General features: G+C 70.1%; 52 protein-coding genes and 3 pseudogenes. 27 read left to right on the top strand and 28 right to left on the bottom strand.

Features of this window, described 5'->3' with window-relative positions; all coding sequences use genetic code 11:
- Nucleotides 1–218, top strand: a 218-nt coding sequence (locus tag ABT057_RS45490) for a hypothetical protein (RefSeq protein WP_352350590.1), incomplete at its 5' end; no start/stop codon positions are given.
- A 53-nt stretch (nucleotides 219–271) separates the two neighbouring features.
- Here ABT057_RS45490 and ABT057_RS45485 read toward each other — a convergent pair.
- A complete protein-coding gene (locus ABT057_RS45485; protein WP_352350588.1) occupies nucleotides 272–652 on the bottom strand; it encodes a hypothetical protein in 381 nt (126 codons plus the stop codon).
- 76 nt (nucleotides 653–728) lie between these two features.
- On the opposite strand from ABT057_RS45485, the pseudogene ABT057_RS45480 reads away from it, so the two are divergent.
- Nucleotides 729–1,500: pseudogene (locus tag ABT057_RS45480) on the top strand (transposase).
- Between the two features lie 230 nt (nucleotides 1,501–1,730).
- Nucleotides 1,731–3,341 (top strand): hypothetical protein, encoded by a 1,611-nt coding sequence (locus ABT057_RS45475; RefSeq protein ID WP_352350586.1) that lies wholly within the window; start codon nucleotides 1,731–1,733, stop codon nucleotides 3,339–3,341.
- Nucleotides 3,342–3,393: 52 nt separating this feature from the next.
- Here the strand turns inward: ABT057_RS45475 and ABT057_RS45470 are convergent, their stop codons facing one another.
- Both ABT057_RS45470 and ABT057_RS45465 read right to left on the bottom strand, forming a co-directional pair.
- Nucleotides 3,394–4,089 carry a hypothetical protein gene (locus tag ABT057_RS45470; protein WP_352350584.1) on the bottom strand — a complete coding sequence of 232 codons (696 nt, stop codon included), beginning with the start codon at nucleotides 4,087–4,089 and terminating at the stop codon, nucleotides 3,394–3,396.
- 376 nt (nucleotides 4,090–4,465) lie between these two features.
- Nucleotides 4,466–4,852, bottom strand: coding sequence for a carboxymuconolactone decarboxylase family protein (locus ABT057_RS45465; RefSeq protein ID WP_352350582.1), 387 nt, complete (start codon nucleotides 4,850–4,852; stop codon nucleotides 4,466–4,468).
- 268 nt (nucleotides 4,853–5,120) lie between these two features.
- Between ABT057_RS45465 and ABT057_RS45460 the strand changes: the two genes are divergently transcribed.
- Nucleotides 5,121–5,627 carry a nuclear transport factor 2 family protein gene (locus tag ABT057_RS45460; RefSeq protein ID WP_352350580.1) on the top strand — a complete coding sequence of 169 codons (507 nt, stop codon included), beginning with the start codon at nucleotides 5,121–5,123 and terminating at the stop codon, nucleotides 5,625–5,627.
- Between the two features lie 220 nt (nucleotides 5,628–5,847).
- Here the strand turns inward: ABT057_RS45460 and ABT057_RS45455 are convergent, their stop codons facing one another.
- A complete protein-coding gene (locus tag ABT057_RS45455; RefSeq protein ID WP_352350578.1) occupies nucleotides 5,848–6,927 on the bottom strand; it encodes a cytochrome P450 in 1,080 nt (359 codons plus the stop codon).
- Between the two features lie 398 nt (nucleotides 6,928–7,325).
- On the opposite strand from ABT057_RS45455, the gene ABT057_RS45450 reads away from it, so the two are divergent.
- Nucleotides 7,326–8,171, top strand: a complete 846-nt coding sequence (locus ABT057_RS45450) for an SDR family oxidoreductase (RefSeq protein ID WP_352350576.1) — start codon at nucleotides 7,326–7,328, stop codon at nucleotides 8,169–8,171.
- Between the two features lie 291 nt (nucleotides 8,172–8,462).
- On the opposite strand, the gene ABT057_RS45445 is transcribed toward ABT057_RS45450, so the two are convergent.
- Complete coding sequence (locus ABT057_RS45445; protein WP_352350574.1) at nucleotides 8,463–9,491, bottom strand: MBL fold metallo-hydrolase; 1,029 nt, start codon at nucleotides 9,489–9,491, stop codon at nucleotides 8,463–8,465.
- 12 nt (nucleotides 9,492–9,503) lie between these two features.
- Entirely contained in the window at nucleotides 9,504–9,716 is a 213-nt protein-coding gene (locus tag ABT057_RS45440; RefSeq protein ID WP_352350572.1) for a hypothetical protein, read from the bottom strand.
- Between the two features lie 314 nt (nucleotides 9,717–10,030).
- Between ABT057_RS45440 and ABT057_RS45435 the strand changes: the two genes are divergently transcribed.
- From ABT057_RS45435 to ABT057_RS45425, 3 genes are all read left to right on the top strand, one after another.
- Nucleotides 10,031–10,729 (top strand): TetR/AcrR family transcriptional regulator, encoded by a 699-nt coding sequence (locus ABT057_RS45435; protein WP_352350568.1) that lies wholly within the window; start codon nucleotides 10,031–10,033, stop codon nucleotides 10,727–10,729.
- A gap of 248 nt (nucleotides 10,730–10,977) precedes the next feature.
- Nucleotides 10,978–11,328 (top strand): DoxX family protein, encoded by a 351-nt coding sequence (locus tag ABT057_RS45430; protein ID WP_352350566.1) that lies wholly within the window; start codon nucleotides 10,978–10,980, stop codon nucleotides 11,326–11,328.
- Between the two features lie 159 nt (nucleotides 11,329–11,487).
- Nucleotides 11,488–12,270 (top strand): dienelactone hydrolase family protein, encoded by a 783-nt coding sequence (locus ABT057_RS45425; protein WP_352350564.1) that lies wholly within the window; start codon nucleotides 11,488–11,490, stop codon nucleotides 12,268–12,270.
- A gap of 148 nt (nucleotides 12,271–12,418) precedes the next feature.
- Here the strand turns inward: ABT057_RS45425 and ABT057_RS45420 are convergent, their stop codons facing one another.
- The 4 genes from ABT057_RS45420 to ABT057_RS45405 all read right to left on the bottom strand — a co-directional run bounded on the left by ABT057_RS45420 (nucleotide 12,419) and on the right by ABT057_RS45405 (nucleotide 17,708).
- Nucleotides 12,419–12,943 carry a nuclear transport factor 2 family protein gene (locus ABT057_RS45420; RefSeq protein ID WP_352350562.1) on the bottom strand — a complete coding sequence of 175 codons (525 nt, stop codon included), beginning with the start codon at nucleotides 12,941–12,943 and terminating at the stop codon, nucleotides 12,419–12,421.
- Nucleotides 12,944–13,174: 231 nt separating this feature from the next.
- Nucleotides 13,175–14,203 (bottom strand): aldo/keto reductase, encoded by a 1,029-nt coding sequence (locus ABT057_RS45415; protein WP_352350560.1) that lies wholly within the window; start codon nucleotides 14,201–14,203, stop codon nucleotides 13,175–13,177.
- Nucleotides 14,204–14,471: 268 nt separating this feature from the next.
- A complete protein-coding gene (locus tag ABT057_RS45410) occupies nucleotides 14,472–16,763 on the bottom strand; it encodes a serine/threonine-protein kinase (RefSeq protein WP_352350558.1) in 2,292 nt (763 codons plus the stop codon).
- Between the two features lie 57 nt (nucleotides 16,764–16,820).
- Complete coding sequence (locus ABT057_RS45405) at nucleotides 16,821–17,708, bottom strand: oxygenase MpaB family protein (protein ID WP_352350556.1); 888 nt, start codon at nucleotides 17,706–17,708, stop codon at nucleotides 16,821–16,823.
- A gap of 469 nt (nucleotides 17,709–18,177) precedes the next feature.
- On the opposite strand from ABT057_RS45405, the gene ABT057_RS45400 reads away from it, so the two are divergent.
- Complete coding sequence (locus ABT057_RS45400; protein ID WP_352350554.1) at nucleotides 18,178–18,810, top strand: class I SAM-dependent methyltransferase; 633 nt, start codon at nucleotides 18,178–18,180, stop codon at nucleotides 18,808–18,810.
- A gap of 101 nt (nucleotides 18,811–18,911) precedes the next feature.
- Here the strand turns inward: ABT057_RS45400 and ABT057_RS45395 are convergent, their stop codons facing one another.
- From ABT057_RS45395 to ABT057_RS45385, 3 genes are read right to left on the bottom strand one after another with little or no spacing between them, the layout of a single operon-like run.
- Nucleotides 18,912–19,574: an SGNH/GDSL hydrolase family protein gene (locus tag ABT057_RS45395; RefSeq protein ID WP_352350552.1), complete on the bottom strand. Its 663-nt coding sequence runs from the start codon at nucleotides 19,572–19,574 to the stop codon at nucleotides 18,912–18,914.
- Nucleotides 19,571–21,103, bottom strand: a complete 1,533-nt coding sequence (locus ABT057_RS45390) for an FAD-dependent monooxygenase (RefSeq protein WP_352350594.1) — start codon at nucleotides 21,101–21,103, stop codon at nucleotides 19,571–19,573. The genes ABT057_RS45395 and ABT057_RS45390 overlap by 4 nt, the downstream gene beginning before the upstream one ends.
- Before the next feature lie 5 nt (nucleotides 21,104–21,108).
- On the bottom strand, nucleotides 21,109–22,236 hold the full coding sequence (locus ABT057_RS45385) for an FAD-dependent oxidoreductase (RefSeq protein WP_352350550.1): 1,128 nt from the start codon (nucleotides 22,234–22,236) through the stop codon (nucleotides 21,109–21,111).
- A gap of 219 nt (nucleotides 22,237–22,455) precedes the next feature.
- Between ABT057_RS45385 and ABT057_RS45380 the strand changes: the two genes are divergently transcribed.
- From ABT057_RS45380 to ABT057_RS45360, 5 genes are all read left to right on the top strand, one after another.
- Nucleotides 22,456–23,124: a TetR/AcrR family transcriptional regulator gene (locus tag ABT057_RS45380; protein WP_352350548.1), complete on the top strand. Its 669-nt coding sequence runs from the start codon at nucleotides 22,456–22,458 to the stop codon at nucleotides 23,122–23,124.
- A gap of 298 nt (nucleotides 23,125–23,422) precedes the next feature.
- The gene (locus ABT057_RS45375) at nucleotides 23,423–24,499 is read left to right on the top strand and encodes an LLM class flavin-dependent oxidoreductase (protein WP_352350546.1); all 1,077 of its coding nucleotides are present in this window, start codon (nucleotides 23,423–23,425) and stop codon (nucleotides 24,497–24,499) included.
- Nucleotides 24,496–25,347: an NADPH-dependent F420 reductase gene (locus tag ABT057_RS45370; protein WP_352350544.1), complete on the top strand. Its 852-nt coding sequence runs from the start codon at nucleotides 24,496–24,498 to the stop codon at nucleotides 25,345–25,347. Before ABT057_RS45375 ends, ABT057_RS45370 begins: the two co-directional genes overlap by 4 nt.
- Nucleotides 25,347–26,027 (top strand): DsbA family oxidoreductase, encoded by a 681-nt coding sequence (locus tag ABT057_RS45365; protein ID WP_352350542.1) that lies wholly within the window; start codon nucleotides 25,347–25,349, stop codon nucleotides 26,025–26,027. The genes ABT057_RS45370 and ABT057_RS45365 overlap by 1 nt, the downstream gene beginning before the upstream one ends.
- Nucleotides 26,028–26,150: 123 nt before the next feature.
- Nucleotides 26,151–26,888, top strand: a complete 738-nt coding sequence (locus tag ABT057_RS45360; protein ID WP_352350540.1) for a zinc-binding dehydrogenase — start codon at nucleotides 26,151–26,153, stop codon at nucleotides 26,886–26,888.
- A gap of 108 nt (nucleotides 26,889–26,996) precedes the next feature.
- Here ABT057_RS45360 and ABT057_RS45355 read toward each other — a convergent pair whose 3' ends face one another.
- The 7 genes from ABT057_RS45355 to ABT057_RS45325 form a co-directional block, all read right to left on the bottom strand.
- Nucleotides 26,997–27,599, bottom strand: coding sequence for a TetR/AcrR family transcriptional regulator (locus ABT057_RS45355; protein ID WP_352350538.1), 603 nt, complete (start codon nucleotides 27,597–27,599; stop codon nucleotides 26,997–26,999).
- A 145-nt stretch (nucleotides 27,600–27,744) separates the two neighbouring features.
- The gene (locus ABT057_RS45350; protein WP_352350536.1) at nucleotides 27,745–28,941 is read right to left on the bottom strand and encodes an ABC transporter substrate-binding protein; all 1,197 of its coding nucleotides are present in this window, start codon (nucleotides 28,939–28,941) and stop codon (nucleotides 27,745–27,747) included.
- On the bottom strand, nucleotides 28,938–29,969 hold the full coding sequence (locus ABT057_RS45345) for a branched-chain amino acid ABC transporter permease (RefSeq protein ID WP_352350534.1): 1,032 nt from the start codon (nucleotides 29,967–29,969) through the stop codon (nucleotides 28,938–28,940). The genes ABT057_RS45350 and ABT057_RS45345 overlap by 4 nt, the downstream gene beginning before the upstream one ends.
- Nucleotides 29,966–30,847: a branched-chain amino acid ABC transporter permease gene (locus tag ABT057_RS45340; RefSeq protein WP_352350532.1), complete on the bottom strand. Its 882-nt coding sequence runs from the start codon at nucleotides 30,845–30,847 to the stop codon at nucleotides 29,966–29,968. Before ABT057_RS45340 ends, ABT057_RS45345 begins: the two co-directional genes overlap by 4 nt.
- Nucleotides 30,844–31,602, bottom strand: a complete 759-nt coding sequence (locus ABT057_RS45335) for an ABC transporter ATP-binding protein (RefSeq protein WP_352350530.1) — start codon at nucleotides 31,600–31,602, stop codon at nucleotides 30,844–30,846. The genes ABT057_RS45340 and ABT057_RS45335 overlap by 4 nt, the downstream gene beginning before the upstream one ends.
- Complete coding sequence (locus ABT057_RS45330; protein WP_352350528.1) at nucleotides 31,599–32,393, bottom strand: ABC transporter ATP-binding protein; 795 nt, start codon at nucleotides 32,391–32,393, stop codon at nucleotides 31,599–31,601. Before ABT057_RS45330 ends, ABT057_RS45335 begins: the two co-directional genes overlap by 4 nt.
- Before the next feature lie 67 nt (nucleotides 32,394–32,460).
- A complete protein-coding gene (locus tag ABT057_RS45325) occupies nucleotides 32,461–34,023 on the bottom strand; it encodes an FAD-binding oxidoreductase (RefSeq protein ID WP_352350526.1) in 1,563 nt (520 codons plus the stop codon).
- Between the two features lie 280 nt (nucleotides 34,024–34,303).
- Between ABT057_RS45325 and ABT057_RS45320 the strand changes: the two genes are divergently transcribed.
- Genes ABT057_RS45320 through ABT057_RS45285 form a run of 8 tightly spaced genes read left to right on the top strand, consistent with a single transcriptional unit; the run spans nucleotide 34,304 to nucleotide 41,401 of the window.
- Nucleotides 34,304–35,479 (top strand): cytochrome P450, encoded by a 1,176-nt coding sequence (locus ABT057_RS45320; protein ID WP_352350524.1) that lies wholly within the window; start codon nucleotides 34,304–34,306, stop codon nucleotides 35,477–35,479.
- A gap of 19 nt (nucleotides 35,480–35,498) precedes the next feature.
- Nucleotides 35,499–36,518 (top strand): amidohydrolase family protein, encoded by a 1,020-nt coding sequence (locus ABT057_RS45315; RefSeq protein ID WP_352350592.1) that lies wholly within the window; start codon nucleotides 35,499–35,501, stop codon nucleotides 36,516–36,518.
- Between the two features lie 40 nt (nucleotides 36,519–36,558).
- The gene (locus ABT057_RS45310; protein ID WP_352350522.1) at nucleotides 36,559–37,470 is read left to right on the top strand and encodes an ABC transporter substrate-binding protein; all 912 of its coding nucleotides are present in this window, start codon (nucleotides 36,559–36,561) and stop codon (nucleotides 37,468–37,470) included.
- Between the two features lie 2 nt (nucleotides 37,471–37,472).
- Nucleotides 37,473–38,144: a 4-carboxy-4-hydroxy-2-oxoadipate aldolase/oxaloacetate decarboxylase gene (locus ABT057_RS45305; RefSeq protein WP_352350520.1), complete on the top strand. Its 672-nt coding sequence runs from the start codon at nucleotides 37,473–37,475 to the stop codon at nucleotides 38,142–38,144.
- Nucleotides 38,137–38,694 (top strand): cupin domain-containing protein, encoded by a 558-nt coding sequence (locus tag ABT057_RS45300; RefSeq protein WP_352350518.1) that lies wholly within the window; start codon nucleotides 38,137–38,139, stop codon nucleotides 38,692–38,694. The genes ABT057_RS45305 and ABT057_RS45300 overlap by 8 nt, the downstream gene beginning before the upstream one ends.
- Nucleotides 38,691–39,926: an NAD(P)/FAD-dependent oxidoreductase gene (locus ABT057_RS45295; RefSeq protein WP_352350516.1), complete on the top strand. Its 1,236-nt coding sequence runs from the start codon at nucleotides 38,691–38,693 to the stop codon at nucleotides 39,924–39,926. The genes ABT057_RS45300 and ABT057_RS45295 overlap by 4 nt, the downstream gene beginning before the upstream one ends.
- Before the next feature lie 22 nt (nucleotides 39,927–39,948).
- The gene (locus tag ABT057_RS45290) at nucleotides 39,949–40,266 is read left to right on the top strand and encodes a 2Fe-2S iron-sulfur cluster-binding protein (RefSeq protein WP_352350514.1); all 318 of its coding nucleotides are present in this window, start codon (nucleotides 39,949–39,951) and stop codon (nucleotides 40,264–40,266) included.
- 25 nt (nucleotides 40,267–40,291) lie between these two features.
- The gene (locus ABT057_RS45285) at nucleotides 40,292–41,401 is read left to right on the top strand and encodes an alcohol dehydrogenase catalytic domain-containing protein (RefSeq protein ID WP_352350512.1); all 1,110 of its coding nucleotides are present in this window, start codon (nucleotides 40,292–40,294) and stop codon (nucleotides 41,399–41,401) included.
- Between the two features lie 217 nt (nucleotides 41,402–41,618).
- Here ABT057_RS45285 and ABT057_RS45280 read toward each other — a convergent pair.
- The 3 genes and pseudogenes from ABT057_RS45280 to ABT057_RS45270 form a co-directional block, all read right to left on the bottom strand.
- Nucleotides 41,619–42,522 (bottom strand): annotated as a pseudogene (locus tag ABT057_RS45280) (SDR family oxidoreductase).
- A gap of 96 nt (nucleotides 42,523–42,618) precedes the next feature.
- Nucleotides 42,619–42,699, bottom strand: a pseudogene (locus tag ABT057_RS49340) (3-ketoacyl-ACP reductase); the annotation flags it as partial.
- Between the two features lie 119 nt (nucleotides 42,700–42,818).
- Entirely contained in the window at nucleotides 42,819–43,829 is a 1,011-nt protein-coding gene (locus ABT057_RS45270) for an AraC-like ligand-binding domain-containing protein (protein WP_352350510.1), read from the bottom strand.
- Between the two features lie 295 nt (nucleotides 43,830–44,124).
- On the opposite strand from ABT057_RS45270, the gene ABT057_RS45265 reads away from it, so the two are divergent.
- On the top strand, nucleotides 44,125–44,727 hold the full coding sequence (locus ABT057_RS45265) for a hypothetical protein (protein ID WP_352350508.1): 603 nt from the start codon (nucleotides 44,125–44,127) through the stop codon (nucleotides 44,725–44,727).
- Between the two features lie 151 nt (nucleotides 44,728–44,878).
- Here ABT057_RS45265 and ABT057_RS45260 read toward each other — a convergent pair whose 3' ends face one another.
- Entirely contained in the window at nucleotides 44,879–46,057 is a 1,179-nt protein-coding gene (locus tag ABT057_RS45260; RefSeq protein ID WP_352350506.1) for an acyl-CoA dehydrogenase family protein, read from the bottom strand.
- Nucleotides 46,058–46,171: 114 nt separating this feature from the next.
- Between ABT057_RS45260 and ABT057_RS45255 the strand changes: the two genes are divergently transcribed.
- Together ABT057_RS45255 and ABT057_RS45250 are read left to right on the top strand one after the other, a co-directional pair.
- A complete protein-coding gene (locus tag ABT057_RS45255; protein WP_352350505.1) occupies nucleotides 46,172–46,672 on the top strand; it encodes a hypothetical protein in 501 nt (166 codons plus the stop codon).
- Nucleotides 46,669–47,232 (top strand): histidine phosphatase family protein, encoded by a 564-nt coding sequence (locus ABT057_RS45250; protein WP_352350504.1) that lies wholly within the window; start codon nucleotides 46,669–46,671, stop codon nucleotides 47,230–47,232. The genes ABT057_RS45255 and ABT057_RS45250 overlap by 4 nt, the downstream gene beginning before the upstream one ends.
- Before the next feature lie 58 nt (nucleotides 47,233–47,290).
- Here the strand turns inward: ABT057_RS45250 and ABT057_RS45245 are convergent, their stop codons facing one another.
- The gene (locus ABT057_RS45245; protein ID WP_352350503.1) at nucleotides 47,291–47,677 is read right to left on the bottom strand and encodes a four-helix bundle copper-binding protein; all 387 of its coding nucleotides are present in this window, start codon (nucleotides 47,675–47,677) and stop codon (nucleotides 47,291–47,293) included.
- A 136-nt stretch (nucleotides 47,678–47,813) separates the two neighbouring features.
- On the opposite strand from ABT057_RS45245, the gene ABT057_RS45240 reads away from it, so the two are divergent.
- Nucleotides 47,814–48,179, top strand: coding sequence for a DUF6479 family protein (locus ABT057_RS45240; protein ID WP_352350502.1), 366 nt, complete (start codon nucleotides 47,814–47,816; stop codon nucleotides 48,177–48,179).
- A gap of 39 nt (nucleotides 48,180–48,218) precedes the next feature.
- Here ABT057_RS45240 and ABT057_RS45235 read toward each other — a convergent pair whose 3' ends face one another.
- Nucleotides 48,219–49,079 (bottom strand): fructosamine kinase family protein, encoded by an 861-nt coding sequence (locus ABT057_RS45235; protein WP_352350501.1) that lies wholly within the window; start codon nucleotides 49,077–49,079, stop codon nucleotides 48,219–48,221.
- 257 nt (nucleotides 49,080–49,336) lie between these two features.
- Here ABT057_RS45235 and ABT057_RS45230 point away from each other — a divergent pair, with 257 nt between their 5' ends.
- Nucleotides 49,337–51,214: a PAS domain S-box protein gene (locus tag ABT057_RS45230; protein WP_502974075.1), complete on the top strand. Its 1,878-nt coding sequence runs from the start codon at nucleotides 49,337–49,339 to the stop codon at nucleotides 51,212–51,214.
- On the opposite strand, the gene ABT057_RS45225 is transcribed toward ABT057_RS45230, so the two are convergent.
- Nucleotides 51,198–52,175, bottom strand: a complete 978-nt coding sequence (locus tag ABT057_RS45225) for an ATP-grasp domain-containing protein (RefSeq protein ID WP_352350497.1) — start codon at nucleotides 52,173–52,175, stop codon at nucleotides 51,198–51,200. The genes ABT057_RS45230 and ABT057_RS45225 overlap by 17 nt on opposite strands.
- Before the next feature lie 337 nt (nucleotides 52,176–52,512).
- On the bottom strand, nucleotides 52,513–53,044 hold a 532-nt coding region (locus ABT057_RS45220; RefSeq protein WP_502974074.1), incomplete at its 5' end, for a phosphoketolase family protein.

The raw sequence follows: 53,044 nt of genomic DNA, 5'->3' as shown, positions 1-53,044 counted from the left end.
GCAACTGGGTCGCCTGGTGGTACCACCCGGACAGTGACCCCGGCACGCGAGAGGCCGAAGTGGCGGACCAACTCGCGGAACTGGCCGTGGCCATGCTGCTGCAGACAAGCCTCCGAACCCCCGACATGCCCGGACCGAAAGCCGCCCTCGCATTGCTCCGCCAGGACCTCGACTACCTCGAGCGGACCCTCGACGAGCGAGGCCACGAAGGCTCCTAAGGGTTGTCCCGTAACTACCGGCCGTCCGGGGCGGGAACTACTGGGTCCGGTAGTCAGCAGAAGTCGAGCGGGACGCCCTTATCCACGCAGTACTTCAAGACATCGATCAGCTGGCGGGTGTCATCGACGCGCCGTTGGAGGACGGGATCGTCGGCGACTTGTGGCCGCTCGCCGACGATCGCTTCCAGCCGTGGCAGCATGTCCGCGCACTGAGAGGGTGCAAGGTCGCCGTCGTCGTCTGGATGGTTGAGCAGCGGCGCCAGCGTGGTGGTGATGCTGTTCCACGCGCGCTTCCCACCGAAGCCGACCATCTCGGGAAGAGCGAATCCCTCGATTTGGGCCAGCCACTCCCTGAACAGATTGAACCCGTAGTGCGACCACGAGATGTCCGGGCTGGCCACGTCGTCGTCTGCCGGGCAGAGCATGAGCCCCATCCATCGGCCTCCTTGCCTCGTTGGCACCCATGCTCAACTGGACGGAGGGAGATCAGCAACTGAAATGATCTGTCGCATGGCTGGTGTGATCACGGCGTCTAACCCGTCTTGGATAACGCCGTTCGCCGGGCTGAGCCCGCGCTACTTTCGCAAGTTGGTAACCAAGCTGCGCCGTGAGGGAGCAGATGCCGTCCGACGGGGCAGGCCTTGGAGCCTCTCGCTGGAGGACCGGGTCCTGCTGGTCGCGGCATATTGGCGTACCAACCTGACGTTGCGCCAGCTCGGGCCGCTATTCGGGATCTCGAAGTCCGCGGCCGACCGCATCATCGACCACGTCGGGCCCCTTCTCGCGTTCCAGCCACGCCAACGGTTCCGTCCGGACACTGTCCTCATCGTGGACGGAACCCTGGTGCCCACACGCGACCACACGGTGGCCGAGCAGTCGAAGAACTACCGCTACTCCACCAACCACCAGGTCGTCATTGACGCCGACACCCGACTCGTCGTCGTGATCGGCAGACCTCTACCCGGCAACCGTAACGACTGCAAGGCATGGGAGCTCTCCGGCGCGAAGGCCGCCGTCGGCCGTACAACCGTGATTGCCGACGGCGGCTACCGCGGCACCGGCCTCGTCATCCCACACCGCCGTGAACGCCTTCCAGACCGAACTCCCGGCCTGGAAGGAGGAACACAACACCTCCCACCGCAAGGTTCGTGCTCGCGTGGAGCACACCTTCGCCCACATGAAGGGCTGGAAGATCCTCCGGGACTGCCGCCTCAAGGGCGACGGCGTCCATCACGCCATGCTCGGCATCGCCCACCTCCACAACCTCACCCTTGCTGGATAGACGAGGAGGCCACGCCAGAGCAGCCCGACTCAGCCGTTCGATCATTACGGGACAGGTCTTAGTTGAGCGCGTCGTCTAATGATCTTGCCTGATCGATTCCACATTCGCGCAGGGCTGCGGGACGCCCGTGCTTGACCCATAGTGGTGATAGGCGCCAGGTCCCTAATGACTCCTCTCGGGCCGCCCCACCTATCAGTAATGGTGTGCCCGATACCCAGGTCGGAGCAGTCATGCCAGATCTCGACTACCCAGAGCGTCCCAAGGCCTCTCCGTGCGGTGGCTTCCTGACGAGGAGCCGTGGGGGCGAGAGCGGAAACTTCGAAGTCGTCATACCGTGGCCCGACGGCGGCTTGGCCCACTTCTGGCGAAACAACGACGATCCTGCCTTGCCCTGGCACGGGCCGACCATCTTCGGCAGGGGCCGGTATCAGGGGGCGTCGGTGATCGAGTCCGACTTCCGGTCGTTCGAGGGTCGGCTCGGCAATCTCGAGGTTGTCGCGGTGGCTGAGAACGGTGACGCCGAGCACTGGTGGAGGGAGAACGGCGGAACGTTCAGATGGACTCAGGCCGAGACTGTCGTCACGCAGGCCAAGGGCGTTCCCTCGCTTGCCTATTCCGGTGCCCGCTTCAAGGGGTCGGGGTTCTTTTTCGACCTCGACGCTCACGGTCCGAGTGAGTTCTTCGCCGTGATCCCCTCGAAGGGCGAGGGGTTCAACATGTTCCGCCGACGCAACGAGGAACGCCCCAATCCTTTCGGCTCAGGATCCACGTTGCCGAACGGCTGGGAGCACATCAGTAGCCCTCCCGTCTTTAGCTCCATCTCGAGCGCCGTCCTCCGAGACAGGAACTTCGTCGGCCTGGGGTTGGCGCTGACGACGCTGAAGAACATCACGACCTCCGCCGGTTGGAAGGAGATGCGCGAGAGCGTGGAGTTCGACATCGTCTCCGGGGACATTCTCGTGGCCGGCGGCTCAACCGAAGGAGCGCTGAGCATCCTCGAGTGGTCATACACCCGGAACAGCCCCGGGGCGAGCACCGGGGAGCTGTGGAAGGACGCCACGTCGCTCACACTTCCCACGCCGCTGGGGCATGAGTTGCGTCCGTTCCGAGGACGCCCAGCTATCATCCAGGCCGACTATGGCCTGGATGAGAGCGGCGCGATCAGTGGATTGTTCGGTGACGACGCCGAGTACGGCAACCTAGAGGTCGTAGTTCCCGCGAAGGCGGGGGGTCTGCTGCACTTCTGGCGCGAGAACGGCGACCACGGCGATACCCCCATTCTCGACAGCGGGTGGTCGTTCGGAACCAAATTCGGGGAAGCTCTTTATGACGAGGTTTCGATGATCCAGAGCCGCTTCGGCACCGGTGATGACGGCAACCTCGAAGTCATTGCGCGCCATCATGATCAACGCGGGTTTGACCTCTTTTGGCGAGAGGAATCGGACCGGATTTGGCGGGGACCCGTCACCGTCACCGGTGAGGCGCCCGGGAACGTGCAGCAACCGCTCATCGTCGATGACACACTGCACGCGCTCGCGGGCGCCGGGGTCGATTTCAGCGTTCCCGAGGCGGACCTGAGGGACTGGCTCGCCAATCCGGAGTTCACGCCCTACCCGGCGATCTCTGCTGTCCTTCTGCGAACACTCGCCGGCCGCAGGCTCAAGCAAAATATCCACATCGACGTCGTGGTGTTCAACTACGAGCATTCGCCCGGCGAGCCTTCTCCGCGCACGACCGAAGATGTCGATGTGAACGTACTCGAGGCGTCCATACTCGCGAGCTACAACTCTCGCTACGGAACGTCGGAAACAGAGCTGTCAGCGATCGCTCTGCCCCGCTAAAGGGTGTTGCACAAGGCTCTGAGCTGGGCATGTCCTGTGTATGGCCGGGGTCTTACGTGCTGAGCGTGTGTGGGTGGAGACGTTCACGGGGCTGCGGTTGACGTCGAAGACTCATGGACCAGTCTCCGGCCGGCGTGTGGCGGGGCAATGGCCTGCCCGTGCGGTCGATTGCGGCGGCCCGCAGCAGCTCCAGCAGCTGGCAGCCCAGGTATGTGCCGAACACAGGGAACTTCCACCGGTAGTAGCAGGACCAGTAGCTCACCACCCGGCGCTCAGTCCGCGCGAAGAACCCCGGATTCCGCGCGATGAAGTCCCCGTATGCCAGCCGTTGGGCAGACCGCTTGGAGGGCAGGTCGGAAAGGCCGCGTTGGATGGACTCCAGGATCTCCAAGACGTACTCGCCGACCAACTGCACCACGAACGGCACCACCCACGGCTCGTCGGAACTGGCGATTTGCTCCAGGTGACGCTGGCGGACCAGCCCGTCGTTGTGCCGTGAGTACAGGCAGTGCAGGATCGCCTGCTGCACCCCCGACAGCGAGCGCACCACGTCGACGGGCAGCTCATCCTGATAGATCCGATACGGAATGGCGACGGCTTCATCGTCCACGTACACCGAGAACGGCGACGGGTGCGACCGGGCCTCCGGCATGACCGCCAAGACCGCGCGAACGTCATTGGCAAGCTGGTGTGGGAACGCCGGAACCAGGTCACCGTCGGTCATCGCTATGGATCGAGGCTGCTGCATGGCGGAAGCATAGGCGGGTCCGCCTGCCCCCGCCGACAGCAGGTTGTCCGCCTCGTTTGCACCCAACCGAGCATTACGGGACAGCCCTTAGGGCGTGTTTCGAAAGTCCCGCCTGCCTGGCGACGCCTGGCACGCACTCCCCCAGAGGGGGGACCCCAGCCGCGTTGTCGGGCTCACCCCGATACATCCAGTATCGGGGCGACCCTCCGCCTTGCGATCGCACGCACCAGACGCCGCCAGGCCTGCCCTTCGGGCAGACGACGCTACTTTCGAAACACGCCCTAGACGTCGTCGGCCTGCCTGCCCGGTGAGAACACACCCGCCCACATGCCGTTGAGCGCGGACCTGCCGTTGCCTGCCAGGGGTGCACGCGTACTCATCGAGCCGGCCCGCCCTCGCTCGCCAGCACACCCTCAAGAACGTTGAGGGCCTCGGCGGTCGCCGGGATCCCCGCGTACAGGAGCGCGTGCAGGCACACCTCCCGCAACTCCACGTCCGACACGCCGTTCGCCAGCGCGCCCCCCATGTGGTGACGCGTTTCGGTGGCGCGACCCAGCGCAACCATCATCGCCACCGTGATGAGGCTCCGATCCCGCCGGGACAGGCCCTCGCGCTGCCAGATGTCACCGAAGCACCAGCGGGTCACGATCTCCTGGAGCTTCTCGGTCAGCGGGGGAGCCGAGTCGACCGCGGCTTCCTGACCCGGGCCGAACATCGCCTGCCGCAGCTCGATGCCGCGTTTGAATTCCTCATCCTTGATCAAGGGACCCTCTCCTATCCATCCTGGCCTCATGACAGGCCCATCGGTCCCGGCGAATGGTGCGCCCCGCAGACTTAGACCGTACGAGCGTTGGCGTGTGGACGGGAGAGGACCGGCTATCCATGGATCGATGATCTCTGGCTGCGAAAGAGGAAATCGGGCACGATGGAGGCATGGAAAAGAAAGATGGCGTCGCCGCCCTGATGAGGGCGCTGCACGTTGTCCGTGGCATCGCGTCAGAGATCACATCAAAGGCGAAAGGCATGCAGGCATGACATTAGGTCTCACCATTCCCGAACGCCTGGCGGCCATCGAGGAAATCAAGGTGCTCAAGGCACGCTACCTCAGATTCGTCGACACAAAAGACTGGGAAGCGTTTCGTCGCCTTGTCACTGACGACATGAAGTTCTATTTCGAGAGTGAGCCGACCCCGCGGGCCACGACCGGAGAACAGTTCGTCAATGAGTTCGTGCGTGCCCGCATGAGTCATTCACTTTCCATCCATCATGGACTCATGCCCGAGATCGAGATCATCGACTCTGATTCCGCAACCGGCATCTGGGCCCTGTATGACTGGGTCGACGACCCGAAGCACAGGCGCGCCTTCGAAGGCTACGGCCATTACGAGGAAAAGTACCGGCGCAACAGCGCAGGTCGCTGGCAGATTTCCGAAATCAGACTCACTCGTCTCCGGGTGGAACTGCGCACTCCCAGCGACCTTGCCAGTGTGAACAGGACGTCGCCTCCACCCGCTGACGAAAGCGACAGCAACCAGTAGTTCGCCAAGCCCGTCGCCACCAGCGGATCAGGGTGGTGGCCGGGGTGAGCCGGGACCACGCGTCGCGTAAGGCTCCGGCTTTCGAGCCGGCGTCCCGCTGATGGACGACCGGAGGTGGATCGGCAGACGTTGCCGAACGCAGCTCTCCTGCGGTGACCGTCAGCGGGACGCGCCGGTTGACAGGATCTGTCCGCCGGTCGGCAGATCCGCAACGAAACGACTACGAGGTCGGCGTGAAAACCGCGGGAAGTGACGAAATGGATTCGGTCTCCGAACCACGGAACTCGTGCCGGATGTCGTCGGTGGCCAGACGTATGTCCGGGAGCCGCTTCAGAAGTTCGGCCACGGCGACATTCATCTCCATTCGGGCGACAGCCTGCCCGGGGCAGGTATGTATGCCGAATCCGAACGTCAGGTGACGAGCCGGCCCACGATCGAGCCGGAACTCGTCGGGCTCGGTGAACCTCTCCGGGTCGCGGTTTGCCGCAGCCCAGCACAGGTACGTCGTCGAGTTCTCGGCGATGTCCACACCCGCGATGTTCACATCCGATGTGACACGCCGGTAGAACCCGAAGACAGGCGGATGCAGACGCAGTGCTTCCTCCACCGCCGCCGGGATGAGGTCGGGATCTGCGATGAGCCTGTCGCGCACCTCCGGCCGTCGAAGCACCTCGTAGAGGAGACTGCTCAAACCCGAGACCGTGGTCTCGTGCCCGGCAAGGAGCAGACTGACCATGGTGTCCGTAATTTCCTGCACATCGAGCGGCCGACCGTTCATCTCGGCGTTCGCAAGCAGGGTCAGAAAGTCCCTGCCCTCCTTGCCCCGGCGCCCGAGCACGGGCGCCGCGACAATCTCGGAGAACTCACCGAGCGCCTTCCTGAGCCGTTCCGGCTCCTTCAGGCTCGCAAGCACGTCGCCGGAAAGACGGCGGATTTCCGCTTTGTGCTCGGGATCGAATCCCAGGATGTGACAGATCGCCTGGAGCGGCACCTGCTCACAGTAGTCCGCAACCAGATCGCACTCACCTTTTGAAGCGAACGAATCGATCAGGCTGACAGTGTCGGCCTCCACCAGTCCTTCGATGCGATCAGGTGTCGTGGCGTCCACTCCGAGGTCGACTATCTTGCGCCACGCGGTGTGCTCCGGCGGATCCCAGTCGATCGCGAGACGGGCTCTTGCCGCCACCGGACGCACCGCCGAGGGCCTCGACGAGAACGTCTTCCAATCCTTTGCGGCGTTCTTGACGTCGACGTACCGAAGCAGGATGTCGAAGGCGCCCAATTCCTCGCTGTGAGCCACCGGGCACTTGCCCCGAGCCGCAGCGAGTCGCTCGTGAGCCTCGGCCGGTGTCGTTCCATAGGTACTGAAATCGATCAGAGCGGACTCTTGCGGGTCGTCGCTCCGAGCGGATGATGACGGCATTGTCAGGCACCCTTCCAGCAAACCTTCTGACGCGCTTCTACAGTCGCGTCGATTATTTGATGCTAGCATCGAAGAATCACCCGCACAACGGCGCTGACCTGGTGTTGGACGGCCCGCACAGCGAAGACATCCAGCCGCTCCCCGCCGGGTCCGGAGTCGCTGTGCGCAGCCCACGGGGCAAAGGGGAAGGCGCTGACCGCCCGGGTGGCGGACAGACGGCAGGTCGCCGGCGCACGTCAGGCCGTCGGCCTCGGAACTTTGAGGAGGGTCTTCTGATGAGCATCGTGATCGCAGGCGCCGCCGGAGCAGCGGGCCGGAGTCTGATCGCCGCCCTGCGGGCGCGCGACGTCGACGTCGTCGCACTGAGCCACAGCGACGCGGGTGAGCAACGCCTGCGTGACACGGAGGCGACCGTGGTCCGCGCCGACCTCGCTCAAGTAGCGCAGCTGCGCGAGCCGTTCGCCGGCGCGGAGGCCGTGCATGTGATTCCCCCGGCGCTGCACCCCCTCGAGGATGTGCTGGTCGAGAATGCCGTGCGGGCTGCCGTGGCCGCCGGTGTGCCGCGCTTCGTCTATCACTCCGTGATGCATCCGCACACGCCTGTGCTGCGCAACCACATCCGCAAGGCGAACGCCGAGGCCGCCGTACGCGACAGCGACCTGCGTTGGACGATCCTGCAACCGTCGATGTTCTCCCAGGTCGCGCTGCTGATGTTCGGCGGCGCCGAAGGCGAGGTAACCCTTCCGTTCAACCCCGAGGCCCGCATCGCGATGCTCGATCTGCGCGACCTCGCCGAGGTCGCGGCACGGGTGCTGACCGAGCCCGGGCACGACTACGCGACCTACGAGCTCTCCGGACCGCTCACGAGCCTGAAGGAGATGGCCGTCGACATCTCGGCAGCCAAGGGCAGGCCACTGCCCACCCGCCAGGTGCCGGTCGCCGCCGGCCCGCTGCCGCCGGTCGCTGCCTCGAACCCCATGGCCGCGGCCGACATGATCTCGACGTTCGCCTACTACGACCAGTACGGCTTTCGCGGGAACCCGCGTGTACTCGAGATGCTGCTCGGCCGGCCTGCCGCCACGTTCGCGGAGGTCGCCAGGCGGGAGCTTGCTGCTGGCTGACCCGGTGCCGCCGAGGTCCTCGCTCGCCCCGTGGCCGTCACCCGCGGAGCACGGACGGCAGCCGGACGAGGCCCAGCGCGGGGTGACGGGGCGCCGACCATCGTCCGTGCCATGGTGCAGGCCGGCGTCCTCACCTCGCCGAGGTCTGCGCACGGTCCGGGCTCGACGCCCTGGTCACCGAAGTGAGCGCCGACGCGCTTCAGGCGGATCCGCGGCGGATCACCGCCTCCCTGGCCCTGGACCGGGCCTGCGATCGGGCAGACCGATCTCGCCGCTCGCCGGCCCTCCGGGTCAGCGCACGCGCGTGTAACGGTTCACGCCGTTCACGGATGTCCTCTCGACCCGGCCTCGGAGCACGAGGACATCCAGGTGTGCCGCCGTCTCGTTCACCGCCAGCATCTGGTTGAAGGCGTTGAGCTCGCCGAAGGGCAACTCCCGGCGCGTCCAGCCCAGTCTGCGTGCCACCGCGTAAGGGTCGAGCACATCATCGCCCAGTGCGGACAGGCTCTTGCGGAGCCGGTCGTCGTGGTGGCTGAGCAGTTCGGCGACCCGGGTGTGGGTGCTGTCGGCGACCGGCCCGTGCGCGGGAAGCAGGCGTGCGTCGGCGTGCCGGGTCATGAGGTGCAGCGAGTTCAGGTAGTCGGCGAGCGGCAGACTGTCGGAGTCGGCCGGTTCCAGGCCGATGGACGGGGTGATGTGCGGCAGGACGTGGTCTCCGGAGAAGAGCAGACCACGCCGCTCGTCCAGGTAGACGACGTGTCCCCTGGTGTGTCCGGGAGTCGGAATCACCTGAAGCTCACGGTCGCCGAACCGGAGCGTCTGCGCGGCGAGCCACCGGTCGGGGAACTCCCACACGCTCAGATCGCGGTCGCCGGGGTCCGCCGCCCGGATGCTGTCGGCCAGTTCACCGGCCCCCGCCCTGCGCAGCGTCTCGAGCGGGGCGGCCAATCCGTCGCCGCGCAGCCGGTGGAGCCTCTCCAGGCCCGGACGTTCGTCCACGCCCAGGTAGACACTCGAGCCCAGTAGCCGACGAAGCTCCACCGCCTGGGTGTAGTGGTCGCGGTGGATGTGTGTGACCAGGATGTGGCTGAGGTCGCCGAGGTCACGGCCGATGACCGCGAGGGCCTCCTCGAGCGCTTTGCGTGCCTCGGGTATCGCCCAGCCGCCGTCGATCATGACGATGCCGCCGTCGTCGGTCCGGTCCTCCAACAGATAGACGTTGACGGCACGCAGGCCGTCGTTCGGAAGCGGCAGCGGAACGCGATGCACCCCCGGCTGGACGGTCTCGATCCCGGCCGCGGCCCAGGTTGCCTCCGCCACTTCGCCGCCCCGTCAGCCGACGCTGAGGGGTTCGACGGCGAAGCGTGCGACGGCCAGCACGTCCTGCTCGTCGGCGGGCCGCGCGATCAGGGCCGGCGTCGCATTGCTGTCCCGCATGTTGTGGATCGCTCGCGCTGCCGTGTAGCCGATGTCCTGGGGTCGGAAGACTTCGCCCCGGAAGTCGGCCGGGAAATTCTTGAACGCGGCATGCTCGAGGTTGGACATGACTTGCCTCTCCGGGGAAACGCGGCTCAGATCAACGGCACTTGCAGGCCGGGCCCCCTCGGCGCGGCCGGGCAACTCGACGACAGCACAGCCCCCATCGCATTTTACGATCTCGTCTACAGTTTGTCACTCACGTCATCATCCGGGAAGGGGTGCCGCCCACCAGGCGCGCCATGACACCCGGTATCAGTCACGGGGCGGCCCGTAACATCGAGGTCATGACGGAACGCTCGGGAAATACCGCGAAAGACGCCAAACCGGAGAGCCCGGGCAAGGGACGGCCCAGGAGCGCGGGACGTCGCTCCCCGAAGCAGGTGGCGACCAACTCCACGCGCCCGACGGCACGGCGGGAACTGGTCGAGACCGAGATCTTCGAGCAGGCGTCCCGGCTCTTCGCGGAGCGAGGCTTCGCCGGTACGAACCTTCAGGACATCGCGGAGGCGATGGGGATCACACGGCCCGCGCTCTACTACTACGTGAAGAGCAAGGACGACCTTCTCGCCAAGCTCGTGGCCCAGATGACCGAAGCCCCCGCCGCGGAGATCGAGGCACTCGCCAAGGACGACTCCCTCGACCCGGCCACGAAGCTGCGCAACATCGCCCGCTTCATCGCATTCCAGCGGGCCAGCCAGCCCAGCCGGTTCCAGTTGCTGCTCCGGTCCGAGGCGGACCTGCCACCGGCTGCCGCCAAAGCGAACAGAGCCGGTCAGCGCGCCGCCCTGACCGGCCTCATGCACGTGGTGGAAGAGGGTGTCGTGAAGGGGCAGTTCCAGCCCGTGGACGCCCGGGTGACCGCGCTCGCCGTGGCGGGAATGTGCAACTGGGTGGCCTGGTGGCATCACCCCGGCGACGCTCACTACACAGACTCAGAAGTCGCTGAACATGTGTCCGACCTGGCGGTGGCCATGGTGATCCGGCCGGAGGACCGGACACCGGAGGTCTCCGGACCGAAGGCCGCGCTGGCCCTGCTCCGGCAGGACCTCGACTACCTGGAGCGAGTCCTCGACGCCTGATGCTCCGGCCGATGTCCGCGGGGGCCGGTCCCGATGCCCGGCGCCGCGGACCGGAGACGGCTCCGAGCACAGTCGCCTGTCGGCCCTTGCGAACGGCGCGGGCGGCCGGGGAACGGCGGAGGACGGTGGCGCCCGCACACTCTGCGCCCCGACACCGGCGCAGACATTCTTGTCGAATTTACAACACAGACGTAACCTGACGGTCCAACGCCCCTGCCCCTGTGGCGCACCCGTGAGGAATCAGTCCGATGTCGACATTCGCCGGAGCACTCTCGGTCATACTCGCACTGACCTTCCTCGGAAGCGGAGTGGCGAAGCTGGTGGGTGTGCCGGCGCTCGAAGAGAGCGCGCGGCTGCTGCACATCTCCCACCGCCTGCACGTGACGGTCGCGCTGCTCGAGATCGCCGCGGTTGCCGGGTTGACGGTCGGGTTGTGGTGGCGGCCGCTGCAGATCGCCGCGGCCGCGGGGCTGACCCTGCTCATGGTGGGCGCGGTCGCCTACCACGTCCGGGCGGACGACTCCGCGAAGAACACTTCGGTCCCGGCAGTACTCGGCCTGCTGACACTCGCGACGGGCGTGGCATCGCTGATGGCATGAGGTCGCCTCCGAGACTGGCCCCACCGGCGGTCTGCGTGCCCGCCTGTGCCGTTTCGCTTCTCAGGGCTTTGTGACCCGCCGAGCTCCGCACTGCCGAACCAGCCGCCGCCCCGGAGGCCGGGCGAGCACACCCTCACGACCGACCGGAGACAGCCCGCCATGTGCCACACCGACATCCCACCGGGTGAGTCGACGCCCGACGTCGTGCGCCGCGACGTGGAGATCAGCCTGCCCACCGGCGAGGTGATGCCCGCGCAGCACGTCGTCACGGCTCCGGGCGCGCCCGCCGTACTGATCATCGCCGACATGCTCGGCCTCAGTCCGTTCTACGAGCACCTCGCCGCCCTGGTCGCCGCTGCGGGCTTCCAGGCACTGCTGCCCGACGTCTTCTTCCGTCAGGGGCCACTGCCGGAGGTGGACGCCAAGGCCGCGATCGCGCGCCGCGCCAAGCTCGACGAGCGGCAGAGCGTCGAGGACATGCGCGCCGCCGTCGGCTGGCTCGGCGAGCACTGCGCGGGCGCGGCGGTGGGCACGATCGGGTTCTGCATGGGCGGAACGTTCGCACTCGACCTGGCGTCGACACAGGACGATCTCGTGACGGTCGCCTACTACGGCTTCCCCGAGCCCCCGGCATGGGTGGTGTCGCCGCCACCGCGGCCGATCGATCTCGTCGGCTCACTGCGCGGGCCCGTGCTCGCGTTCTGGGGCGACCAGGACGACACCGTGGGCCTGGCGAGCGTCGAACGCTACGCCGAGCGGGCCAGGGCCGCCGACGCACACTTCGAGCACACGGTCCTGCCCGGGCTCGGCCACGGCTTCCTCGGGTCGGCCGACCTCGGCGACCCCGCCGACACAGCCGGCGCGACGTGGGCACGGACCATCGCCCATCTGCGTGATCACCTCCGTGTGGAGGGGGCGCTGCCGAGTACGGCCGCCGGCTGAACTCAGATCCGTCCCGGAGGCCGTGGAACCGGACTCACCCTCGTGGAGAAGGCTGCCCCGGCCGGTGCGCGGATCGACGCGGTGGCCGGCGACCAGGACGTCGGCTCCGGGTGCCGGGAGCCGAACGTCCTGGCGGCGAACAACAGGCTCAGAACATGGTGTTGTCGTTCGCCGACGTCTCCGGGATGTCCTGGATGACGTCCCAGTGTTCGACGATCTTGCCCTTCTCGAACCGGAAGATGTCCATCACCGCGGCACCCCGGTCGGTCGAGTCGTAGGTTCTCTTGTAGTGCACCGCCACCAGGTCCTTCTCGCCGAACACCCGCTTGAAGTCGAACTTCAGGTCCGGGGACAGGGTGGTCCGCCACTTCACGTACTGGATGAACGGCCCCGTGCCGTCGGCGGACAGCGGGTTGTGCTGGATGAACTCGTCGCCCACGTACCGCTTGGCGGCCTCCTCGGGCTGCTTCTTGTTGAAGGCCAGATCCAGGAAGGCGACCGCGACGTACTTGTTGTGCTGCACCTGGCTCTCCACCCGGTGCTCGCCCCTACCGGACCGAGAATCGGCCGAGGCGGTACCCGCCACGGTGAGTGTGGCCGCGGCCAGCGCGCCCACAACCACCGAGACGGCGGAACGGCGGGAAATCCGAGAAACAGGGTTCTTCATGGTCATCTGTGCTCCTCTTTCGCTGCGGCGGGCTGGTGAGCGCCCGCAGCCTCGAACCTAGGAGCGCCCGCGCCGAGGCGGGAGAGGAAGGTTTACCCCTGGATCGGCGATCCGTGCCTGGTGGAACGCGGGCTGGTGCGGACGGCCTGCCGCCCGGCGGGCGGCAGGCCGTTGACCGGGAAGCCGGAGTCGTCGGCGGCGGTGGGAGATCTCCTGCGGGCCGTTCTCCGGGCCGGGTCAGGCGGCGGAGCGCTCGTCGGGCAGACGGCGGCGCAGCGCGGTCTGCTGGATGGCGGGCGGGTTGTAGGCCAGGTCGAGCGTCCCGACCTCGGTGCCGGGAGGCACGATGGCGTCGATCTGGTCCAGTATCTCGTCGGTCAGGGTGGTCTCGGCGCCTGCGAGCAGGTCGTCGAGGTGGTCCATGGTGCGCGGTCCGATGATCGCGGAGGTGACGCCGGGGTGGGCGATCGCGAAGGCCATGGCCAGGTGCGTCAGCGGCATCCCCGCCTTCGCGGCGAGGGGGATGAGCTGTTCGACGGCGTCGAGGCGGCGTTCGTTGCTCATGTGCCCGAAGCCGAAGCCGCCGCGATGAGTGGCGGCCTGTTGGCCCTTGCGGTAGCGGCCGGTGAGCAGCCCCCCGCCCAGCGGACTCCAGACCAGCGTGCCCATCCCGTAGCGCCGGCAGACCGGCAGAACCTCGCGTTCGATGCTCCGGTCGAGGATCGAGTACACCGGCTGCTCGGTCCGGAAGCGCTGCAGGCCGCGCCGTTCGGCGGCCCACTGCGCCTCGACGATGTCCGAGGCCGGGAAGGTCGAGGAACCGATGGCCCGGACCTTGCCGGCCCGTACCAGGTCGGTGAGGGCCGAGAGGGTCTCCTCGATGTCGGTGTCCGGCGCGGGCCGGTGGATCTGGAACAGGTCGACGTGGTCGGTCTGCAGCCGGCGCAGGGAGTCCTCCAGCGCGCGGACCAGCCAGCGCCGCGAATTGCCCTGCTGGTTGGGGTCGTCCCCCATCGGGAGGTGCGCCTTGGTGGCCAGGACGACGTTGTCGCGGCGGCCCTTGAGAGCCTTCCCGACGATCTCCTCCGACTCGCCGCGTGAGTAGAAGTCGGCGGTGTCGACGAAGTTGATGCCCGCGTCCAGCGCCTTGTGGATGATGCGTATGGAGTCTTCGTGGTCGGGGTTTCCGATGGCGCCGAACATCATGGCGCCGAGGCAGTAGGGGCTGACCTTGATGCCGGTCCGGCCCAGCGTGCGGTACCGCATGGTTCTCCTTCTGCACGGGCTGCTGGTCACGGGCTCGTCCGACGGCCGCCCTCGACCTCTGAGGTGTCGCGCCGCACCCCTTCTCAGGCAATGACGGCAGCGACAAAATATATACTCAAACGTCAAGAAGCTTCGGGTGCCAGACCCACATCGCCGAGACGAGTGCGGGCGGTGCCCTGCCGGAGCCGATGGCCGGTACGCGCGGGCCGCGGTCGACGGCATCCGTGCCGGGCTGTCGTACCCGGAGCTCGGCTCGGGCCGACCCGGCTCACGCCCCGCTTGCCGCCCGCCGCTCCCGCAGGGTTGCCACCTTCCGGTACAGCGCCACCGCCTCCGCGCCGCGGCCCAGCTGCTGGAGGCAGTGGGCCTCGTCGCCCCGGCCGGCGAGGGTGTCGGGGTGGTCGGCGCCGAGGTCCCGCTCGCGGGCGGCGGCCACCCGCCGGTACTCGGTCAGGGCGTCGGCCCACCGGTCCAGCCAGCCCAGGGCGACGGCGATCTCACGCCGGCTGACCAGGGTGTCCGGGTGGTCGGCGCCGAGGACCCGCTCGCGGATCGCGCACACGTCCCGCGACTCGGCGAGGGCCTCCTCCCAGCGGCCCAGCCGGCCCAGGTTGACGCCGAGACCATGGCGGGCGCGGAGGGTCTCGGGGTCGGTGGGGCCGCTCACGCGGGTGCGGTCGTCGACCAGACCGCGGTAGAGCCGGAGCGCCTCCTCACCGCGGCCGAGGCGGCCCAGGCTGATGCCGGTCTCGTAACGGGCGGCGAGCGTGTCGGGGTGGTCGGGGCCGAGGACGCGGGCGCGGGCCTCGGCGACCTCCCGGTAGGCCTGGAGCGCCTCCTGCCAGCGGCCCGACCGGCCGAGTGCGTAGGCCACTTCGTAGCGGGTGACGAGCGTGTCCGGGTGGTCCGGGCCCAGCACTCGGGCGCGGGCGGCCGCCACCTCCCTCGCCATGCGGCAGGACTCCTCCAGGCGGCCCAGCCGGCTGAGGTTGAAGGCGAGGTTGTGGCGGCAGCGCAGGGTGTCCGGGTGGTCGGGGCCCGCCGTGCGCTCCCGGGCGGCGAGGACGGACGTGTAGACCTGGTGGGCGTCGAAGTGCCGGCCCAGTCTGCCGAGCACGTAGGCCGTCTCCTGGCGGGCGGCAAGGGTGTCCGGGTGGTCGGCGCCCAGCAGCCGGGTGCGGGCGGCGGCCACCTGCTGGTACTCGTGCAGGGCGTCGGCGGCCCGCCCGGTCCGGCTGAGGGCGAAGGCGGCCTCGTAGCGGCTGGCGAGCGTGTCGGGGTGGTCGGCGCCGAGCAGGTGCGCGCGTTCGGCGGCGACCGCCCGGTGCGCCTCCCCGGCCTCGGCCCAGCGGCCCAGCCGTCCGAGGCCGAGTCCGGCGTCGTGCCGGGCGGCGAGCGCGGTGGGCGTCCGGGGAGAGGGGGCTTCGGGCCCGGCCGGCGCGGGGGCCGTGCCGAGGGCCGGGCGAGGGATCCAGTCGCCGGTCAGCGCCGCCCCCGCGTCCGCAGGCGTGACCGGGAGTCCGGCACCGGTCGCCCGGTGCCCGGTGGTCATGCCGCGCGTCCAGTCCGGCAGCCGCGCCGGCTCGGGCTCAGGCGGCCCCGGTCGTGCGGTGACCAGGGTCGGCGCATGCGCCGGGATGGCCCGGCCGACAGTGATCCGGCGCCCCACCTCGCATGCGTCGTACGGTCGTTGCCCCGGCCGTTTGGCGAGCAGGTCGAGGATGATCCGGTCAAGGTAGTCGGGCAGGTCTCCACGGTGGTCGCGGGCGGGCCGGGGCGGGGTGTCGCGGTGGCCGATGAGGATCGCCCAGGGGTCGCCGAGGTCGAACGGCGGTGCCCCGGTGGCCAGTTCGTACAGGACGCAGCCGAGTGAGTACAGGTCGCTGCGCTGGTCGACCTCGTCGCCGCCGATCTGCTCGGGGGACATGTAGTGCGGGGTGCCCATCGCGATGCCGGTGCCGGTCAGCCGGGAGGTGAAGCCGACGTCGTGGCCGAGGCGGGCGATGCCGAAGTCGCAGATCTTCACGGTGCCGTCGTCGAGCCGCACGATGTTCGCCGGTTTCAGGTCGCGGTGCACGACGCCCTGCCGGTGGGTGTAGGCGAGGGCGGCGGCGACCTGGTCGGCGATCTCCACGACGTCGGGGACGGGCAGCGGCCGGCGCTCGTTGTCGTCGAGGAGCTGGCACAGGTTGCGGCCCTCCAGCAACTCCATCACCAGGTACAGCATGCCGTCGGCCTCGCCGAAGTCGTGCACGACGGTGATCCCTCGGTGCTGGAGCCCCGCGGCCACCCGGGCCTCGCGCCGGAACCGCTCGCGCAGTACCTGCGAGACGGACGGATCGCGGTCCGGCCCGCGCGGCTTGAGGCACTTCACGGCGACCATCCGGCCGAGCGACTCGTCGCGTGAGCGCCACACCTCGCCCATGCCGCCGCGTCCGATCAGCTCCAGCAGCCGGTACCGCCCCTGGATCAGCGTGCTCCCCGGCTCCTCGGCTCCCGCGGCCTTTGCCGTCTTCTCCGGCCTTGCCGCCGTCTCCGCCTTGTTCGTCTCGTCCGCCATAGTGAACCGCCGCCCCCGTACTGTCCGGCCCGCCCTCGGCTCGTCCAGTATGGCGGCCTATCGTCCGACTTTGTACGGCGCGGGACGGGCACTTGGGCCCAGTCTCGCCATGGCCCGCAGAATGTGCCTGGGCGGGAGCTGCCAGCGCAGGCGGGCGGGGACGCGGCGCAACAGGGTGCCCGTGGCCCGCAGTTCCCGGGTGACGGTGGCGGGCGCGGGCGCGGGTCGGCCGTACAGCTCGTGGGCGTACGGCGGCAGGGAGGCGTACGCCAGATGCGCCACACGGCGCCACAGCAGGGCGCGCGCCGGGACGAGCAGGGGGTGCGTCGGCGGGCGGAGCAGGAAGTCGTCCACCGCCCGCGCATCGTCTCCGGCGACGAGTTCGGACCGCGTCCTCTCGAAGTAGGCGTCCATCTCCGCCCGGCAGGCCGGTACGGCGTCCGGGTCGAGGCCCACCAGGCGGGCGCTGACCCGGTGTTCGGCGAGGTAGCGGTCGGCGGCCGCGTCGGTGAGGGGGTAACCGGAGCGGCGCAGGACGTGCAGATAGGAGTCGATCTCGGCGCAGTGCACCCACAGGAGCAGCCCGGGCTCGTCGACCGGGTACCGCTCGCCCGTCTCCGGATCGGTGGCCGAGAGCATCCGGTGGATCTTGCGGACGCGCGCCCCGGCCTTCTCGGCGGCCTCGCTCGTGCCGTACGTCGTGGTGCCGACGAAGTTCGCGATGCTCATGAGCCGGCCCCAGGCGTCGCGCCGGAAGTCGGAGTTCTCCATGACACCGCGTACGGCCCGGGGATGGAGGGCCTGGAGGTAGAGCGCCCTGATCCCGGCGACCCACATCATGGGATCGCCGTGCATCTGCCATGTCACGCTCGCGGGGGTGAACAGCCCCGGATCACCCGTCCCACCGGCAGATGTGACCACAGCCGCCAGATGTCTCCAGACCATCACGTCGACCTGCGCTTTCGCCAGCCAGCCTCAGCAGTACGGGGAACAGTCTGCCGAGGTTTCCCGCCACCTCGGTACAGATCCACGGATCTTCCCGGGGTCCCGGCTCCCTCCGCCCGGAACGTCCGGCGCCATCGGACGAGGTCGCCGGACCGACCTGACGCGGCTGCCGGCCCATGACTCGATATTGCCGAAACGGCAACCCAACTTGCGACCGCGGCAGGCCGACGGGCACCGTCGGGATCGACGGCTCCTTCGCTCGATGCGGGCCGACGACCTGTCCACTCAGCACCCGGCACGCTGTGGCCCGGCGTGATCGAGGCCACCGGGGGCCACCTGCCCGTCGTCCTGCCCGCGATGGTCCTCCCCGGGCTCGATCAGCACCACCCACTCGCGCACCGGCATCCCCGCCGGCACTCCCCTCCACGTCGGCTGACCCGAACCACCCACAGGAGAAAGAGAGTCCTTCATGAGCACCGGCAGCGACTCCGCGGTCTTCTGGGAGAACCACTACTCCCGCCTGGACGAACAGTGGGGCACCAAACCCAACGCCGTCCTCGAGGAACTCGTCACCACCCTCGCACGCACCCCCGGTACCGCACTGGACCTGGGGTGCGGACACGGCGGCGACGCCATCTGGCTCGCCACCCGAGGCTGGGACGTCACCGCCGTCGACATCGCGCCCACCGCCCTGCAACGCGTGGCCGCCGGAGCCCGCGCGGGCGGCGTGGCCGAGCGCGTGCACCCCGCCCGCCACGACCTGGCCCACGACTTTCCCGCGGGCCGCTTCGACCTCGTCAACGCCGGCTACTTCCACACCCCCCTCGACATCCCCCGCGAGAAGGTGCTGCGCCGCGCGGCGGCGGCCGTCGCCCCCGGCGGGCTGCTGATCATCGTGGAACACGCGTCCGTCGCCCCCTGGTCCTGGCAGGCCGGCGAAGACGTGCACTTCCCCCGCCCCGAGGAGGTTCTGGCGTCGCTGGAACTTGACGGCTCCTGGACGACAGAGCGCTGTCACGCACCCGAACGCACCGCGACCGGCCCCCAGGGCCGGACGGCCACCGTCACCGACAACGTGCTGGCCCTGCGCCGCGCATCGTGAGAGCAGGCCCCCGGGCGCGCCGCTGCGCCGCAGCGGCCCCCGGGGGCCTGCTCGTTCCGCTCAGGAATCGTGCCGGTGGCGCGGGCGGCCGCGAGGCCCGGTCACGCGACCAGGCGCAGCCAGGCCGCCGCGAGGGCGGCGTGACCGGCCGGTGTCGGGTGCACGCCGTCCGCGGCCCAGTACTCCGGCGCGGTCGTCGCGGCGAGCCCGGCGAACAGGCCGTCGGCGGCGAGCAGACGCGCTCCGTACGAACGGGCGAGCTCGCGCACGACCTGGATCTTCGGGTCCAGTCCGGCCCGCCACTCCCTGCGGACCTCTTCGTCGAGCACCACGTCCCCGACCTCGACACTGCCGCGAATCGGCAGCAGGAACGGCTCGATGAGGATCAGCTCGGTACCGGCCTCGGCGAGCGGCGCGAGCAGACGGTCGTAACCCGCCGCGTACTCCTCCGCGGAGATCACATGGCCGTCCGGGTCGTACGAGTGCCGGCCGACGTCGTTGATGCCGACGAGGATCGACACCAGGTCCGGGCGGGCGTCGAGCACGTCCGTCTGCCACCGGGCCTCGAGGTCCATCACCCTGTCGCCCGCGATCCCGGAGTTCAGCCAGGTCACTGCCCGGTCCGGGTGCCGGAGTCCCCACTCGCCCGCGACGCGCAGCGCATAGCCGGATCCGAGCCGCTGTTCGCTCTCCAGCCGTTGGCAGTCGGTGATCGAATCGCCGGTGAACATCACGGTGCTCCCCGGTCCGAGGGTGATGGTCATGCGCGCTCCCCGCTGTCAGCGGTACCGAACCAGCGGTCCGCGGCCTCCTCGAACTCCGTGTGGTCCGGGTCGCCGTCGGCCGCCCAGGCGACGGTGCCGTCGGGCCGGACCAGCACGGCACCCAGCCCGAGCGGGTTTCCCGCCGGCCCGGCCGCATACCGGATCCGGCTCGCCCAGCCCGTCGCCGGACCGTGCAGGGATCGGCCGGTGCCGAGATCGAGCGCGACGCCTCGCCCGTCCCGCATCAGATCTGCGAGGCGGGTGCCGTCCTCGAGACGGAGGTCCGGGGCGTCGCGGCCGACGAGCGGGTGCTCGCTGCCGAGGTCGTAGCGGTTGTACGTGCCCGACGTCCTCCTGAACACGTAGGTCGTTCCGTCCCGGGTCCCGATGAGGTCGCGCATCACTCCTCGGACCGCCCGGGCATGCGGGTCCGGTCCCATGGCCGCCACCTGGGCCCGTGACCAGTCGAGCACGCTCGCGCCGATCGGACGGCGCTCGCGGGTGTAGGTGTCGAGAAGCCCGTCCGGCGCGTGCCCGTGCACGGTCGCCGCGAGCTTCCAGCCCAGGTTCATGGCGTCGCCGATGCCGAGGTTGAGTCCCTGCCCGCCGAGGGGGGAGTGGATGTGCGCGGCGTCGCCCGCGAGCAGGACGCGTCCCTGCCGGTAGGTCGTCGTCTGCATCGCCCGATCGGTGAAGCTCGAGGCGCGATGAACCTCTTCCAGGGTCACGTCGGTGCCGGACACACGGCGCAGAACCGTCTGGAGATGTTCGCGCGTCAGCGGCTTCGAGCGGTCGAACGCGCCGCCGTCGAAGTCCATCATGCCGATGTACTCTCTCGCGGGCGTCCGGAGGTACATGCCCGTCGGCGTCGCATTGAACCCGGGGCGCAGCTTCTCGGGATCGGCGATGGCGGCGAGCACGGCGTAGCCGGTGAACCGCGGCTCGGTGCCGACGAAGTCGAAGCCCGTGAGCCCGCGCACGGTGCTGCGTCCGCCGTCGCAGCCGACGAGCCAGCGCGCCGGGTACGCGTGCTCGCCGGCCTGCGCGACCACGCCGTCGTCGTCCTGGGTGACGGCCGAGACCGGGACGCCGCGCCGGATCTCCACGCCGAGCCTGACCGCCCGCTCGGCCAGTACCGTCTCGACCGCTGCCAGGTTCGTCATCAGGCCCTCGGGTGCCGGGCTGGGCATCCGGAACGGCAGGGCGGTGACGTCGACGTCGGCCGGATCGAGCATCATGCCGGCGAAGTGGCCCACGCTCCGAGGGGGTGACGGCTCGTCCGTGTCGGAGTGCGTGCCGGGGGCGTCGTCGACGCCCGAGGCCGTCAGCAGCGGGCGCAGCATCCCGCGGCGGTAGAACGCCTCGACCGACGCGGCGGACAGTCCCCGCATCCCGAGCGGGGCCTCCTTCCACCGGGAGCGCGACTCCGGCTCCCGCTCCAGCACCAGGACGGAGCGGCCCGCCAGGCCGAGCTCGCAGGCGAGGAACAGCCCGACCGGTCCCGCGCCCACGATCGCCACGTCGTACACGGGGCTCACCGGCCCTGCCCGTTGATCATGTCGACCAGGCCCTGGGCCGTGTTGCCCTCGGAGTCGATCCCCTGAACCTCGGCGCCTTCGAACATGACGTCCTCGGTGGGGCGGAGGAACATGGCCTCCTCGTACTCGCCGAGCGCGGCCTCGACGTCGTCGGGGTGCGCGGCGAGGGCCTTGCCGAGTTCGGCGCCGTCGAGCATGGCCAGGTTGGCTCCCTCGCCGTTCGGCGCCGCGAGGTGGGCGGCGTCGCCGAGCAGGGTCACCCCCGGCACCCGCTCCCAGCGGAGCCCGGCCGGCAGGGCGTAGTGGGGACGCAGGACAGGCGCGGTGTCGGCGTCGGTGATCAGCGCGGTGAGCTCCGGCGCCCAGCCCTCGAACTCCTGCGCGATCCGCGCGGTGGCCGCGGCGGAATCGGTGAAGTCGATGGCGGCGAACCAGTCCCGATCCCTGGTGAGCTGCACGTAGGTGTGCAGCGTGGCGCCGCTCTCCCGGTGGGCGAAGATCTCCTTGCCCGGCGAAGGCGCGATCATCGACCCGCCGCCGACCGCTTTCGCGGCGGCCGGGTGCCGGGTGTCGGCCTCGAACAGGTAGGTCTCGACGAACGACGCGCCGGCGTACTCGGGGGTGGCGTCGGTGAGCAGCGGCCGGACCCGTGACCACGCGCCGTCCGCACCGACCAGCAGGCTCGTGGCAGCGGTGCACCCGCAGGCGAACGTCACCTCGTGGCCGCCGTTGCCGACCGCACGGACGCCGCTGACCTTGTGGTCCCACCGGACGGTGCCGGCCGGCAGCGAGTCGAGCAGCATCTTTCGCAGGTCGCCGCGCATCGCCTCGGGGCGTCCGCCGCCGTCGTCGGCCTTGTCCATCAGGACGGTCCCGTCCTGGTCGAGGACCCGCATCGTCTGGCGGCCCCCGATGACGATGGCGCGGAACTCGTCCATCAGGCCGGCCGCCTGAAGGGCGAGCTGCCCGTTGTGGTCGTGGATGTCGAGCATTCCGCCCTGCCTGCGCGCGGCCGGGGAGGAATCGGCCTCGTAGACCCTGGACGGGATGCCGTTGACGTGCAGGACACGGGCCAGGACGAGTCCGCCGAGTCCGGCGCCGATGATCGTGACAGGGCTGTTCATGATTGTGGCTCCTATGGATCGGGCCGCCCGGCGAACCCCGGCCGGCCGCCCGCGGATCGGCAGGCACCCGAAGACTGACGGGGGCCGCTCACACGGGGCGCACACGGCGCTGACAGCGGCTCACACGGCAGCCCTCCGGCCATCGCGTTTCGTACCGGCCCTGCTCGGCCGGACCATAACCGGCGTAAGCACGCCAGTTTCCCTCGGTATGATCGGCAGATGGCCGAAACGGGACGGGACAAGCAATTGCGCGCGGACGCCGAGCGGAACCGGCAGCGCATCCTCGACACCGCCCGCCAGGTCTTCGCCGACGAGGGACTCGGTGTGTCGATGCGGCACATCGCCAAGCGGGCCGAGGTGGGGGAACCGACTCTGCGCCGCCGGTTCCCCTCGAAGGCGGAGCTGGTCGCGGCCGTGTTCCAGGACAAGATCGCCGCCTACGCCGACATCTCCGCCGAGGGCCTGGCGGACCCCGACCCCTGGCACGGATTCACCACATACCTCGGGAAGATGGCCTGCATGCAGCTCGGTGACCGCGGCTTCACCGAGGTCCTGACGATGACGTTCCCCAAGGGCATGGGCCTCGAGCCCGACCGCCGCCGCGCCTACGAGAACATCAGCATGCTGATCGCCCGCGCCAAGGCCGCGGGCGCGCTGCGCGAGGACTTCACGCCCGAGGACATCATCATGGTGCTCATCGCGCACGCGGGCATCGTGGCCGGAGCCGGGGACATCGCCGCCAAGCTCTCCCCCAGGCTCCTCGCCTACCTCCTCCAGGCCTTCGCCGCGCCGGGCAACGGATCCCTTCCCTCGCCGCCGACCATGGTCGAGACGTATCGAGCCCTGCTGCGGATGCACGAGGACGACCAGGCCGCCACGCCCTCCTGAGCGCCGAACGCCCGGATGGGCGCCGTTTCGTCCCCTCCCGGTCACGTACATAAGTGACGCACCCGCGCTACTTAATGCTAATGTGAGGTCCACGGCGAGCCCTGGCGCGACCGCACACCGACATGACATGGCGTGCTCGGCTACCGATGAGCGCATCCCCTCGGAGGGTTGGCGACATCGGACCGACGAGCCCCTGTCGCGCTCACCACAACCCACGAGAGCGAATCCACTAACTGGAATATATGCGCCACTTGTCTGGTTGAGGCAGTCGGCTACACGCACAGACAGGAGATGCACGATGGAGATCGGTGCGTTCACGTTCGCCGACATCGCTGTCGGTGAGGGGGTGAGTGCGACCCAGCGCATCCCGGAGCTGTTGGAGGAGATCGCGCTCGCCGACGAGGTCGGGCTGGATGTGTTCGGCCTCGGCGAGCATCACCGACCGGGGTTCGGTGCGCCGGCTCCTGCCGTCGTGCTCGCGGCCGCGGCCGCCCGGACATCACGGATCCGGCTCACGAGCGCCGTGACGGTACTGGGTTCGGACGACCCGGTGCGGGTGTTCGAGCAGTTCACCGCGCTGGACCTGGTGTCCCAGGGGCGGGCCGAGATCATGGTCGGCCGCGGGGCGCTGCCGGACTCGTTCCGCCTGTTCGGCCACGACATGGCCGAATACGACGCCCTGTTCGACGAGAAGCTGCGACTGCTGCTGGAACTGCGCGGAGCCGAGCCGGTGACGTGGTCGGGCCGGTTCAGGCCGCCGCTGGACAACGAGCTGATCCTGCCGCGGCCGGTGCAGGAACGGCTTCCGGTGTGGGTCGGGGTCGGAGGCAGCCCCAACTCCGTCGTACGCGCGGCATCCCTCGACCTGCCGTTGGTTCTTGGCACGGTCGGTGGCACGGCCCAGCACTTCGCGCCCATGGCCGAGCTCTACCGTGAGGCACTGGAGCACTACGGCCGGCCGCCGCAGCCGATGGCCGTCACCCTGCACGGTTTCGTCGCCGACACCTCCCAGAAAGCGGCCGACGTCTACTTCCCGGCCGACGCCGCCCTGTTCAACATGATCGGCGCCGAGCGGGGCATTCCTCCGCTCACGGTGAGCCACATCGCGGCCAAGAACGGCCCCGGAAGCATGTACGCGGTGGGTTCGCCCGGCCAGGTGGTGGAGAAGCTGCTCCATCAGCACGAACTGCTGGGCCATCAGCGTGTCATGCTCCAGCTCGCCGTCGGCCCCGTGGGCCACCGCGACGTGATGCGGGCCATCGAACTGCTGGGCACCGAGGTCGCACCGGCCCTCCGGGCGGAGGTCTCTCGCCGGGACGGCGCCAGGAGCGCCGGTACCGTCCGCGGCCCCGAGACCGCTGAGGCCGTGCGGTGAGCGGGGAGCGAGCCGCCGACGTGCGGTCGATCGGGATCATCGGCGCCGGGAAGGCCGGGGTGGCGATCGCCCGCCGTGCCCTGGCCGCAGGCCACCGGGTCCACATCGCGGCCTCCGGCCCGCCCCGTCGCACCGGGCTGGTCACCCGGGTCCTGCTGCCCACCGCCGTGCCGGTCTCCGCCGAGGAGCTGCCCGCGGTCTCCGACGTCGTCTTCGTGTGCGTGCCGCTGAGGCACTGGCGGACCCTGCCCACCGAGAAGTGGCGGGGGCGGATCGTCGTCGACGTCATGAACTACTGGCCCCCGGTCGACGGGATCCTGCCCGAGTTCGAGACCGCGGCGCGGTCCTCGAGCGAGATCGTCCGTGACGGCTGGCCGTCCTCGGTCCGGCTGGTCAAGACGTTCAACCACATCGGCTACCACGACACGGAGGAACGCGCCCGCCCCGCGGGCGCCCCGGACCGGGTCGCCCTGGGAGTCGCCGGCGACGACCGTGCCGCGGTCGCCACGGTGGCCGCCGTCGTGGACGACCTCGGCTTCGACCCCGTGGACATCGGCCCGCTCTCCGCGGGTGCCGCCCTGCAGCCGGGCCGCGAGCTGTTCGGCGCCCTGCTCGGCCGTACCGAGTTCCGGGCCGCGATCGGGCGAACGCCCGAACACCACGACCGTGATCCACGTCCCGCGGCCCATGTGTCCGCGGCCGAACGACTTCCGAGCCAGGAAAGAGACACGTCGAACATGACATCGCCTCCGGGCGGCATACGGCCGGCCCAAGCGTCCCCGGCGTTCGTGATGCTCGCGCCGAACGAGGGCATGGGTGTGTGCGGAGTGGACGGGGAGTGCTCCTGATGAACGTCTTCGATCACCCGGACGACCGGCTCGTCGTCGATGTGTGGAGCGACGTCATGTGCCCGTTCTGCTACATCGGTGACACCGTGCTCGCGCAGGCCGTGGAGAGGTTTCCGCACGGCTCCGACGTCGAGATCCGCTACCACAGCTTCCAGTTGATGCCGCACCTGCCGCCCGACCACGCCGTCGACCTCAACGAGCTGTTGGAGAAGGAACGCGGATTCCCCAGGACGCAGGCCAAGGCGATGAACGCCCAGGTCGCCGCCCATGGCGCACAGTTCGGGCTGGACTTCCGTCTCGACTCGGCGATCGGGACCAACACCCGTGCCGCCCACCGGCTGATCCACTGGGCCAGGAGCCAGGGCCGTCAGCACGACATGGTTCAGCGGCTGTTCCGCGCCTACTTCACCGATGGACTCGACGTCGGCGACCACGACGTCCTCGCCGGCCTGGCGGCGGAGACCGGCCTCGACCGCGGTGCCGCCCGCGAGGCGCTCGACGGTGACGCGTTCGACGCCGATTTCGAGGCCGACATACGACAGGCCGGAGAAATCGGCATCACCGGCGTCCCCTTCTTCGTCTTCGACGGGCGCTACGCCGTCTCCGGCGCCCAGCCGGTCGAAGCGTTCCTCCAGGCACTCGACACCGCCTGGAAGGACAGATCCGCGAGGACCGCGTGAGCGGAGCGTGCGGCCGAATCGGCCTGCGCTCTGCCTCACCGACACCCCCCGTCCCACGTCGGCCGGCAGACGGCCGGCTCCCGGCCGTCCCGCTGAGGGCGACAACCCCGCACCGGAGCAGTCATGCGCGCACTGCACGTCCCGGCCGCCGGTGAACAGCCCGTCCTCGGCGAACTGCCCACCCCTGCGGTCCCCGACGGCCATGTACTGATCAAGGTCGAGGCCGTCGGCCTCAACGCCCTCGCCAACATACTCGCCGACTTCGTCACCGCCGCGGCGCTCCCCCTGGCCGGCGCGGCCGCCCTGGCCACCGTCGAGCACGTCGACCCCCGGCCCGGACAGGTCGTCCTCGTCAACGGCGCCACCGGCGGTGTCGGCTCCTATGCCGTCCAGTTGCCGGCCGCCCGCGGCGCGAACGTCGTGGCCACCGGCACATCCGCCGACGCCGAGCGGCTCACCGAGCTGGGCGCCACCACCGTCGTCGACTTCACGGCCGGCTCCGTCGCCGACCAGGTCAGGGAGCTCCACCCCGACGGCGCGGACGGCCTGGTCAACCTCGTCGGGAACACCATCGACGACGTACCGTTGGCCGCGGTCCGCAAGAACGGCAAGGTCGGCAGCACCACCGTGAACCCCGACGCCGACGCCCTCGCCGCCGCCGGCCTGACCGGCACCACCGTCTTCGCGGCCCCCGGCGCCGAAACCATCGCCCCGCTCGCCGAGCAGGCGGCGAACGGCACGCTGAGCGTCGAGGTGGGCACCGTCCTGCCGCTCGACCGGGCCGCCGAGGGACTGGCCATCATCGCCGCGGGAAAGGCCGGCGGCAAGATCGTCATCACGATCAACGACCAGGTGTACTGATCACGAGCGTTGTCGACACTCGCCGGTGCTTGATCATGGCGAAGGGCCTCCGGTGTGGACTGCTCTTCCGGCGTCCGCCGGCCGGCTGTGGCTCCCCTGCCGCGACCGTCACCTCTCTTGTGCAGGCCGGGCCGAGTCGCGAAACGACTTGAGCACGTGCCGCACCATCTGCCCGGCGGTATTGGCGCGGAGGAATCCCGAGATACCGCCGTAGGTCAGTTCGAGTACGATTCCCCCCATGTCGAGGGCGCTGATCCTCCCGTCGGGTCCCAGGGCGAGTTTTTCGAGCAGGAGCTTTCCGATTTCTTCCCACTGACTGACGAACAGCTGACGCTGCCGCATTCCCAGATTTCCGTCACGCTGTGCACGGCGGAGGAACTCAATGGCGATGATTCCCCATTTCTGTTCCGCGGCACGGGTGTCGGACCAATGGGCGACGATTTCGATGACGACGTCCGGGTCGGTGACTTCGCGCAGCGCTTCGGAGAGTTCCTGGACGTCGTGCCCCGCGTTTCCCTCGAGGAGTTGCTGGAGGACGTCCTGCTTGGAGGAGAAGTTCGAGTAGAAGGCTCCCTTCGAGAACCCGGCCTCGTCCGCTATGCGTTCGACCGAGGCGCCCTCGTAGCCCTCCCGCGCGACGACGTCCCGTGCTGCGTTCAGGAGCTTCTCCCGCGTGAGCGCCTGGCTCTGCTCTCGCGTCAGCCTCGCCATGATGATGCTCTCCCCACTGAATTCGCTCCCAAACGGTGGAACCGCCCGGCACCGAGCCGCGGACAAGTGTACCGTGCCGAAACTCCTGCCCGGGCTGAGGAAACCACCAAGAGGATTCTTCGCCAGCCCGGTCGCACAGGACGAATCAGTCGGCGATACCGCTTTGGGAGACATTGACGATGGAGCCCTTCGGCACCCAGCTGGTGCCGTTGAACTCGTGCAGCTGGTACTCGTGCACCAGTCGGCCGTCGGATTCTCCGGTCAGGTTCGCTCCGTCGATGAGGAGCGGGTCAGCCACCTTGGACAGGGAGTCCCACGCGGAGAGGAAACCCTTGCTGCTGACGTCTTTGGTCTCCTTGAGCGCCGAGACGACCGCCGCAGCCAGTCCGTAGCCGGTCAGCGCGAACGACTGGTTCGCGTCCGCCTCGGGCGCGTACTCGGCCATGTCCGCGCGGTACTTCACGAGAGCCTTCTCGTTGTGCACGGCGGGGTTCTGCGGGTCCTTGAACCACTGGTAGGAGAGGGCTCCCTTGACGTTGGCGGCGCCGGCGGGCTTGACCGTGCTGGCGAAGTCGGCGTACGGGCTCCCGACGAAGACCTGGGGGTGATAGTCGATCTGGCCCATGTACGACAGCAGCGCGCCCAGGGTCGGCGGGCCGAGGGTGACGACCAGGGTGTCGACCTTGGCGGCCTTGAGTTCCGTCACCTGCGAGGCGACGTCGCCCTGGCCGGGCGGGAGTCTGAGCGCCTTGACCGGCTTGACGCCGGCCTTGGCGAGCCCGGCGAGTTGGCTGTCGGCGAGTTCGTTGTTGAAGCCCATGAAGCCGACGACGGCCTTGGGGGTCTTCTCCTTGATGTAGCGCCCCTGGAGCTCGCCCTCCCAGGAGATGTCCGGCACGAAGGCACGGGAGTCGGGGAACTTCTTGACGTCGCTCAGCACGGTCTCGCCGCCCTGCACGATCTGCGCCACGCCCGCCGAGTTGAGCTGGGGACGTGCCGCGACCGCGATACCGCCGAAGTTGATGACGACCGTCGCGTGGTCCTTCTTGACGAACTCGGTGTTGTTGGACACCAGACGGGCGGGGTCGAAGGCGTCGTCCTTCACCTCGAAGTCGATCTTCCGCCCGTTGATGCCGCCGGCGGCGTTGACCGCTTTGAAGTACGCGGCCGCCCCGTCCGCCGAGACACCCGCGGAGGCCAGGGGGCCGCTGAGCGGGTAGCTGGCCCGGATCACGATGTCACTGTTCTCGGTCTGGGACCCGGCCGAGCGTCCGGAACAGGCGGTCGCTGTGGCCGCGGCCACGGCCACGAGGGCGATCAGCTTCGCTGGGTAGTTCGTCATTGAACTTCCTTTCTGATGTGCAGGTGATCGAGGGCGGAGGGAGAGCTGGTCGGAGAGGGAGAGGTGAACCGGCCGAGGAGGCGCGTGAAGCCGCCGACGAGTCCGGTGGGTGCGAGGATCAGGCAGAGGATGAGCCCGCCGGCGTAGACGAGCTGGGCCCAGTTGCCCGAGGAGTCGCCACTGACCACGTTCTCGGCGGCGGTGGGCAGGTAGACCACGATCGCCGCCCCGACGATCGCGCCCGCCCAGGTCCGGCTGCCGCCGACGACGCCCGCCGCGAGGAGGGTGATGGACAGCGTGATCTGGTAACTGTCCGGCACCGCGATGGCGACGGCGAGGGCGTAGAGCGCGCCGCCGATGCCCGCCACGGCCGAACTGACGGCGAAGGCCGTGAGCTTGACGCGGTTGACGTTCACGCCGTTCGCGGCGGCGAGCAGGGGGCTCGTGCGGACCGCGGCCAGGGCCCGGCCGCTCGTTCCCGTCACCAGGTTGCGCAGCAGGACAAGCGTCAGGGCGAGGACGAGCAGGCAGACGACATACCCGAACTGCGCCGGAGTGAGCCCGGTACCCGGGGGCGGCTGGATCCCCGAGTGCGCCAGCGAGAGACCGAACGTCCCGCCCGTCGTGGACTTCAGACGGATGATCACGAGGGGGAAGACGGCGGCCACGGCGATGGTCAGCAGGCCGAGGTTGGCGCCGCCCATTTTCAGGGCGAGGCCGCCGATCAGCAGACCGAAGACCAGGCACACCGCTCCGGACAGGAGGACGGCGGGCACCCAGGGCCAGCCGCTCTCGGTGACGGTGCCGAGGGTGACGTACCCGCCGAGGCCGAAGACGGCGCCGTGCCCGACGCTGATCTGACCGGAGTGGCCGAGCAGGAGGTTGAGACCGGCGACGGCCATCGCGAGGGTGAGGACCCGGGAGAGGTCGAGCAGGTCGTAGTCGGAGACGAGGAAGGGAACGACCAGACCGATGATCAGGGCGGCGGTCCAGCCGCCGGGGACGGCGTAGCGGCGCAACGTGTTCATACCCGCACCGTCCTGGTCCGGCCGAAGAGTCCGGCCGGCTTGAGCGTCACGACGACGGCGGTGAGCAGGAACGGGGCGACGATGGCGAGGTCGCCGTCGAGGCCGGGCACGTACCGGCCGGCCAACCCGTTCGCGATGCCGACGAGTATGCCGCCGACCACGGCGCCCACCCGGCTCGCGAGACCGCCCAGCGTTCCGGCGGCCAGCGCCAGCAGCAGCGGAAAGGTCATCATCCCCGGTGACAGGGTCAGGACGGGTGCCGCGACGATGGCCGCGAAGGCGCCGACCGCCGCGGCGATCGCCCACCCGATCATGAGCCACAGGCCCTGGTGCTGGCCGAGGACGGTGGCGGAGGACGGGTTCTGTGCCACGGCCCGCAGACGCAGCCCGACGCTGGTGCGGTTGAACAGCACCGCGGTGGCCGTCATGACGGCGAGCAGCATGACCAGCGAGCCCACCTGCTGCACCGTCATGCGCAGCCCGGCGAACTCGATCAGGCCCTTGCCGAAGGGGCTGGGGAAGGTCCGCGGATCGGTCGTCCAGACGATGGCCATCAGCGCGTTGAAGCCAAGGAGCAGGGCAACGCTGAGGGTGAGCAGAGGGAGTTCACCCGCGCCCTCGACGCGCCGGACCAGCGCCCGCTCGATGAGCGCTCCGCCGGCCGCGGACAGGACGACGACCACGGGGACGGCCGCCCAGAAGGGCAGGCCCCCGTCGAGAAGGACCAGGGTGAGATAGGCGGAGAGCGTCGCCATCTCGCCCTGGGCGAAGTTGAGCATGCCGGTGCCCTGGAAGACCACGCTCAGCGCGAGGGCGAGGATGCCGTACACCAGCCCTGAACTCAGCCCGTCCAGCACCTGTTGGAACAGTTCGGTCACTTCTTGACTCCGATCGCTTCCGCGCCGCCGTCCGTCTCACCGAGGTACGCGCGCTTGATCACGTCGCCGTCGCGGAACTCCTCGACCGGGCCGGCGGCTGCGACGCGGCCGCCCGTGAGGACGATCACGCGGTCGGCGATGTCGAGGGACAGCCGTGCGTTCTGCTCCGCGATCAGCAGCGAGGTCGACCACTCGCCCCTGATCCGGGCCAGCACCTCGAAGAGGTGCCGGGTGAGCAGCGGTGCGAGGCCGAGGGACGGCTCGTCGATGAGCAGCAGGCGGGGCCGGGCCATCAGGGCGCGTCCGATCGCGAGCATCTGCTGCTGACCGCCCGAGAGCAGGCCGGCGGCGCGTGTGCGCATCTCGGCCAGCACCGGGAAGGTGTCGTAGACGAGGGCGAAGTCCCTGGCGGCGAGGGCCCGCCGGTCCCGCGGCCGGGCCAGGCTGCCGAGACGGAGGTTCTCCTCCACGGTCAGGTCGACGAACGTGCCGCGGCCCTCGGGCACATGTCCGACGCCTGCGCGTGCCGTCCGTGCGCCGCTCCAGCCGACGATGTCGACCGCGCCGTACTCGATCGCGCCCTCTGTGGACACCAGGCGGGAGATGGCGCGCAGCAGGGTTGTCTTGCCGGCCCCGTTCGGGCCGAGGAGGACGACGATCTCGCCGTCCGACAGGGCCAGGTCGATCCCGTGCAGGACCTCGACTGAGCCGTAGCGTGCGACGAGCCGCCGGGTCTCCAGCAATGCGATGCTCACCTTTCCACCTCCGACCAGTCGTCGCCCAGGTAGGCGGCGACAACCCGTTCGTCGGCCGCCACCTCGGCCGGGGATCCGGCGACGAGGAGCCGGCCCGAGTCGAGGACGACCACATGACGCGATACGCGCATCACCAGGCCGACGTCGTGTTCGACGAGGACGCAGGTCATCCCCGTGTCCGCGGCGAAGGCCTCGACGTCGCCGAGGAGGTCGGAGGCCTCGTCCGCGCCGAGACCGGCCGCGGGTTCGTCGAGCAGCAGCAGGCGCGGCTCCGCGATCAGGGCCCGAGCCACCTCGACGCGGCGCCGGTCGCCGTGCGGGAGGCTGTCCACGCGCCGGTCCTGGGACCGGTCGAGACCGAGGTGCCCGAGCAGTGAGGACGCCCGCTCGCGCATCGCCCGCTCGGCGCGTACGACCGGGGGCAGCCGCAGGAACGATCCCAGCAGGCCGTGCTTCATCCGGGAGTGGGCGCCGAGCAGGACGTTGTCGAGCGCGCTGAGCTCGGGGACCAGCAGCGGCGTCTGGAACGTGCGCGCGATGCCGAGGGCCGCGCGTCGGTCGGCGTGCAGCCGGCTCAGGTCACGCCCTTCCAGTTCGACCCGGCCGGCGTGTCGGGCGACCCCGCTGATGCAGTTGAACAGCGTCGTCTTCCCGGCCCCGTTGGGGCCGATCACCGCCGAGACACCGCCCGCCGGTATCGAGAAGGAGACGTCCTGCAGTGCTGTGACGCCCTGGAAGCTCACTCCGAGTGAGTCGACACGCAGTGCTGTGTCGTGTGTCGGATCGGCCATCGATGAGGCACCGTCCTGTTCTGCGTGAAGTGATGCGTGGGTGGTGCGTGGGCAAGGGAGTGCCGTGCTAGTCGCGGGCCGCCCGGTACGGGGCCGGCCAGATGCCGTGGCGGCCGGGCGCGAGGATGCCTTCGGGGTCGACGGCGTCCTTGATCTTCTCCACGAACCGCTGGTAGGCGTGGCCGTTGAAGGAGTACTGGCCGGCGGCCGGGTCCATGCACTCCAGGTGGGGACGGGACTCGCCGTAGCCGAGCGCGCCGGCCGCGGCGACCAGGCGTTTGGCGAGATCGAAGGCGCCTCGCGCGTCGGACGGGTCCGTGCGGTCGTACCGGATGCCGATGATCACCACGCACGAGCGCTCCCCGGTGACCACGACGGTGGCGCCGAAGTTCACGCCCGCGTCGAGCACCAGCGAACGGGCCGTCTCGACCATGCTGCGCACCTGGAGGCCCTGGAGGGGCACAACGGGTGCGACATCGATGTGGGCCACATGGTCCGGGGTGCTCTCGATCGCCTTGAGGGTCGGGATGCCGATCATGATCTGGTCGGCGGACATGACGATCTCGTCGTACTCGTCCGGCGCGTAGAGGCGCCGGGCCTCGACCCGGCCGCTCGGGATCTTCGCCCAGGCCTCCTTGACGCGCCTGACCTTGGTCCGCACGATCTCCGGGTCGCCCCACACGGCCGCGCGCGCGGCCCACGCACCGACCTCGGTGCGCTCGCCGATCTCCCTGATCTCGGCCCCGGTGAGCTGATGGGAGGCGGTGACGGGGAGGTCCCGCAGCATGTGGGAGGCACGCAGTGTGGAGAAGAGCGCGGGGGCTCCCTCCAGGTGTCCGGCGAGCCGTAGTTCCCGGATGGTGTCCACCGCGGCTTCGAGGTCCTCGTCCTCGCCGATCGAGAGCACGAGCGGGGCGTAGGCCTCCGGCAGACGCTTGAGCCAGACGCCCATCCTGGTGACGATGCCGAGATTGGACTGCACGAACAGCCGGTCCAGCGACGGTCCCAGGCTCCGCTTGTACACATGCCAGGCCCTGCCGTCAGGGAGCGCTCCGGCCCCGGTGCGCAGGAGGTCGCCGTCCGGGAGGACGACCTCCAGCCCGGTGGGGAGCATGTAGTCGGCGCCGTAGTGCTGGTAGGTGTGGCCGGCGTCCATCGAGTTGCCGATGATCGATCCCCAGCCCAGGTCGGGGCAGGGGGTGAGCAGCCGGTGGCCGGCCGCCCGGACGGCCTCGTACAGGTCGAACCAGGTCACGCCGGGCTCGACCACCGCGTAGGCCAGCTCCTCGTTGATCTCCAGGACGCGGTTCATCCTCTGGAACCCGATCTGGATCGAACCGCGGACACGGGGTGAGGCGCCTCCGTGTCCGAGGTTGCGGCCCTGGCTGTGCGGCCACACGGGGATCCGGTACCGGCCCGCGAGGCGGACGATCTCCCGCACCTGCTCCGTAGAGGTGGGCTGCACGACCGCCGCGGCGGCGTACGTCTCGTCGCCGGGGATCCAGTAGGCGTCCTTGAACTCGTCGACCTTGGCGCGCTCGATGTGGAGGGAGCCGTCGCCGACGACCGCCGTGAGCTCGCGGACCAACTCGGCCGGGAGGGTGGGCAGATGCGGGGTCGGGTCGGTCATCGTCATCTCTTCTCGGGGAGCGACTGATCATGAGCGTCGCCTCACGGCAGTTCAGATACCGCTTGGTCTTCGAATTCCGGACCGTATTCCTAGCCCTTACCCCTGTCAACGCCCCGGACAAGAGATCTTTGAACTCCTATAGAGGCAGCATTTTCCGCTGCCGGGCGGCCAGAAAGTTGCTCTCGTCCGACGTATTGACACCGCGCCGAGAGCACTCAAATACTCAGTGGAATTCGAAGTCTAACCCGAATCCGGATTGGATCGGCCTGTGATGTCTGCGTTGGAACTCAATGGCGAGAACCTGTACCGGGACCCCTATCCCGTCTACGCCCGCTTGCGCGAGGAAGCTCCCGTGGCCTTCTTCGAAGGAACCCACGAATACCTCGTCACCCGCTTCGAGGACTGCCGCGCGGTGGGCGCGAACGACCGCGCGTTCGGCCCTTCCGGCAGCCCGGACCGGCCGGAGGCTCGGGTCATGGGCATGCCAAACGTGCTCTCCATGACCGGCGAGGACCATCGTCTGCTCCGCCTGGGCATCGACGAGAACCTCACCCTGGAACAGGTACGAGGCTACGTCGAGGCACTGACCCGCCCGGTCGTCGATCGCTGTCTGGCCGAGCTGGCACCGCGCGGGTCGGCGAACCTCACCGCCGACCTCTTCGAGCCGATCTCGGTGCGCTGCATCGGCGACGTCATCGGCCTGACGGACACCGCGAACGAGACGCTGGTCGAGTGGTTCCACGCGATGAGCGCCGGCCTGCAGAACGTCGGCGACGACCCGGCCGTGTGGGAGCGGCTCGACCGGGCGCTGGCCGAGATCGACGCACAACTCGGCGCGCTCTACGAGCGGGTGGTCGCGAAACCCGACCACACCCTGATGAGCCATGTGGTGCGCGGTGGCCTGCCGGACGGTGAGGTCCGCGGCTTCGACGAGGTCCTGCCCACCATGAAGGTGATCATCCTGGGCGGTCTGCAGGAACCCGGCCACGCCGCCGCGAACGCCTGCGCGGGACTGCTGCTCAACCCCGACCAGGCACGGGTCGTCGCGGACGCCCCGAAGGAACACGCGCTGCGCGCCTTCGACGAGGGTCTGCGCTGGATCGCCCCCATCGGAGTCACACCGCGCGTCACCGCCGAGGACGTCGTCGTGGCCGGCACCGACATCCCGGCCGGCTCGTCGGTCGCCATCGTCATGGCGTCGGCCAACCGGGATCCGAACCGCTTCGAGAATCCGGACCGGTTCGACATGTCCCGCAAGAGGCGGCCGCACCTCTCCTTCGGCTTCCGGCCCCACTTCTGCTCGGGCCACGCCCTGTCACGGGCGATGGGGACGATCGCGCTGGAGGAGGTCTTCCTGCGGCTGCCGAACCTACGGCTGGACGACAGCCGAGAGGTGGCGGCGAAGGGCTGGCGTTTCCGCGGGGTCACGGACCTGCCCGCCGTCTGGGACGCCTGACATGGGAGGGACGACGGGACTGGCCATCGACTGCCACGGCCACTTCACGACCGAGCCGCCCGAGTTCCGTGCCTTCCGCGCGGCCCAGGTGGACTTCGCCGAGGGCCGGTCGCAGGACCGGCCCGGCTATGCCGGGGCCGACGACGACACCCTGATCGGGATCATCACGGACAACCAGCTGCGACTGCAGCGGGAGCGGGGCTCCGACCTCACCCTCCTGTCGCCCCGCGCCTCGGGCATGGGCCACCACGTTCCGGGCCAGGACATCGCGACGGAGTGGGCCCGGCTCTCGAACGACACCGTCCGGCGCATCTGCGAGCTGTTCCCGCGGAACTTCGCCGCCGTGTGCCAGCTGCCCCAGACCGTCGAGGGTGACCTCGGGCCGGTCGTCACCGAGCTGGAGCGCTGTGCGGCGGCCGGGTTCGTCGGGTGCAACGTCAACCCCGATCCCTCGGGCGGGCGTTGGTCGGCGCCTCCGCTGTACGACCGCTGGTGGGATCCGCTGTGGGAGGCGATGACCCGCCTGGACGTACCCGGCATGATCCATGTGTCGGGCTCCTGCTCCCCCGCCCTGCACACCACCGGCGCCCACTACCTCGCCGCCGACACGGTCGTCTTCATGCAGCTGCTGGAGGGCGACCTCTTCGAACGGCACCCGGACCTGCGGCTGATCATCCCGCACGGCGGCGGCGCGGCTCCCTACCACTGGGGCCGCTACCGGGGCCTGTCGGTCATGCTCGGCAAGCCGCCCCTGTCCGAACACCTCCTGCACAACCTGTACTTCGACACCTGCGTGTACCACCAGGCCGGCATCGACACCCTGTTCCGGGTCGTCGACCCCAAGAACGTTCTCTTCGGGTCCGAACTCCTCGGCGCCGTAAAGGCCGTGGACCCGGAGACAGGCCACCCCTTCGACGACACCAAGCGCTACATCGACGCCCTCGGCCTCGACGACGGGACCCGGCACGCCGTCCTCGAAGGCAACGCCCGGCGCGTCTACCCCCGGCTCGACGCGCTGCTCACCGCACAGGGGCGCTGAACACTCACGCACCCGGCATCCCGAACTGGAGTTCCCCCCGATGACATCCGACCTGACACCCGTACGTTTCGCCGGCGGCGCCCAGGGCTTCAACTGGCTCCCCGTGTTCGTCGCCGACGAACTGGGCCTGTTCCACAAACACGGGCTGAAGATCGAGTACCTGCGCCTCGGCTCGGTCGACAAGGCCACCGCCGCCGTGCGCGACGGCACCGCCGACCTGGCGATCACCCCGCCGGAGGGCGCGGTCGCCGACTACGTCGCCGGCGGAGCCCTGCGTATCGTCGCCGCCAACTCGCTGCGGCTGCCCATGTCCCTGGTCGCCCGCCCCGAGGTCGGTTCCGTCGCCGAGCTGCGCGGCAGGCGGATCGGCACCTCCTCCCTCACCGAGGGCACGGCGCTCTACACGCAGATCATGCTCCAGCGGGAGGGACTGTCGTATCCGGGCGACTACGAATTCGTCCTCGCCGGTGTGCACACCACCCGGTGGGCGGCGCTCCAGAAGGACGAGATCGACTGCGCGCCCCAGCCCGCACCGTGGAACTTCCTCGCCGAGCGCGAGGGGTACCGCCTGATCGGCGAGGTGAACGACGCGATCCCCGAGGTCGTCTTCGCGGCGGTCATCGGCAGGAACGACTGGACGGCGCGCAACCGCGACACCGTCGAACGGCTGATCGCCGCCCTGGCCGAGGCGCACGACATCGTCAACGACCCCTCGCAGGACGGCAGCACGCTGCCGATCTATCAGCGGATCACCACCCCCGACGCCCCGGACCTGGCCGCCCAGGGCCTGTCGTACACAAGGGACATGGGCATGTGGCCGGCGGGACTCGCCGTCTCACCCGAGGCATGGGAGGCCACGGCGGACCTCATGGTCCGTGCCGGGCTGCTCGATCCGGAACGGGCCGGCGACGCGGCCGGTGTGCTCGACCCCAGTTTCGTCCGGGGTGACTGACCATGGCCCGGATCGTGACAACGGTCGTCCGCGCCGACGCGGCGACCTGTGCCGGCTTCGCGGAGCTCGGGGTGGCGACCGCGCACGAGGCGCAGAACCGCACCGGCCTCCTCGGCCACCGCCTGCGGCCACGCCAGTCGGGGCGGGTCATCGCGGGTCCGGCACTGACCTGCGAGGTACCGCCCGGCGACAACTGGATGATCCACGCGGCTCTGGAGCAGGCCCAGCCGGGCGACATCCTCGTCGTCAGCCCGACCTCACCCTGCGACGACGGCTACTTCGGCGACCTGCTCGCCACGTCCGCGCAGGCGAGAGGCGTTCGCGGACTCGTGATCGACGCCGGGGTGCGTGACGTCGCGGAGCTGCGCGCCATGGAGTTCCCCGTCTGGAGCAAGACCGTCAGCGCCCAGGGGACGGTCAAGGAGACTCTCGCGGACGTCCAGGTCCCCCTGGTCTGCGGCGGCACCCTGATCACACCGGGAGACGTGATCGTCGCGGACGACGACGGGGTCTGCGTGGTCCCGCGGGCGTCCGCCGCCGAGGTGCTGGACAAGGCCCGCCGCCGGGCCGCCATGGAGGAGGAGAAGCGGAAGCTCTACGCGGCCGGACAGCTCAGCCTCGACGTCAATTCCCTGCGTGCCCGCCTCGAGGAGAAGGGGCTGACCTATGAGTGAGACCTCCGGGTCCCGGGCCCCCCGGCGTGTGGTCACCGCGCTCCGGGACGGCAAATCGGTCTTCGCATCCGACGGACCCGTCCCCAACTTCCACCACTACGCCTCGGTCCCCGGCATGACGACCTCGGTCGTCTACGCCACCGCGGCACCCCCGCGCCTGCCGCAGGACGAGGCCGAGACAGCGCCGTCGAGGCTGCACGTGCCACCGGCACCGGGCGAGACCCGCCTGATGATCGTCACTTTCCCGCCCGACACCGTGATGGCGAGTCCGGAGTTCGACCCGGCCGCCGCGGATGCCGAGCAGCGCGAGTTCATACCCGGCCTTGCCGAGCGGTTCGAACCGGACGCCCCAGGCATGCACCGCACCGACACCGTCGACTACGACCTCGTCCTCGACGGGGAGATCTGGCTCGAACTGGACGGCGGGGCGACCGCGCACCTGCGCCAGGGCGACATCGCGGTCCAGTGCGGCACCCGGCACGCGTGGCGCAACAAGGGCGACCGGCCCGCCACGATGTGCTTCGTCCTGATCGGCGGTGCGCCACGATGACCATCGAGCACTACGGGTGCCTGATCGTCGGCGCCGGGCACGCGGGAGCGCAAGCCGCGATCTCCCTGCGCCAGGCGGGGTTCGAGGGAAGCGTCTGCCTGCTCGGTGACGAACCGGTGGCTCCCTACGAGCGTCCCGCCCTGTCGAAGGAGTACCTGGCCGGCCAGAAGGAATTCACCCAACTCCTGCTGCGCCCACCGGAGTTCTGGCCCGAGCACGACATCGCGCTGTCCCTCGGCCGGCGCGTGACCGCCGTCGACGCCGAGGCGCACACCGTCACCTGCGCCGACGGCACCACGATCGGCTACGGCGTCCTCGTCTGGTGCGCCGGAGGCACTCCGCGCACACTGCGCTGCCCCGGACACGACCTGGACGGCATCCATGCGATCCGGGACAAGGCCGACTGCGACCGGCTCATCACCGCCCTGCCGCACAACCACCGTGTCGCGGTGATCGGCGGCGGCTACGTCGGACTGGAAGCCGCCGCCGTGCTGAGCAGGCTGGGCAAGGAGGTCGTGGTGATCGAGGCGCTGAACCGGGTCCTCGCCCGCGTCGCGGCCGAGCCGCTCTCCCACTTCTACGAGGCCGAACACCGCGCCCACGGCGTGGAGTTGCGACTCGGCACGGGAGTCGCCGAGATCGTGGGCGAAAACAGGACGGTGAGCGGGGTGCGCCTCACGGACGGTACGGTGATCCCGGCCGACCAGGTGATCGTGGGCATCGGCATCGACCCCGTCGTCGAACCGCTCCTTTCGGCGGGGGCGGAGCCGGCACCCGGCGGACTGGGCGTGCTGGTGGACGAGTTGTGCCGCACGACGCTCACGGACGTCTACGCCGCCGGCGACTGCACGTTGGTCCGGGGTGGCGCCGGCATTCGCATCGAGTCCCGGCAGAACGCCTCCGAACAGGCGGCCACCGCGGCGAAGGCCATCAGCGGCAGACCCGAACCACTACGTCTGCTCCCGCTGTTCTGGTCGAACCAGTACGACCTGCGGCTGCAGACCGTCGGACTCAGCCACGGCCACGACCGGACCGTCCTGCGGGGCGCCCCCGACGAGCGGAGCTTCTCGCTCGTCTACCTCAAGGACGGCGCGGTCACCGCCCTGGACTGCGTCAACTCGGCCCGCGACTACCTGCAGGGCCGCCGGCTGGTGGAGGCCGGCACCCGTGTCGACCCGGCACTGCTGGCCGACGCTCGAATCCCCCTCAAAGAAATGGCCGCTTCGGCCTGATCCGCCCCGGAGGAACAACAACATGCAGATCACCGTCACGACCCGGGACGGCACGCCACACCAGGTCGAAGCAAGCACCGGTCTGTCCCTCATGCAGAACATCCGCAACGCGGGCGTCGAGGAACTGGAGGCGATCTGCGGCGGCTCGCTCTCCTGCGCGACCTGCCACGTCTACGTCGACAGCCTGCCCGCCCGCGCCGAACTCTCCCCCAGATCGGCGGACGAGGAGGACCTCCTCGACGCCTGTGACGACCTGGCGGAGAACTCACGGCTGTCCTGCCAGGTCGTCTTCGACCCTGCCCTCGACGGGATGCGCGTGACGATCGCACCCGAATCCTGATCGCCCCCGAGCATGGAGAGAGACGATGACCGAACTGATGCGCGCCGCGCGGCTGCACGCCGTCGGCGAGAAGATGCAGATCGAGGACGTGGAGCGGCCGACCGCGAGCGGCACGGACGTCGTGGTGGCCGTCAAGGGCTGCGGCATGGTGCCGAACCTGGCCAACGTCCTCGCCAACTGGCAGACGTGGTACCCCCAGATGCCGCTGCCGCCGCTCCCGGCGATCTTCGGGCTCGACCCCGTGGGCGTCGTCCACGAGATCGGCGAGCAGGTCGTGGGGGTCAGGCCGGGCGACCGCGTCTACGTCAACCCGGGCCGCTCATGCGGTGCCTGCCACGCCTGCGGGTCGAGCACACCGCAGAAGTGCGACTACTGGACCCTGGGCGGCTACTTCGGCTACAACCCGGGCAGCCTCGAGATGTTCGCGCGTTACCCCTACGGCGGTTTCTGCGAGTACATGCTCGCGCCGCAGAGCGCGCTGGTGAAGATCCCCGACAACCTGGAGTTCCGGCAGGCCACCCGGCTCGGCTACCTCGGCACGTCGTACGCGGCGGTCAAGAAGCTCGGCCCGTTGGCCGGCAAGTCACTGATCGTCAACGGCGCGACGGGCACCCTCGGTGTCGGCGTCACGCTCGTCGCCCTGGCGCTCGGTGTCTCCCGCGTCTTCGCCGTCGCGCGCGGTGTGCCGCTGCTGGAGCGACTGGCGGAACTCGCCCCGGACCGCATAGAGATCTTCTCCAACCGCGGCGGCGGCACGCAGGCCTGGGTGAAGTCGCGCACCGGGGGCCGGGGCGCGGACTTCATGATCGACACCCTCGGCGCCGTCGCCTCGCTCGACTCGCTGGGGGACGCGATGCGCGGGGTCGGCCGCGGCGGCCGGATCGTCAACATCGGCGGTACGGCAGGCGAGTTGGGCGTCGATGTGAAGTGGTGGATGGACGAGCAGATGGAACTCATCGGCTCGGTCTGGTTCACGGCTGCCGAAGGCCTGGAACTGGCCGGGCTGCTGGGCAGCGGAGCGATCGACATCTCCGTGCTCCAGCCCAAGTCCTGGCCGCTCGACGAGATCAACGACGCGATCTCCGGCGTGTCGAGCGGTGAGGGCGGGTTCACGAGCTACCTCGTGGAGATCTAGGGCGGGACCGGCCGCCGAGGCACCGCTCGGTGGCCGCCGAGCTCGCGGCCGTGACGTCGAGCGGGCGAAGGCGGAGTAACCCTTCCTCTCACCGCGCACGGTCGGCTCCCACCGCTGAATGCGAGGGTCACCGGTGCGCGGTGCGCCGACCGCCGCCGGGCCCGACGGCGCGACCCTCTTCGCCGGGCGATGCCGACAACGCTCGTGATCAACCCGCTCAGAGCGTGTCGGCCGGGTGCGCGGTGAGCAGGTCGGCGAGGTCGACCCGGGTGAGGAACTCGCGGCGGACGCGGTCGGCGACGTCGGAGACCTCTTCGGAGCCGTCGTCGGCGGGGTCGATGTGGACCCGGTACGGGCGCTGCCCGGCGGGGAGCGCGACGATGCGGGCGATCTCGTCGGAGACCAGGGACGCATCCGCGTCCTCGGGGGTCAGGGCGGCCGGCGTCTGCGCGACCTGTTCGATGAGGCCGGGGTATCTCGTCTCGTACGCCGCCTCGATCGCCTGGTCGGCCGGGTGGCCGGAGTGGGCGAAGTGGTTGGTGCCGCTGGTGAACGAGCCCGGCACCACGATGGAGGTCTCCACGCCCCAGCGGGCCGGCTCGGCGGCGTAGCTGACGGCGAGCGAGTCCATGGCGGCCTTGGCGGCGAAGTACGGAGCCAGATACGGCGGGGTGCCGCCCTTGACGCTGGAGCTGAACACCCAGATCAACAGGCCCTGGCCCGCGGCGCACAGGTGCGGCAGGACAGCCCGGTTGACCCGCTGGGTGGAGAGCACGTTGACGTCGTAGAGCTCGGCGAGCTGTTCGGGGGTGAACGCCTCGGCCGGGCCGGTGACCATGTGCCCGGCATTGTGGATCAGGACGTCGATGCGGCCGTGCTCGGTGAAGACCCGGTCGATCGCGGTGTTGACGGACTCCTGGGAGTTGACGTCGAGTTCGATGGCGCGCAGGTCGACACCGTGCTGGGCACTGTGGTCGGCGGCGGCCTGTACCTGCGGGGCGTTGCGGGTGTCGGTCTGGCGCATGCCGGCGTAGACGGTGTTGCCGGCGTCGGCGAGGGCGCGGGCGGTCACCGGCGCCGAAGCCGCTGGAGGCACCGGTGATCACGACGATGTTCTTCATCCGAGTTCTCTCCTGGGGAATCGGCCCGGGCTGGGCGGGACGGATGCCGGGAGGCAGGGGAGGGGAGAAGAGGGGAGGGATGGGAAGGGGAAGCGGTCAGGCCAGGCCGCCGTTGGCGTACAGGATCTGTCCGTTGATCCAGCGCGCCGCGCCGGCGAGGAACGCGACGGCCGCCGCCTCCACGCGGGCGGCCCCGCGGCGGACGTGGCCGACGGTGACGAGGTGGGCCGTCTCTTCGACCGGGCGCAACTTCCGGGCGCGGGGTGCCGAGGGCGCCTGACCTGGGGTGATGCCCGTCAGGCGTTCCGCCAGGCCGCGCGCGCCTCCCGGGGGCTCATGCCGTAGGCCGCTTTGAAGATGTGGCTGAAGTGGGCCGGATCGGGGAAACCCCAGCGCCCACCGATCGCGCCGACCGGAAGGTGGTCCATGGCCGGATCGGCGAGGTCGCGGCGGCACCGGGCAAGACGCTGTTCCCGGATCCAGCCTGAGACGGTGTACCCCTGTTCTGCCAGCAACTTGTACAGGTAGCGGCGGGAGATGCAGTGGGCGGCCGCGATGTTCTCAGGGCTCAGTCCTGGGTCGGCGAGGCGCTGCTCCATGTGGACGAGGATGCGCCGGATGAGCGGGCCCGGGCCGTCGTCCCTGGCTCCCCGGTCCGCGTCGGCGCGCTCCGCGAGCAGGGTGCCGACCAGGTCGACCACATTGTCGGCGAACCGAGGGGTACCGCAGGACTCCACGTGCGTCACCTTCCGCGCCAGCCCGTACAAGAAGGGCCGCACCACCTGGCCGATCCCGTCGTGACACGACACTGGAGTGGCCGTCACCCGCTCCAGGTCACGGTCCGTCATCTGCAGCATGACCCGAGGGAACATCAGTACGAGCCCGCTGTGCCGCTGGTCGAGGTCGTAGGTGAAGGGAAGACGAGTGTCGTAGACCACCAGCTCCCCCGGCCTCACCCGGGCCTGGCGGTCCCTCTGGGTGAGCACGCCCTGCCCGGTGAGCTGGAGAGTGAGCTGGAAGAAGTCGGGGGCGTCGGAACCGATATGCCGACGGGTGCGCGCGATCGTATGCGGCTCGGCCGCGATGACCGACATCTGTACCGGGCCGACCTGGGCGGCGTGCAATGACGCGTGGAAGTCGGGGCACTCACGCGGCAGGACCTCCAGAGGCACGAGGCTCCGGCTGATCGTGTCCCGCCAGCATTCCAGTCTTTCTGCGGCCGTGCCGTCGCTCGGCGTCGTCATCCGGGGCATGCCGCTCACCTCCTGGCGCATCCGGCCCCCGAGGAGATGGGCTTGCCCGGCCATCTTCCTTTGCGTGGAGTTTAAGCCAAAGTGGCCAGTTCACAACCACCCTTCTCCTCGGATCGCACGGCACCGCCCCGCCCTGCCCAGTACGGACGCCAGGTGGACGCCGGGGCGATCGATCATCGCCGCCGTCGGGCAGTGCTCAGCGAACCAAGTAGCCGTGCGCCCAGACACAAGCGGGACAGGCATCTCAGCCCAATGATCGGGGCACCGGCAGGAGCCATCGGCCGAGCGACGTGCCGGACGAGCGCGCGCCGGCCCTGCCGCACGACACCCGCCTCCTGGAGGAGCAATCATGACCGCAACCGAGATGCTGCCATCGGCGTCGTCCGACCCGCAGGGAGCCGCCCAGGCATCCACCGGGGCGGCAGTGCCCGCCACCGCGGACGGCAGCTCACGGCCTGTCGCACACGCCATGCTCGCCGCGTTCGCCGCCATCCAGTTCGCTCTCATCAGCGGTTTCTGGTACCGGATGATCGGCCTGCAGAAGATCGACTGGTCCAGGTTCAACGGCTTTCTGATCGCACCACAAGCCGGTGACGTGACGAAGTACGTCCTGGGCTACGTGGCCTGCTCGATCAACGGATTCATTTTCGGACTCGCCTACGCCTACCTGGTCCGGCCGCTGCTGCCGCTGCCTTCGACACGGTTCGGGAACTTCATCGCCGGTCAGGCGGTCGGGGTCGGCATGTCCGTGGTGGCCCTGCTCTGGTTCACTCCCATGAACTTCCCGGAGTTCCATCCCGGCTTCTTCAGCCAGGGCTTCGGCTGGAAGCTCATCGTCGGCACCTTCGTGTTTCACGGTGCCTTTTTCCTCCAGCTGACCTCCTTCCTGGACGCACTCGGCAGCAGGCCCTGGTCGGTGCGCCTCATCGGCCGCACCGCCGCGAAGGGTTAGCCCGTCTTCCAGGAGCTGTCCGGCACAGGGCGCGGCCCCCCGTCGGACAGCTCCTGCTGAAGAAACCCTCCTTGGGCGACCACGTCCGCAAGCGCGCTCGACATGGGCGGAATCGTCCTCGAACTCACCTGCGCGGAGTGGCCATGGGCATTCAGCGCCGTACCCGCGGCATCCCCAGGCCGATCCACGAGATGATCTCCCGCTGGATCTCGTTGTTGCCGCCGCCGAAGGTGAAGATCACGGCGGAGCGGTAGCCGCGCTCGAGTTCGCCGTGGAGCACTTCGCCGGCCGAGCCCTCCTGGAGCGCGCCGGGCGCCGCAACGACCTCCAGCAGCCAGCCGTAGGCGTCCCGGCGGGCCTCGGAGCCGTAGACCTTGACGGCGGAGGCGTCCTGCGGGGTGAGGGTGCCGTTCTGCAGGGCGCCCACCATCTGCCAGTTGAGGAGCTTGAGGGCGTCGAGCTTGACGTGGGTCTGGGCGAGGCGGCGGCGTACCCACGGGAGGTCGACGACGCGGCGGCCGTCGGCGAGCTTGGTCTCGGCGGCCCAGCGCTGGACGTTGTGCAGGGAGCGGATGGCCATGGTGCCGTGGGCTGCGAGGGTGACGCGCTCGTGGTTGAGCTGGTTGGTGATCAGCCGCCAGCCCTGGTTCTCGGCGCCGACGCGGTGGGCTACGGGGACGCGGACGTTCTCGTAGTAACTGGCGGTGGTGTCGTGCGAGGCGAGGGTGCGGATGACCGTGCAGGAGTAGCCGGGGTCGGTGGTCGGCACCAGGAGCATGGTGATGCCCTTGTGCGGCGGGGCCTCGGGGTCGGTGCGCACGGCGAGCCAGACCCAGTCGGCGGTGTCGCCGTTGGTGGTCCATATCTTCTGCCCGTCGACGACGTACTCGTCGCCCTCCCGCACGGCCCGGGTCTTGAGGGCGGCCAGGTCGGTGCCCGCGTCGGGTTCGCTGTAGCCGATGGCGAAGTCGATCTCGCCGGAGAGGATCTTCGGCAGGAAGTACGCCTTCTGTTCGTCCGTGCCGTACTGCATGATCGTCGGGCCGACGGTGTTCAGCGCCATCAGGGGCAGCGGTACGCCTGCCTGGGCGGCCTCGTCGAAGAAGATGAACTGCTCGATCGGGGTCAGGCCGCGGCCGCCGTACTCCTCGGGCCAGCCGACGCCGAGCCAGCCGTCCGCGCCGAGCCGGCGGATGGTGGCGCGGTAGAAGCGTTTCGCCCCGACCGGGTCGGAGTGCCGGGCGTAGGCGTTGTCCGGCACCAACTCGGCGAAATAGGCGCGCAGTTCGGTGCGCAGTCGCTGCTGCTCGGGCGTGTGGTCGAGGTGCACGGCGCCTCCTGGCTCCCCAAGGCCGGTGTCCTGACGGCGCACACGGTAGAACGTGTTCCAGAAATTGGGAATGGCGGTGCGGGAAGGATGTCCTCACAGGGAGGATGTCGTCTCATGACGGTAGGAGAACTCAAGGCCCTCCTGGGGCGGGCGGGGCTGGAGATCGCGAAGCCCTGGTGGACCGAGGGTCCGCTCGAGCCCCGGGCCGCCTGGCGCCGGATCACCTCGGGAGAGACCGCGCCGACGGTCACCGTCCGGGGGGAGGAACGCGCCGGGATCGGCTTCCCCTTCGATGCGCGGACCATGTCGCACGATCTCGACCCGGTCACCGCCCTGCACGACGGCCCCGACGCCATGCGCCGGCTCGCCGTCTCCGCCCACCCCGTCGTCCGCCGCGGTGTCGCACGCGCCCGGCGGCTCCCGGCGGACCTCGTCGAGCGGCCGGCCCGGGACGAGGACCGGGTCGTGCACCTCTTCCTCGCCGGGTCCTGCGACGACGCGCCCGCCGACCTGCCGATGAAGGACACCGCGGAGCAGGCGGCCCGGCATCCGGGGCTGCCCGTCCCGGTGATGCGGCGGATGCCGGACCCGGTAGGGACCGGAGGTGCCGGATGACGAGTCGGCTGGTACTGGTCTCCCCCGCGCTCACCGCCGCCCTGCGCGAGGCCCGTTTCGACGACGGCTGCCCCCTCGACGCCGCCGGGCTGCGGCAGGCGCGGGCGGCGGCGGGTTCGCTCCCGGTGGCGGAGCACGTCTGGTCCTCCCCCACCGTGCGCTGCCGGGAGACCGCGGCCGCGCTCGGGCTGGACGCGGTGGACGCGCCGGAGCTGGCGGCCCTCGACGCCGGCCGCTGGCGCGGCGAGACCCTGGCCGAGGTGGGGGCGCGGGAGCCGGAGGCGCTGGCCGGGTGGCTGGCGGATCCGACGGCGGCGCCGCACGGCGGGGAGTCCGTGCGGGCGGTGTGCGAGCGGGTCGCGGGCTGGCTGGAGTCGGCGGGCTCACGGGAGGGGCGGACCGTGGCGGTGGCCGAGCCGGAGGTCGTCCGGGCCGCGGTGGTGACGGCATTGGGCGCACCCGCGTCGGCGTTCTGGCGCACGGACGTCCCCCCGCTGACCGCGGTCGAACTCAGCGGACGGGCCGGGAGGTGGAACGTGCGGATGGGGCACCCCCTGTGAGGGCGCCCGCCGAGGATCACGCGGCACCCCATCGGACCCGGGATCGCCGCGCGGGTCCTCAGGCCAGGGTCGTCATGAAGTCGGTGCAGGCGCGGGCGCACGCACGGCACGCCTCGGCGCTCTCCTGCGCGCCGGGGTGTTTGTCGAAGGCGTGCGCGCTCTCCAGACAGACGGTCCGGCACCACTCCAGCTGGACCCGGATGGCGTCCTCGTCCGTCTGGTGGCCCTCGGAGAGCACCCGGCAGGTCGCGTCGCACACCTCCGCGCACAGGATGCCCTTGCGCCGCACGAGTTCCTGCCGGTCGGTCGCGTCCGGATCCATGAGGCTCGCACGCTGCGCGCAGGCCCGGGCGCACTCGGTGCAGGCCTGCGCGACCGCGAAGCGGTCCTCCAGGAACCGGAAGAGTTCCTCGGGGGAAGCGGTCTGGGAAGTCGTCGAAGTCACGCCTCGCGGGTAGCCGGGGCGGGCCGCCCCAAACGTGGGCACCCGCACCAGGAAGCCCTGTGTGTCGCGGCGCCGACGCTGGGTGACGGCTGAGGCGGGGGCGATTCACGCCCTGTTCCTGGGGTAATCGGCCGATATGAGTACCGCAAGTGAGCAGCTGGCCGCCGCGAGCGGCCTGCTCAGCCTCGTGCTGTTCGTGGTGGGCATCGCCGTCGTGGCGATGCTGGCCGGCGGCTTCTGGCTGGGCGCGCGTGTCAAGATGCGCGAGTCGCCGAGACCGCGCCCCGAGGAGCAGCCGCATCTGCCGCCGGGCGGTCCGGTGCACGAGATCCGCGAGAACCGCGAGCCCGACGAGGTGCCGCGGATCGCGAAGGGCGGCCGCCCCCTCACCCCGTACGAACTGCACAACATGCAGACGAAACCCAGCGAGTCCAAGACCCGGCCGCGGTGGAGCAAGGGCAGCAGCGGCTCGTTCGGCGGCGGCGGTCTGGGCGCCCACTGACGGGACCGGCAGGCCGGCCCCCGGCTACGGGGCCATCGGTCACGGGCAGGCGTCGCGGGCCACCGCGAGCGCCTCCTCGGCGTAGGGCCTGCCGAACAGCACGGCGTGCACCAGCAGCGGAAAGAGCTGGTGCACGCCCACTCGTCCGGTCCAGCCCGGGGCCGGCGGCGCGGTCTGCCGGTAGCCCTCCAGCACCTCTTCCAGGTACGGGCAGCCGAAGAGCCGCAGCATCGCGAGGTCGGTCTCCCGGTGTCCGCCGTGCGCGGCCGGATCGATCACGTGGACCCGGCCGTCGGCACCCCACAGCACGTTGCCGTTCCACAGGTCGCCGTGCAGCCGGGCGGGCGGCTCGGCGGGGCCGGCCAGCCCCGGCAGCAGCTCGCACACCCGCTCCACGACGGCCGCTTCGGCGGGGCGCACCGTCCCGTTGTCGACCGCGGAGCGCAGATACGGCAGCACCCGGTGCTCGGCGTACCAGCCGGGCCACTCCTGCCCCACCACGTTGCGCATGGGGGCCGACCCGATGAAGGCATCCTCCGGGCCGTCCGGCGGGGGCGCGCCGAACGCGGGGGCTCCGGCGGCGTGCAGCGCCGCGAGATCCCGGCCGAACCGCAGCGCGGCCTCGCGGCCGGGCGCCCCGGTCACGACCCGCTCGGTGACCAGCCACCGCTCGTCGCAGCCGTACACGGCCGGTACGCGCACCGCGCCGGCCGCGCCCAGCCAGCGCAGACCGGCCACCTCGGCGCGTACGGCGCCCGGACCGTCGCCCGCTTTGACCATCACCCTCCGCCCGTCCTCGAGGACGGCCTCAGACAGCGTGCCCGACAGCGGGCGCGTCCGTCGGACGGCGGCACGGGTGAACCGGGCGGCGGCAGAACCGGCATCGGGCGGCACGGACATGAACCCGAGCGTACGGCGCGCGGGACGGGGGAACTGCAGAACTCCGTTCCGGATCACGCGGCGACCGGTGAACGGTCGTTCAGGTTCGGACAGTGAACGGACAGTAAACGACTTCGCGGAGCGGAGGCGGCCGAAAGGCGCTGTAGTGGCCTGAACCGTCGCGCAGGGTGAGGTGGAAGATGGCCGACGTGATGCAGGCAGGACCCGTGCGGCAAGCGGGCAGAGCACCGCAGAAACGGTGCGTCTGCGGTGCGCCCGTGCCGGACGGCGCGCCGAGCGGGGCCGAGGAGCGGTTCCGGGGGCTGCTGGAGGCGGCCCCCGACGCCATGGTCATCGTCGACGACACGGGCTCCATCCGGTTGGTCAACGCTCAGACCGAGGCGCTGTTCGGCTACGGCCGCGAGGAACTCCTCGGGCATCCGGTGGAGTTGCTGATCCCGCACCGCTTCCGCGACCAGCACACCGTGCACCGGGGCGGCTACACCGCCAACCGCCAGGTGCGGCCGATGGGCGCGGGTCTGGAGCTGCACGGGCTGCGCAAGGACGGCACGGAGTTCCCCGTCGAGATCAGTCTGAGCCCGATGGAGACGGCGGACGGGCCGCTGGTGTCGGCGGCGGTACGTGACGTCAGCGACCGCAAGGCGGCCGAGGCGAGGATCAACGAACTGGCCGCGCTGGTGGAGTCGTCGCAGGACGCGATCCTCGCCAAGACGCTGGACGGGGACATCACCTACTGGAACGCGGCCGCGCAGCGACTGTACGGCTACACGGCCGAGGAGGTCATCGGGCGGCATGTGTCGGTACTGGCCCCGCCCGAACTGCGGGGCGAGGTACGGTCGTTGCTGAAGCGGCTGCGGCACGGCGAGAAGGTCGAGCACTTCGAGACGTTACGGCTGACCCGTGCCGGGACGCTGCTCGACGTGGACGTCACGCTGTGGCCGACGCGGGACACGCACGGCACGGTGGTCGGGGCGTGCGCGATCGTGCGGGACATCAGCGACCGCAAGCGCGCGGAGGCCGAACTCACCGCGCTGTACGAACAGCAGCGGCACATCGCGCTCACCCTGCAGCGGAGCCTGATGGGCACCCCGCCCGCCCTGCCCGGGCTGGACACGGCGAGCCGCTACCGGCCCGCCACCCAGGGCGCCGGCGTCGGCGGCGACTGGTTCGACCTGATCCCGCTGGGCGCCGACCGGGTGGGGGTGCTGATAGGCGACGTGATGGGCCGCGGGCTAGAAGCGGCCGCGGTGATGGGCCAGTTGCGGTCGGCGGCGCACGCGCTGGCGAAGACCGGGATGCAGCCGCGTCAGCTGATGCGGGCGCTGGACACCTGCGTCGCCGACCTGGACGTCCCCGACCAGCTCGTCACCTGCTGCTATCTGGTGATCGCCCCGGACACGGGCACGGTCACCGTCTGCTCGGCGGGCCATCTGCCGGTGCTGGTGGCCAGGGCGGGCGAGGGCATCAGAGCACTGCCCTGCCCGGTGAACGCTCCGCTCGGGGTGGGGGACGTCCTGTACGAGCAGGCGAGCACGGAGATACCGCCGGGCGCGACCCTGGTGCTCTACACGGACGGCCTGGTCGAGACACCGGGCAGCGACATCGAGGTGCGGATCGGTGAACTCACCGTGCTGCTCGAGGAGTTCCTGAGGGGGTCGCCGTCCCTGGAGGACGCCGCGGACCATGTGCTGGTGAACCTGCTGCCGGACGCGGACAGTCACAACGACGACGTGACCCTGCTGTTCGCACAGCTCCCGGCGGCGCCGCTGGCGGCCGTCGGCACCGAACTGCCGGCCGACCCGGCCTCGGTGTCGCGGGGGCGGGCCTTCCTGCACCGGACGCTGACCTCGTGGAGCTGCGCGTCGCTTGTCGATGACGCGCTCCTGCTGCTGTCGGAGACGCTCACCAACGCCGTCCAACACGCCAACGGTCCCATCGGCGTGCATCTGCACCGCACGGCCACCGATCTCACCGTGGAGGTCAGCGACTGCAGCGCGCAGCTGCCCCAGCCGCGGTCGGCGGGCGAGACGGAGGAGTCCGGGAGAGGCCTGCTCCTGGTACGGGCCCTCGCCGCCAGCTGGGGAGTGCGGCCGACGGACGAGGGCAAGACGACCTGGTTCACGCTGAGGCTGTGAGCCCCCGCGACGGTCCGCCGCGGGCCAGTTCGAAGGCGTCCAGGTGGGCCTGGACGTACGGCACGGCCACCTTCGCCACCTCCACCGCGCCGTCCACGAAGGCGGGCTGGACGTTGACCTCGAAGACGACCCCGCCGTTCTCGACGGCGAGGTCGACGCCCGCGAAGGGCAGCCCGACCGAGGCGGTGGCGGCCACCGCGAGCTCACCCAGGCGGGCGGGGAGGTCGGGCGGGTCGATGTGCACGGGGGTGGCGCCCCGGCAGGTGTTGCAGGGGGTGTCGGGTTCGGGCTGGAGGTGCTCGCGGGCGTGCACGACCCGGCCCCCGAGGACGAACACGCGGAACTGGTGGCGCAGCCCGTCGGGGGTGACGTTGCCCGCGTCGCGGGAGAGCATCCAGTCGGTGCCGTGCTCGGCGTAGTAGGCGGTGGCCTGCCGCAGCCGGTCCCGGGTGGTGACGTGGAAGGTGTCGTTTCCGCCGGTGCCGACGACCGGACGGGCCCAGGTGTCGCCGCCGAGCCGCTCGAACGCCTCGGCCGCCTCGGAGGCGGAGGGCCTGGACAGGACGACGGTCTCCATCTGGGCGACGCCGTCACGGTGGAAGCGGGCGACGGTGAGGTTCTTCTCCGTCGCCGTCCGCCAGGCGTCCGGCCCGGCGGCGAGGGTCACCACGTCGTGGGTCTCGAGGAGCTCCTGGAAGGCGGCGAGCTCGTGCCGGCGGTGCGGCGGGATCTCGTAGAGCAGCACGATGTCGGCGGCGAGGTCGAGCCGCTCCTCGGGGACCCGCAGCCGTAACCGGCCCCCGTCGGGCACGCCGCGGCCGGTGCCGCCGGTCGCGAAGTGCCGGGAGTCGATCCGGACGGGCGGTGCGCCGGTGAGCAGTTCCACGGCGTCGGCGAGGTACTCCCGGCATCCTTCGGGCGACGTCGGGTCGGCGATCAGGGCGATGCTCGGTCGGGACACAGCGGCCTCCAGTGGTGTCGACGCGCGCTCGTGCCGCGGGCGCCCTTGGTGCGCGGCCCGAGCCGTGTCACGGATGGTGCCTGTCGCGCGGGTGGTCCGCCCACCGTCGCCCTGGGAGCCGCGCCGGTGTGCGGGAGCCGTACCGGGGTCCGGGCGAACGCCCGGCCGGGCACCATGGGGTGTCGCCCCGCCGGATCCGCGTCGCAGGGCCGGCCGACCACTGTAGGCACCGCGCGCGGCGCCGTACCAGGGCGCACACCGGCCCTCCTCCTGCCCCTTCCCCTGCGCCGTCCGCCCCGGTCCGTGCGCCCTGCCCGGCCGCCCGTGACCTGCAGTCTCAGCCGTCCCAGGACCAGTCCGCGACCTCGGGAAGGTCGGTGCCGTGCTCGCGGATCCAGCCGTGGTGACGCAGACGTGTGTCCTCCATCCGCTGGCGTACGGCGGCGGCGCGCACGGCGAGCCCGGGGACCCGGTCGATGACGTCCATGACCAGCCGGTAGCGGTCGAGGTCGTTGCGGACGACCATGTCGAACGGCGTGGTCGTGGTGCCGATCTCCTTGTAGCCGCGCACGTGCAGGTTCTTGTGGCCGGTACGGCGGTAGGCGAGGCGGTGGATCAGCCACGGGTAGCCGTGGTACGCGAAGATCACCGGCTTGTCGGTGGTGAACAGGCCGTCGTACTCGAAGTCGCTCATCCCGTGCGGGTGTTCCTCGCGCGGCAGCAGCCGGGTCATGTCGACCACGTTGACGACGCGGACGGCGAGCTCGGGCAGCCGGCGGCGCAGCAGCTGCGCGGCGGCCAGCACCTCCTGGGTGGGCACGTCACCGGCGCAGGCCAGGACGACGTCCGGCTCGCCGCCGTTCTCCGTG

The sequence above is a fragment of the Streptomyces sp. NPDC002588 genome (genome assembly GCF_040295925.1).
Lineage (GTDB): Bacteria > Actinomycetota > Actinomycetes > Streptomycetales > Streptomycetaceae > Streptomyces.
The sequence above is the reverse complement of the archived record's forward strand: the minus strand, read 5'-3'. Positions and strand labels throughout refer to the sequence as shown.

Excerpts from the sequence above, each read along its gene's own strand:
- ABT057_RS45300 (WP_352350518.1), top strand. The coding sequence starts at position 38,137 with ATGAGTGAGACCTCCGGGTCCCGGGCCCCCCGGCGTGTGGTCACCGCG.
- ABT057_RS45375 (WP_352350546.1), top strand. The coding sequence starts at position 23,423 with ATGGAGATCGGTGCGTTCACGTTCGCCGACATCGCTGTCGGTGAGGGG.
- ABT057_RS45440 (WP_352350572.1), bottom strand. The coding sequence starts at position 9,716 with ATGTCCAACCTCGAGCATGCCGCGTTCAAGAATTTCCCGGCCGACTTC.
- ABT057_RS45310 (WP_352350522.1), top strand. The coding sequence starts at position 36,559 with ATGACATCCGACCTGACACCCGTACGTTTCGCCGGCGGCGCCCAGGGC.
- ABT057_RS45255 (WP_352350505.1), top strand. The coding sequence starts at position 46,172 with ATGACGGTAGGAGAACTCAAGGCCCTCCTGGGGCGGGCGGGGCTGGAG.
- ABT057_RS45350 (WP_352350536.1), bottom strand. The coding sequence starts at position 28,941 with ATGACGAACTACCCAGCGAAGCTGATCGCCCTCGTGGCCGTGGCCGCG.
- ABT057_RS45430 (WP_352350566.1), top strand. The coding sequence starts at position 10,978 with ATGTCGACATTCGCCGGAGCACTCTCGGTCATACTCGCACTGACCTTC.
- ABT057_RS45425 (WP_352350564.1), top strand. The coding sequence starts at position 11,488 with ATGTGCCACACCGACATCCCACCGGGTGAGTCGACGCCCGACGTCGTG.
- ABT057_RS45395 (WP_352350552.1), bottom strand. The coding sequence starts at position 19,574 with ATGACCATCACCCTCGGACCGGGGAGCACCGTGATGTTCACCGGCGAT.
- ABT057_RS45360 (WP_352350540.1), top strand. The coding sequence starts at position 26,151 with ATGCGCGCACTGCACGTCCCGGCCGCCGGTGAACAGCCCGTCCTCGGC.
- ABT057_RS45305 (WP_352350520.1), top strand. The coding sequence starts at position 37,473 with ATGGCCCGGATCGTGACAACGGTCGTCCGCGCCGACGCGGCGACCTGT.
- ABT057_RS45365 (WP_352350542.1), top strand. The coding sequence starts at position 25,347 with ATGAACGTCTTCGATCACCCGGACGACCGGCTCGTCGTCGATGTGTGG.
- ABT057_RS45410 (WP_352350558.1), bottom strand. The coding sequence starts at position 16,763 with ATGGCGGACGAGACGAACAAGGCGGAGACGGCGGCAAGGCCGGAGAAG.
- ABT057_RS45240 (WP_352350502.1), top strand. The coding sequence starts at position 47,814 with ATGAGTACCGCAAGTGAGCAGCTGGCCGCCGCGAGCGGCCTGCTCAGC.
- ABT057_RS45470 (WP_352350584.1), bottom strand. The coding sequence starts at position 4,089 with ATGCAGCAGCCTCGATCCATAGCGATGACCGACGGTGACCTGGTTCCG.
- ABT057_RS45385 (WP_352350550.1), bottom strand. The coding sequence starts at position 22,236 with ATGAACAGCCCTGTCACGATCATCGGCGCCGGACTCGGCGGACTCGTC.
- ABT057_RS45485 (WP_352350588.1), bottom strand. The coding sequence starts at position 652 with ATGGGGCTCATGCTCTGCCCGGCAGACGACGACGTGGCCAGCCCGGAC.
- ABT057_RS45290 (WP_352350514.1), top strand. The coding sequence starts at position 39,949 with ATGCAGATCACCGTCACGACCCGGGACGGCACGCCACACCAGGTCGAA.
- ABT057_RS45285 (WP_352350512.1), top strand. The coding sequence starts at position 40,292 with ATGACCGAACTGATGCGCGCCGCGCGGCTGCACGCCGTCGGCGAGAAG.
- ABT057_RS45450 (WP_352350576.1), top strand. The coding sequence starts at position 7,326 with ATGAGCATCGTGATCGCAGGCGCCGCCGGAGCAGCGGGCCGGAGTCTG.
- ABT057_RS45270 (WP_352350510.1), bottom strand. The coding sequence starts at position 43,829 with ATGGCCGGGCAAGCCCATCTCCTCGGGGGCCGGATGCGCCAGGAGGTG.
- ABT057_RS45475 (WP_352350586.1), top strand. The coding sequence starts at position 1,731 with ATGCCAGATCTCGACTACCCAGAGCGTCCCAAGGCCTCTCCGTGCGGT.
- ABT057_RS45415 (WP_352350560.1), bottom strand. The coding sequence starts at position 14,203 with ATGCGGTACCGCACGCTGGGCCGGACCGGCATCAAGGTCAGCCCCTAC.
- ABT057_RS45250 (WP_352350504.1), top strand. The coding sequence starts at position 46,669 with ATGACGAGTCGGCTGGTACTGGTCTCCCCCGCGCTCACCGCCGCCCTG.
- ABT057_RS45380 (WP_352350548.1), top strand. The coding sequence starts at position 22,456 with ATGGCCGAAACGGGACGGGACAAGCAATTGCGCGCGGACGCCGAGCGG.
- ABT057_RS45295 (WP_352350516.1), top strand. The coding sequence starts at position 38,691 with ATGACCATCGAGCACTACGGGTGCCTGATCGTCGGCGCCGGGCACGCG.
- ABT057_RS45265 (WP_352350508.1), top strand. The coding sequence starts at position 44,125 with ATGACCGCAACCGAGATGCTGCCATCGGCGTCGTCCGACCCGCAGGGA.
- ABT057_RS45400 (WP_352350554.1), top strand. The coding sequence starts at position 18,178 with ATGAGCACCGGCAGCGACTCCGCGGTCTTCTGGGAGAACCACTACTCC.
- ABT057_RS45325 (WP_352350526.1), bottom strand. The coding sequence starts at position 34,023 with ATGACCGACCCGACCCCGCATCTGCCCACCCTCCCGGCCGAGTTGGTC.
- ABT057_RS45405 (WP_352350556.1), bottom strand. The coding sequence starts at position 17,708 with ATGGTCTGGAGACATCTGGCGGCTGTGGTCACATCTGCCGGTGGGACG.
- ABT057_RS45420 (WP_352350562.1), bottom strand. The coding sequence starts at position 12,943 with ATGACCATGAAGAACCCTGTTTCTCGGATTTCCCGCCGTTCCGCCGTC.
- ABT057_RS45460 (WP_352350580.1), top strand. The coding sequence starts at position 5,121 with ATGACATTAGGTCTCACCATTCCCGAACGCCTGGCGGCCATCGAGGAA.
- ABT057_RS45330 (WP_352350528.1), bottom strand. The coding sequence starts at position 32,393 with ATGGCCGATCCGACACACGACACAGCACTGCGTGTCGACTCACTCGGA.
- ABT057_RS45235 (WP_352350501.1), bottom strand. The coding sequence starts at position 49,079 with ATGTCCGTGCCGCCCGATGCCGGTTCTGCCGCCGCCCGGTTCACCCGT.
- ABT057_RS45355 (WP_352350538.1), bottom strand. The coding sequence starts at position 27,599 with ATGGCGAGGCTGACGCGAGAGCAGAGCCAGGCGCTCACGCGGGAGAAG.
- ABT057_RS45345 (WP_352350534.1), bottom strand. The coding sequence starts at position 29,969 with ATGAACACGTTGCGCCGCTACGCCGTCCCCGGCGGCTGGACCGCCGCC.